Source organism: Actinomyces sp. zg328, assembly GCF_009829635.1.
Lineage (GTDB): Bacteria > Actinomycetota > Actinomycetes > Actinomycetales > Actinomycetaceae > Actinomyces > Actinomyces marmotae.
Genome location: NZ_VWPE01000017.1, coordinates 1 through 52,106, shown reverse-complemented (window position 1 = coordinate 52,106; position 52,106 = coordinate 1). Strand labels below are relative to the sequence as shown.

Below are 52,106 nucleotides of genomic sequence, written 5' to 3'. Positions count from 1 at the left end.
GGCCGGCCTGAGGGAGCACCGCCGCCGCCAGCGCGCCGCCCGGCCAACCGCGAGCCGGCGGCGCGCGCGCCCCGGCGTCCCGCGGGGCGTGGAGGGAATCCCCGATTGGGATCTCCCCGAGGCCGCTGCGCCCCGGCACGACGTGACCGTCGGTGTCATCGCCGACGAGTTCACCTCCCTCGCCCTTAGTTACGAGTGGCACGCCGTGGTCCTGGACCCGCACGGCTGGCGGGCCCAGCTTGCCGAGCAGCCCCTCGACCTCATCTTCGTGGAGTCCGCCTGGCATGGGAACGACGACGCCTGGATCTACCAGGTCCTCGGCGACTCCGCCCCCTCCCAGGGGCTGCGGGAGCTCATCGCCGCGGCCCGGGCCGCCGGGATCCCCACGGTGTTCTGGAACAAGGAGGACCCCGCCCACTACGACGACGCCATCGCCACGGCCGCCCTCTTCGACCGCGTCTACACCACGGACTCCACCCTCGTGCCGCGCTACCGGGCCGAGCTCGGGCACGACCGCGTCGGCGTCCTGCCCTTCGCCGCCCAGCCCTCTATCCACAACCCCATCCGCCTGGTCGGCCCGGACGGGCGCCCCGTGGAGCGCAGCGGCGTCGCCTTCGCCGGCATGTACTTCGCCCACAAGTACCCCGAGCGCCGCGAGCAGATGGACACCCTGCTCGGCGCCGCCACCGACGCCGGGCGCCGCACCGGCCACGGCCTCGTCATCTACTCGCGCTACCTGGGGGACGACGACCGCTACCAGTTCCCCGCGCCCCACGATTCCGCCGTGCGCGGCAGCCTTGACTACGTCCAGATGCTGTCCGCCTACCGCGCCCACCGGGTCTTCCTCAACGTCAACTCGGTGGTGACCAGCCCCTCGATGATGGCGCGGCGCATCTTCGAGATCGCCGCCTGCGGCACGCCCGTCGTCACCATGCCCAGCCCCGCCACCGGCGCCTTCCTGCCCGCCGGGAGCCTCGCCGTCGTCCAGGACCGTGTCGGCGCCGAGCGCGCCATGCGGGCGCTCTGCGCCAATCCCGAGCTCGGCGACCGCATGACGCACCTCGCCCAGCGCGAGATCTGGGCCCATCACACCTACTCCCACCGGGTGGACACGGTCCTGGCCGACCTGGGGATGCCCGAGCGGCGCCGCCGGGCCCCCTCCGTGGCGCCCCTCATCTCCACCAACCGGCCCCACCGCCTGGCGGGCGCCCTGGAGGGCCTCGCCGCCCAGGAGGACGTGGAGATTCGCCCGATCATCCTCACCCACGGCTTCGAGGCCGACGCCGATGCCCGCGCCCGCGCCCGCGAGCTCGGCCTGGAGGCCACGTGGATGAGCGCGCCGGCCAGCACGAGCCTCGGCGCCAACTACACGGCCATGCTCCAACGGGTCGAGGCCGATCTCATCGCCAAGATGGACGACGACGACCTCTACGGCCCCCACTACCTGTCCGAGGCTCTGGCGGCCATCGACTACTCGGGCGCCGGGATCGTCGGCAAGCACGCCCACTACGTGCACCTGGTGGGCGGCGACCTCACCGTCCTGCGCTTCCCCGAGTGGGAGCACAGGCGCACCTCCTTCGTCTCCGGCCCGACGATCGTGGCCAGGGCCGACCTCGCGCGATCCGTTGGCTTCCCCGACACCAGCCAGGGTGAGGACACCGCGCTGCTGCGCGGCGCCATCGACGCCGGCGCGAGCATCTACTCCACATCCCGGTTCGGCTTCGTCCAGCGCCGGGGCGCCGCCGCCGATCACACGTGGGCCATCGACGACGCCGAGATCCTGGCGACATCGCGCCTGAGCCACTTCGGCGAGCCGGGCGCCACCGCGATGCCCTGAAGGACCGTCCCCGGGCGCGTGGGGGGCGCGGGCCGGGGCCGCCCCGCCCGCCCCGCCGGCCCCTCAGCCGCGCGCCGCGAAGGCCTCGACGCCGTCGGCCACCCAGTCGTAGAAGGCGCGGACGTAGTGGAAGGGGGCCGCCCCCCAGCGGTGGGCGTCATCGGCCACGACGAGATCCTCGGGCACCTGGAGCACATGAGTGCCCAGCTCGCGCGCCCTGTCGTAGTAATCGATCATCGCCCAGTTCGCCCCCAGGGCGCTCATGCCCCAGCTGCGCACGGTGGAGCGCCCCTGCGCCGTGCGGGCCGCCCAGGGCGCCTGGAGGAGGATCGTCCGCTCCAGCAGCCCGACGCGCTCGAGCATCGCCCCGAGGCGCGGCAGGGCGGCGGCGAAGAGCCCCTGATGCTCGTCGGTGCCCATCTCGATGAGGCGCCCGCCCAGCGGCTCGTAGAAGTCCCGGCCCAGGCGCAGGCTCGCCGTCAGGCCCTCCGTGGAGCGGGTCAGCCAGTGCCCGGGGGAGGCCTCGATGACGCCGAGGCGCTCATCGGTGAGGTCCCACAGCAGCACGTCCGTGGACTCGGCCAGGCCCTCCAGCTGGGCCTCGGCGTCGCCAGCGGCGTCGGAGGCGAAGCAGCGCCGCGCGAAGGCGCCCTCCAGCGCGCCGGGGTCGATCGCGCTGACATCCACGACATTGCCCGTGGAGATGATGGACTGCCTGGCGACGTAGCGGGCCACCAACCAGCCGCGCTCCTGGAGCACCGTGGCGGAGTCCCTGCCCACGCAGGATCCGAGGATCGCCAGGGATCTAGCGGGGGCGGGAGTGGTCACTGGGGGGCGTCCTTACGGTGACGGGGCGCGTAGAGGCCAGGGCGGCGCGCGGCGCGGGGGGATGGTGGGGAGGAGGCGGGCCAGGGAGCCGCCGACCCGCTCATCCTACCGGCACTCCCCGGGGCGGGCGCCGCGGGACTCGCGGGGGCGCAGGAGGCGCGGGGCGCCCACTTGCGCCGGCAGCGCGCCAGGATCTCCTCCGCGGTGGCGCTCTCCCCCTTGGCCACGTTCCAGGACCACCAGCGGTAGTCGTGGGCGATCTCCGGTCCCGGGCCATCGCCGATGAGCTGGCCGTCCATGAGCCAGATCGCGCGCGTGCACATCTCCTCGATGGTCTGGGCGGCATGGCTGACGATGAAGACCGTTCCGGCATTCGCGCGCAGCTCGGCCATCCGGCTCTCACTGCGCTCCTTGAACGCGGCGTCCCCGGTGGACAGGGCCTCGTCGATGAGCAGGATGTCCGGGCTGGCCGACACCGCGATCGCGAAGCGCAGCCGCGAGGCCATCCCCGAGGAGTAGGTGCTCATGGGCCGGTAGATCGCCTCGCCGATGCCCGCCAGGCCCACGATCCCCGGCAGGGCGGCGCGGGCCTGCTCCGGCGTCATCCCCATGGCCAGGCAGCCGAGGATGACATTGCGCTCCCCGGGAAGGTCCGGCACGAGGGCCGCGTTGACGCCCAGGAGCACGGGCGTGGAGCGCGCCAGGACCCTCCCCGAGCGCGGCGTCTCCAGGCCCGCAACGATGCGCAGCAGGGTGGACTTCCCCGAGCCGTTGCGCCCCAGGATCCCAAGCGACTCACCGGCCCGCGCCACGAAGGACACCCCCTTGAGGGCGTCGACGGCCACGCGCGGGCGGCGCCCGAGGGCCCTCATCGCGATCCGGCGGGAGGGGCTGAGGGCGCGCATGGCCGAGGCGTCAGCCGAGGGCGCCCGGTAGCGCACATGGAGGTCGTCGACGACGACGGTCGCGGGCGCCGCCGCGCGCTGGCCGGCCGACGGCGCCCCGTAGGCAGAGGGGGGCTCAGCGCTCGACGCCATAGGACTCCTCCCTCATCCAGAACAAGACGTACCCGGCGCCCACGGTGATGAGCGCCCACAGGCCCATGACCGCCCAGTCGCGCCCCGGCGGCACGCGCTGGTAGAGGATGACGTCGCGGTACATGGCCAGCAGCTTGTAACCGGGGTTCCAATCGACGACGAGCCTGGCGGCGGGCCGGTGCGTCATCTTGTCGAAGGAGAAGAACACCCCGGAGCCGAAGTACCAGAACTGGGCCACGAAGGGCCACACATTGCGCATGTCAGGCAGCTGCGCCGTGATCCTGGAGGTGAACAGCGCCAGGCCCAGGGCGAGGAGGCTCTGCAGTGCGAAGATCGGCGCGATGAGGACCCAGTGCCATGAGGGCCAGGCGTGCGGCGGCAGGATCATGACGATGATCAGCAGGGCGGCCAACGGTGGCAGCGTGTCCAGGGCGCCCCGGATCGTGAAGGAGATCGGCAGGGCCACCCTGGGGAAGGAGAAGGAGCGGATGAGGTTCCTGCCCGCGAACATCACCTGGCCCCCGCCGGTGATCGCCCGCTGCAGCGTGGGGAACATCGTGACCCCCACCAGCAGGTAGCCCACGAAGTTGTCGATGCCGCGGTTGGTCTCCAGCAGCAGCCCGAAGACCACGAAGAACACCAGGGCGTCGAGCATCGGCTTGACGATGAGCCAGATATTGCCCAGGAGGGTCCCCCGCTGGGTCCCCAGGGCGCGGGCGCGGGCGTCGGCCCAGATGAAGTGACGGCGCCGCCAGGTGCGGCGGATGTACGCCAGCAGGGGCGGGCGCTTGCCGACGGGCCTGAGCCCCGCTAAATCCGGCCTCTCGACCCAGGGCTCCGCAGGACTGATACTCATCGCACCTCCTCATGAATCGCGCGTACTGCCATCCCATTCTCCTCCCAGGTGGGCAGGCCACTCCCAGCCGACGGCGTGATGTGGACCGCTCGGGCCGCGGCGCCATCGGCTCCGGCCTGGGCGAGCAGCCTGATCCGCGCCGCCAGCGCGCCGGCGTCGCCCGCGGGGAAGAGGAGCCCGCCGCCCCGGGTGACCTCCACAAGCGCGGGCAGGTCCGAGGCGATCACCGGGCGTCCGAGCGCCTGCGCCGTCAGCGGCTTCAGCGGCGTGACCATCCGGCACACCGGCGTGTCCCGCCGGGGCGCGCAGAAGGCGTCGAGCGCCTGGTACCAGCCCAGGGCCTGACCCGCAGGGACGCGGCCGGGCAGGACGCAGATCCCCGACCCCGGGCCCAGCAGGCCCAGGTCCTGGGCGAGCGCGAGCAGACCGGGGCGGCTCACGCCGTCGCCGACGATCGCGCAGCGCGCGTCCACGCCCTGGGCGCGGGCGAGCGCCACGGCCCGCAGGAGCACGTCGAATCCCTCGTAGTCCACTAAGGACGAGACGCTTCCCACCCAGAAGCCCCCGGTCGGCAGGCCCAGGCGGGCGCGCGCCTGGGCGGGGGAGAGGGGCTCGGCGGCCAGGACCTCCCCCTCCACGGCGTTGGGCACGACCGTGATCCTCTCGGCGGGCACGCCCCGGGCCACGAGGTCATCGCGCTGGAGCGCCGACAGGACGATGACGGCGTCCGCCTGCCGGGCCATCTCGGCCTCCTTGGCGCGCAGCAGCGCGAATCGCTGGGAGGCCAGGGCCTCAGCCTGCTGCTCGGGGGGCCGGGAGGCCACCCAGGTGTACTCCAGCATCCCGCGCATCTCGTAGACCCACGGCAGGTCATGGCCGCGCGCCACGGCGGATACCACGAGGGCGTTGGCGTAGTTCGTCGTCGTGTGCAGCACTTCGGGGCGGAAGGCGGCCACCTGCTGGGCCAGGAGCCGCGCCGTCTGCGCCAGGCGGGCCGCGGGCGTGGGCGCGAGCCGGGAGGGCAGGAGCCGGTGGTACTCCACGCCGTCGACGACGTCGCGCGAGCCCGCCCCCGCGCGGCCCACGGTCACGGGGTATCCGATCCGGGTGACCGCCCGCGGCTCCTCGCCCGCCCGCCGCTGGGCGAGGAGCAGGTGGTGCGAGCGCAAGGCGTAGCCCGACTGGGTGTGCGGCACGGAGTTGGTCAGCAGGTGCAGGACCCGGGGGGCCGCTGATCGCAGTGGCCCCTGCCAACCGGGGGAGGGGGCGGCGGGCAGCGCGAAGCCCGGGGACATCGTCGCCAGCTCGGCGGACAGGCGCGCCCGGGCGGCCCGGATCGAGTGATGGCTCCGTCCGGGGAGCCCGCCCCGGGAGGAGGGGGAGCGGGCCAGGACGGCATCGAGCGCCCCGATCGCCTCATCCAGATGCCCCCGCGACCACAGGTCCCGGGCCTGGATCCTCGCCGGGGCGGCCCCGGCCCCGCCGGGCAGGAGATCGGTCAGGCCCACGGCCAGGGCGATCTCAGCCGCCAGGCGCTGGCCCAGGGCGCTGCTCGGGCGGGCCTGGGCGAGGGCCCGCGCCGCCAGCGCCGGACGATCGGCGAGCAGCGCGGCCAGGGCGGCGCGCGGCGAATCATCGGCCGCGCCCGCGCCCACCGCCCCGGACAGCGCCGCGCGCGCCCCGTGGGGAAGGCGGCGGGCGCTCTGCAGCGCCAGCAGCAAGGGGTCCTCCGCCATGTGCCGCGCGGCGGTGTCGGCCAGGAGGCTGACGGCGCGCAGCCTGGTGAGAGCCGCGGGAGGCGCTGCGCTTGGGGCCGGGGGGAGCGCGCAGAAGCACGCCCGGTGGCCTGGGGGCTCAGCCATGGGTGACCTCGTTGAGCAGTTCCTCGTAGCGGGTGACCTGGTCGCGCCGGCGCGCGTGGCGGGAGAGCCACTGCCGCCCGGCGCTAGCGGTCAGGCCGGAGCGGTCCGCCGCCAGGTCCGCCCAGGCGGCGGCCAGCGCCCCGGGATCCTGCGGGGGGACCACGAGCCCGGCGCTCGCGGAGCGGATGATGTCGGCCGCCTCGCCGTCGACAGCGCCGCTGATATGGCGACCGGTGGCCAGGGCCTCGTAGAGCTTGGAGGGTACCGTCATGGACATGGCCGGCCAGTCCTGGAGGCTCACGAGGACCGTGTCGGCCCAGGCGTAGTGCTCGGCCACCGCCTCGGGGGCGACCAGCGGCAGCATCTCCACCGGGGCGCCCAGCCTCTCGGCGGTGGCGCGGATGTGGGCGGCCCGCGCGCCCTCGCCCACGATCCGCAGGCGCAGGCGGGCCCCCCGGCGCTCGGCGAGGACCGCCGCCTCCACCGCGGCCGCCAGCCCCTGGCTGCGCCCAACGGTTCCCAGGTACACGACGCGGAGTTCGGGGCGCCCATCATCACCGTCCCGGCGGGGTGGGGGAGCGGGCAGCACCCAGTCCGACGGGGCCGCGCTGTTGCGGATGACCTTCACCCTCTTCATGCCCCGCTCCCGCAGCGCCTGGGCGAAGGACTCCGTGGTGGCCACGACGGCGTCGGCCCTGCGTTCCAGGACGGTGACGAGCGGGGGGACGAGGGCGGCGCCGTGGCGCAACGAGCGCGGAGCCCAGGCTCCGACGCCGCGCGGGTCTCCGTCGGCACCGCCTGTCGCGCCAGCCCCGCCGGAGGGCCCGGCCCAGTGGTGGCTCGAGTCGAGGATGTCCGGCCAGGCGTCGCGCAACTCGGCGACGACGGGGCGCCGCAGCGCGCCCCCAACCGCCAGCGCCGCGGGCAGGGTCGGCAGGCCCGGGACCGAGCCGATGACGACGTCGGGGCGGTGCCTCCCCCCGAAGCGCGCCAGGGCCAGACGCGCCCCGTCCGCCGCGGCGAGCGCCTGATCCGCGCCGCGCCCGCCGATCCCCACCCCGTAGGGCCTGAAAGCCGTGCGGTGGATCATCGCCCCGCTCTCATCGCGAGTGATGGCTCCCGGGGCGAACCGGGGTGAGGAGTCGAGCAGCGCGCCAGCCGGGTAGTGCGGGGCGGGAGTGAGCACGGCGAGCTCATGACCGCGCTCCACCAGGCCGCGGGCCAGCCACTGCCAGCGGTTCTGGGGCGCGCCTGTCTCCGGCGCCCAGTAGTGGGTGAGCAGGAGGATCCTCATCCCTGCCCACCATCCTCAGGGACACCGCCCCTGGGACTGGAGCCGCCCTGGCCGCTGTAGCCCTGGCGCTCATGGCGAGCCGCGCCCACGAGCGAGGGCAGGCTCATGTAGCAGGCCAGGACCACCAGCATCCCGATAACGCCCGGCGCCCACGCGACGCGCCCGCCTGGCCCCTGCCAGGAGGCCAGCGCCACCGCTGAGCAGGCCGCCGCGCAGGCGCCCACGAGGAGCGCCACCGCCCAATGGGGCCACCCGGCGGCGACGAGCCGCTGGTAGACGTGCTCACGGTGTGGCTCGTACCAGCGCTGCCCGGAGCGGGCGCGGCGCCACAGGGTCAGGCCCGTGTCGGTGGCCAGGATGAGCAGCGGGGCCACGGCGACGAGCAGTGGCACCCCGGAGGCCAAGCAGAGGGCCGCGCCGAAGGACCAGGCCGCCCCGAGGGCGTAGGAGCCGGAGTCACCCAGGAAGACCCGGGCGCGGGGCGCGTTGAAGGGCAGGAACCCGGCGACCGCCCCGCCGAGCCCGGCCATGACGAGCGCCAGCCCGGGGATCCCCACCGACAAGGCCACATGCGCGTAGTACGCCGCGGCCACCAGGGCGTGCCCGGCGGCTACCCCGTTCGCGCCATCCATGAAGTTCGTGGCGTTGACCATGGCGACGGCGCCCGCCCCCAGTGGGATCACGAGCCACAGCGGGGCCCCCGTGATCGACGTCGTGAGCAGGGCCAGCCCAGCGCCCAGGATCGCCTGGGCGATGAGGCGCCCCTTGATGGGCAGCGTGTACAGGTCGTCGCCGAGCCCCAGGATCGCCAGGGCGAGGATCGTGGAGAGCCCCGCGCTCAGCACCTCGATGAGCCTGCCGGAGCGGACCATCGGCCCCCCTGCCATGGCGCCGGCCAGGCCCGCCCCGACGGCGATGACCGCGGCCAGGACCAGGGCGCATCCGCCTCCTCGGGGCACCGGCCCGGCGTGGAGGGAGCGGCCAACGGGGACATCGATGACGCCGGCCCTCCGCAGCACTGGGATGATGGCGGCGGTCAGGACAGCCCCGGCCGAAAGGCCCATGAGGGCGCCAACGGTCGTGCCCCAGGCCCAGGCCCCGGGCGGCTGCGGGATCCAGAATGCCTGCTGAATCATGTGGGGGCGCCTGCCCGCTCGACGGCGCCCCTGGCGGTCGGAGTGCCACTGGGGGCGGCGGTCGGCTGCCTGCTCGCCGGGGCGCGCATCCATCGGGTGGCCGACCTGACGCCGGGGCCGCCGGTCTGGCCGTCCGCGGGGGCGGCGACCCCGGGGCCCGCGACCGGCGCCCCGGGAGCGGGGGCCCGGCTCGTGCCCGTCATCCACCTGCGCACGAGCTCGCCCTGGGGGCCCCACTCCGAGCGCAGGCGGAGATCATCGATGTCCTGGAGGAGTCCCAGCCCGAGCGCCGCGACATCCACGTGCGAGATGAGCGGGTGCCAGGGACGGCGGTCGGCCTCCCCGGTGCCGAACAGCGACTCCGTCATCTTCTCCCCGGGACGGACCCTCGTGTAGGCCACCCGCGGCTCGTCAGCGCCCATGAGGGAGGCGAAGCGCCTGGCCAGGGACTCGATGTTGTGTGGCTCGCCCATGTCCAGGACTAGGACCTCGCCGGAGCGCCCCAGCGCCCCGGCCTGGAGGACCAGTTGGCAGGCCTCGTTGATGGACATGAAGAAGCGCTCCATGCGGGGATCCGTGACGGTCATGGGCAGTCCACGCTCCAGTTGGGAGGCGAAGGTGTGGAGCACCGAGCCGCGCGAGCCCAGGACATTGCCGAAGCGCACTGAGATGAAGCGCCGATCGGCGGGCAGGCTCAACCCCACGGCGGCGGTCAGCCGTTCGGCGATGCGCTTGGAGTGGCCGAGCACGCTGGTGGGATCGGCCGCCTTATCGGTGGAGATGTTGATGAACAGGCGCACGCCATGGCTGGTCGCGGCCGTGAGGAGATCTCGGGTGGCGGCCACGTTGGTCAGGAAGGCCTCCTCTGGGAAGCGCTCGGTGAGGGTGAGGTGCTTGAGGGCGGCGGCGTGGAAGACGATCGTCGGGCGGGCCTCGTCGAAGAGGCCGCTAATGAAGCCGGGGGCGCGCAGGTCCCCGAGGATGAGGTCGGGGGAGTCGAGCATCGCCTCGCCGTCGAGGGACAGTTGGACGGCGTGCAGGGCGGACTCGTCCCTGTCCACGAGGATGAGCCGCTCGGGTCGGTACCTCGCGATCTCATGGCACAGCTGCGCCCCGATGGAGCCCCCCGCGCCGGTCACGAGGATTCTCTCGCCGGTCAGGTAGGAGGCGATGGCGTCAACATCGGTGTCGATCGCCCGGCGCCCCAGCAGGTCCGAGATCTCCAGGGGGCGGAAGATCCCGGTGCCCCGCTGGGCGACGGCGCTCGGCGGCGCGGGCGCGAGGGAGGGCGCCAGGCCCATGAGCTCCTCGGTGCCGGGCATGACCCGTATCGCGAGGCCGAGCTCGCGCGCCCGGGCCACGACGCCGTCGACCTCCTCCGGCCTGGCCGAGGGCACCGCCAGCAGGACGAGATCGGCGCTGGTCTCCCGGGCCACCTGCGCCAGGGCGCGCCAGGGGCCGAGCACCCGCACCCCGGAGAGCCGCAGATGCCGCTTGGCGGGGTCGTCGTCGAGCAGGGCGACGGGCGTGTAGGGGGAGGACGGATCATTCTGCATGAGGCTGATCGCCGCGGCGCCGCCGCCCCCGGCGCCCATGACGATCGTGCGCCGTGCGCGTCTGCCGACCGGCCGCTGGCGCGCCTCGACCACCCGCAGGTAGAGCCACCGGCAGGCCAGGTGGAGGGTGAGGGCGGCGCCGCCGGAGAGGACAGAGTCGCGCAGCGGCAGGAGGAGGCCCGCGGACATCCCGGAGGCCGCGGATAGGGCGACGGCGATGATGACGTCGGTCAGCAGGACGAAGGGGATCTCATCGATGGTCGCGAAGCGCGCCCTGCCCCGCAGGAAGGCCAGGTAGCCGGCGATCTGGAAGATGATCGCCAGCAGCGCCGTCAGCGTGACCCCCATGCCCTCGGGGTGGGCGTCGATCCCCGTGGTCAGGCTGAGGGCGGCCACGACCATCACGGCCAGCCCCCACATCGCGGAGTCGAGGGCGGCGGTGGCGCCGTGGGGCAGGTGCAGGCGGGAGCCGCCGATCTCCCGCTCCCGCCACCCGGGCCCCGACGCACCCCTCGTGAGCGATGAGCCTGTTGGCGGCGATGAGGGCCTCACGGGCGGCGGAGCCGTCCTCGCCCCGAACTCGGTCGAGGCAGCGCCATGCTCAGGCATGGGGAGAGTCCTTCGTTCAGGGACAAGGGTGCGGCGCCTGCGGAGCCGGTGCATAACAGGTCAGGGGTTGTATCGGCCGTTATATCAGCACTGAGGCGCCTTCGGCGACGTCGCCCCAGTATCCCCTATAAGCGCTGCTTGTGGAGTGGATTCGGTGGAGATCACAGGCTCCTCCCTTTGCGGGGGGCGGCCGCGCGGTGGCCGGCCCTTGGTCTGCCAAGGGCGCTGACCGCGTTTTCGTGACAGCATGACGGCTGGAATGCCGCACGTGCCACGACTGCTCGCCGTCCCGACGGCCGGTCCTCTGGCCGACGATCGATGAAGGAGGCGCCATGGGAGCCGATGGCGCGACCCTGCCCGCCGGTGGCGACGCCGTCGCCATCTATGACACGACGCTTCGCGACGGCGCCCAGCAGCAGGGCGTCTCCTTCACCGTGGGGGACAAGCTCGCCATCATCGCCCTCCTCGATGAGCTCGGCGCGGCCTACATCGAGGCTGGCTGGCCCGGAGCCATCCCCAAGGACACCGCGCTCTTCGCGCGGGCCCGGGAGTTGGACCTGGCCACCGCGCGGCTCGTGGCCTTCGGCGCCACCCGCCGCCCGGGCGCCCGCGCCGCCGAGGATTCTGGCCTGCGCGCGCTCCTGGACAGCGGGGCCGAGACGATCACCCTGGTGGCGAAGTCCGACCCGAGGCACGTCGAGCGGGCCCTGCGCGCGACGCGCGAGGAGAACCTGCGCATGGTCGCCGATTCGACGGCCCTCCTGGTGGGGGCGAGCCGGGAGACGATGGTCGACCTGGAGCACTTCTTCGACGGCCTGCGACGGGACGCCGATGGCCAGCCCTACGGGATCGAGGTGGCCTTGGCGGCGGCCCGCGCCGGCGCCAGTGCCGTCATCGCCTGCGACACCAATGGCGGCGCCCTCCCGGGCGCCATCGCGGACTCTGTCGCCCGCCTGCGCCGGGCCCTGGACGTCGCCGGGCACCCAGACTGCGTCGTCGGCATCCACACCCATGACGACTCGGGCTTGGCCGTGGCCGGCGCGATGGCGGCGGTGGAGGCCGGAGCCCGCCAGGTGCAGGGCTGCGTCAACGGCATGGGGGAGCGCACTGGGAACGCCGAACTGCTGACCATCATCGCGAACCTGGAACTCAAGACCCGCTTCACCGCGCTTCCGGGAGATGAGGCCGAGCGGGCGCGGCGCTTATCCGAGCTCTCGCGCGTGTCGCGCTCCGTGGGGGAGATCGCCAACCGCGCCCCCTCCACTCGGCAGGCCTACACGGGGGCCAGGGCCTTCGCCCACAAGGCGGGCCTGCACGCCTCGGCGATCCGCGTGGATCCCGACCTCTACCAGCACGTCGACCCCGCCCGCGTGGGCAACACGATGAGCATGCTCGTCTCGGAGATGGCGGGGCGCGCCTCGATCGAGCTCAAAGCCCGCGAGCTGGGCATCGACGCCTCGGGGCAGGGCGACGTCCTGGGCAGGGTGGCCGAGGAGGTTAAGGCCCGGGAGGCCGTCGGCTACGCCTACGACGCCGCGGACGGCTCCTTCGAGCTGCTGCTGCGCCACGCGCTGGGGGAACCGCCCGACTACTTCCGCGTGGAGTCCTGGCAGGCCTCGGTGCGCGCCGTCCCGGTGGGGGCGGATCGCCTCCTGCCGGTGGACGGCTCCACCCACACCCAGGCGGAGGCCACGGTGCGCCTGCGCGCGGGCGGGAGGCGCTTCGCGGTGCTGGGGGAGGGCAATGGCCCGGTCAACGCCCTCGACGCCGCCCTGTGCGATGCGCTGGCGCAGGTGTACCCGGAGATCCGGGCCTTCGAGTTGACCGACTACAAGGTGCGGATCCTCGACGCCGAGCGGGGCACGCGCGCGATCATCCGAGTGCTTATCGACCTCACCGATGGCGAGCGCACCTGGTCCACAGTGGGTGTGGGCACGGACATCGTCGAGGCCACCTGGGAGGCCCTCACCGACGGGCATGTGGTGGGGCTGATCCGAGCCGGCGTCAGCCCGCGCTGAGAGGAGGGCCAGCCTGAGGGCGCCGGCATTCTCAGCGCACGGGCGGACGCGGGCCTCTGACCCGCGGTAATAGAGGATCTGGTATCGCGCCGGGGAAGCGCCAGGGAAAGGGATCCTCAAACCTCGCCATGGCCCATCGCCCTCTGGGGTGGCTGACGGGGCTTGAACCCGCGACCTCCTGGACCACAACCAAGCGCTCTGCCAACTGAGCTACAGCCACCATGCGCAGTTCCCGCGATGAGCAGGACCGCAACGAATCGGTACTGTATCGGCTCGCTCGGAGCTCCGGCAAACCGGGGGCCGTGGACTGCGTCACGCCGCGGCCCGGGCCTGCGCCCCCGGCTGCTCGCCGACCCGCGTTCCGCCCGGCTCAGGCCTGGCTGCCGGCCGCCGTCGTCGGGTTGGCGAGGATCTGGGCGGCGATGGCCCGGCAATCATCCGAGGACGGTCCCTCGCCGTCGGGGAACAGCACCGCGCGGTAGTAGCGCAGCTCGTCGATGGACTCCAGGATGTCCGCGAGCGCGCGGTGCCCGCCGTTCTTCTCCGGGGACTGGAAGTAGGCGCGCGGGTACCAGCGCTTGGCCAACTCCTTGATGGAGGAGACGTCCACCACCCGGTAGTGCAGGTAGTCGATGAGTTCGGGCATGTCGCGCGCGAGGAAGGCCTTGTCCGTGCCCACCGAATTGCCCGCGAGCTGCGCCGTGCGGGCCGTGGGAGCGAGGGAGCGGACATGGTCGAGCACTGCCTGCTGCGCCTCGGCCATTGTCAGCCCCTGCTCAAGCTCGTCCAGCAGGCCGGAGGAGGTGTGCATGCCGCGCACGAAGTCGTTCATCTGCTCCAGGGCCGCCGCCGGCGGCTTGATGACGACGTCGATCCCCTCCCCGAGCGGCTTGAGCTCGTAATCGGTCACCACCACGGCGACCTCGATGAGCGCGTCGGCGCCCAGGTCAAGGCCAGTCATCTCGCAGTCGATCCACACCAGGGGATCCGAGGTTGTCATCTGTCGGCTCACGGGCCAGCAGTCTAGTCCGGCCGGTCGCCCCCGGAGCCCGCCACCGTCAATGTCTCCCCATCGGCCCGCCGCCTGACGTAGATTCGGTCTTAGCGCCACCCCTCTCCCCGCAGATCACGGAGTTCCTCGATGACATCCCTCGATGAGCCGCGTCCCCTTGGCAGTTCCTACTTGCTCAAAGAGCGGATCGGGCACGGCGCCCAGGGGGAGGTGTGGCTCGCCAGCAGGACCGAGGAGGCCGACGGCGCCGCGACGCCGCTGGCGGTCAAGATCCTGCGCTCCGATCTCATCGACGACCCCAGCGTCGTCGAGCGCTTCGTGCGCGAGCGCGCCACCCTCATGCGCGTTCACTCGCCCTACGTCATCGCGGTGCGGGACATGGTGGTCGAGGGCACGACCTTCGCGATCGTCATGGACTATGTGCCGGGGCCGGACCTGCGCGAGGCGGTCATGTCCACCGGCCCCCTGCCGCCCGCCGCGCTCGCCCGCCTGGGGGCTCGGATCGCCGAGGGCCTCGTCGCCGTGCACGCCGCCGGCGTGGTTCACAGGGACATCAAGCCCGCCAACATCCTGTTGGAGGATTGGCAGGCCGGCGCGCGACCCGGGCGGCACGCCTCCCCGGCCGAGCCGTCACCCGCCCAGGTGCCCACCGACGCCGCTGCCGCCACGATGACCTCCTCTGCGGTGACCACCTGGGGCGACGGCGGCATCAGCGCCCCGATCCCCAGGATCGCGGACTTCGGGATCGCCCGCATCTGCGAGTCGCTGGCCACGGTCACCGGAACTGGCGCCGTCGGAACGCCCCTCTACATGGCGCCGGAGACGATCGCGGGCGCCCAGCCCGCCCCCGCTGCGGACGTCTATGCCCTGGGCATCGTCCTGTACGAGCTCGCCTGTGGCGTCCCGCCCTATGTGGGTCAGCCCGTCCAGGTGCTCGCCCAGCACGCCCAGCGTGACCCGGGCCGCCCCGCGGGCATCCCGGACAGCCTGTGGAGCCTCATCGCCTCCATGCTTGCCAAGCGCCCCGACCACCGCCCCACGATGCTGCGGGTCGCGGAGAGCTTGGAGCAGATGGTCCCGGCGCTCCAGGGCCTGCCGGCCACGGCGGCCCTCACCTCCCCGCCTCCGACCATGCCTTCGGTCACGCCCTACGGCTGGGAGGAGGCGGCGGGCCCCGCCGCGGCGGGTGGGGGAGCGGCCTCTGACGGCGCCCAGCAGGCCACGCTCATGAGTTCGGCGGGGACCGTGCCCGCCACCGCCGTCATGCCGGGCGGAGCGGGCGCCGCCGCGGGCCCCGGCCAGGGGTGGCCCGGGGGAGGCCTGGGGAGCCCCTCACTGCCCGCCGCGGCCTACTCGCCGCCGGGGCCGGCGCTCGACGGCGCCGCCCCTCCCCGCGGACGGCGCCGCAAGGCGGTGCTCGGCGCCCTGGCCGTCCTCCTCGTCCTCTCACTGGCCGCGGGCGGGGCGTGGTGGTGGCTCCACGGCGGCACGGGGGCCGAGGGGCGGTCGGCCATGGGCTGGACATCGGGTATCACCGCGGGCAGCGGCGCCGACTCCCAACGTGAGTTCAAGGACGCCGACGGCGAGATCCGGCTGTCCCCTGAGGGATCGGTGATGCTCGCCAAGACCGGTGGGGCGGGCAAGTACAACACGTTCTCCCTCTACGACCTGGCCTCCTCGTCCCAGGGGGCCGCCTGGACGGGGGAATGCGACAGTGCGGTCGCGTTTTGGACCGAGCGCCAGGTGATCTGCCGGAGGAACGGCGCGAGCGCATCCGTCCTGGTGTCCCTCGCCGCTGACGGGACGGCGACGGAGAGCACCTCCCCCCTGTCCAAGGACCAGACCCCCATCGGCTCCGATGGGACGCGGGCGATCATCCACGGTGGCGGGTATCAGGGCAACCTCATGGCCCTGGACAGCGCCGGGAACACGGTGTGGACCGTGCGCGGCGAGTATCGGAAGGCGATCATCCGCGATGGCTTCATCGAGGCCTACGACTCGTGGTCGCAGCAGACGGTGGTCCTCGACTCGGCCACCGGGAAGCGGATCGTGAGCAGCTCCTCGGGCGACTCATCGGATTTCGACGGCCGCAATCCGCAGCCGGGGGGCATCGGGATCGACGCCGGGCCGCAGACCGTCTACCAGTGCGATCGAAGCAACTGCACGGTCTACGACTCGGCTGGCAACAGCGTCGGCACCGTCACCGACCCCGGCAGGAGCTCCTGGGCGCTCTCCGGCCCCGTCACGCCCAAGCGCCTCCTGGAGATCCTCCAGCGGGCAGGCGAGGAGGGGATCCAGGGCGGCGAGATCGATCTTGAGGGATCCATGAGGCTCCCGAGCCTCCAGGAGCCCAATTCTGACGGCAAGACCCTCGTGGCGGGGGCGGAGCGCATGGATGTGGTCACCGTCGATTCCGAGGCCTGCACGGCGGTAGTCGGCGGCACCTCGCTGTCCATCCCTCCCAAGGAGGTGAGCGACAAATGCCGCATCAACCCCGTTGGCTGGACCGCCGGGGACAAGGCGATCCTCGTCCAACTCGGTGGATCGGGCTCAGGCGCTCCGGACAAGGACGACATCCTCGGGGCCTACGACCCATCGACCGGTGCCGAGTTGTGGCGCGTGCCCGGCGACTGGGCCGCGGTGCCCGGCCGGGGCGCCGCGGCGGATGGATCAGCGGTCCGGGCGGCGGGCATCGATCCAGCCGGCCTGCGCGACCTCTTCCTCATCTGGCACGCCAAATCCGTCTTGAAAGGCGAGTACGTCCTCTACCGCGCCAACGGCTGAGGTAGTTCAGCGGCGGCCCCGGCGCCACAGCCCGACGTAGCACACGGTCAACGCGACGACGAGAATGGCCCCCAGCACGCCGAGGTTCGCGAGCCATTGCCCGGAGGCGTGATCCCACAGCTCATCGCTGCGCAGCGGGTTGATGGTGTTGAGATCCACCGTCCCCGCCGTCATCGCGAAGCCCCAGCGCGAGGGCATGACCCAGGAGAGCTGCTCGAAGACCGCCTTGCCCGTCACGGGAATGATGCCGCCGGACAGGACGAGCTGCGCCATGATCGAGACCACGAGTACCGGCATGACCTGCTCGGAACTGGACACGAAGGCGGACACCGCCAGGCCCAGCAGGCCGGAGGCGAAGGCCACCGCCCACAGGCCCATGGCCAATTCGAGCCCCGGATTCCCCAGGAGGATCGCCTCGGAGGGGGCCTTGTTGAGCGCCAGGGAGATCCCCACCATGAGGCTGACTTGAATGGTGACGATGAGCGCGAGCACGATCGTCTTGGCCAGCAGGTAGGAGCCCGAGCGCAGGCCGACCGCCTTCTCGCGCAAGAACACGTCCCTCTCCCCGATGAGCTCGCGGATTGTCACCGACATCCCGGAGAACGCCGCGCCCGTCACCAGGATCACGAGCAGTTGCAGCACCTGGTTGGAGTAGTAGACGCATGGCTGCTCGGCGGTGGGCTCGGGGATCACCGGGGTGGAGAAGCCGTCGCTGCCTGGGATCGCTTTGGTCAGCAGTCCCATGACCACGGGCAGCGCCAGCATGAACACGAGGTAGGAGGGGTCTGCCGCGATGATGCGCAAGTGTCTGCGCACCAGGGTGGACATCTGCCGCAGCGCCGACTGCTTGGGGATCCGCTTCGTGGAGGCGTCCACCTCCCGCTCCTTGGCGGGAGCGCCGCCGCGGCGCGTCGAGGGCACGGTCGCTTCGAGGTACTGCCTGAGCTCGGGGGTGTGGTTGCGGATGAGCGCGTACACATCCGCGAACCCGTCGATCGCAGGCGGATCGGTGAAGTCGCCCTTGGGCGCGTAGAGCTTGAGCCTGCCCTGGCTGGTGAGCTCGGCGTGACGCTGCCGGAAGTGGGTCAGGATCTGCTGGGGCGGGCCGTAGTAGACGGGCTTGCCGCCGGCGGCCAGGATGAGGACCTTGTCCGCCCTGTCGATGTGGTTCTCGTTGTGCGTGACCACGACGACCGTGCGCCCCGTGTCACCCGGCCGGGTGCCGTGCGCGAGACTCGCGAGCAGGTCCATGACGTCGCGGTCGAGCTGGGGGTCGAGGCCCGACGTCGGCTCGTCGAGGAACAGCAGTGAGGGGCGGGTGAGCAACTCGATCGCCGTCGACACCCGCTTGCGCTGGCCTCCGGAGAGCTTCTTGACCCGCTTGTCCACGTGCTGGGTCAGGTCGAGATCCTCGAGGACCTCGGCGATCCTGCGCCTGCGCTCCTCCTTGGACACGTCCTTGGCGAAGCGGAGCTCGGCGGCGTAGTCCATCGTCTGCTGGACGGTGAGCGCCTGGTGGATGACGTCGTTCTGGGGGACCACGCCGATCTTGTTGCGCATGATCGGGTAGTGGTCGTAGACGTCGATCCCGTCGAAGAGCACCTGGCCGTGCTGGGCCTTCTGCTCGCCGGTGAGGGCCTTGAGCAGGGTGGACTTGCCCGCCCCGGAGGGGCCGACGACGGCGAGCAGTTCGTTGCCGGGCAGGGAGAAGGACACGCCGTCGAGGAGGCGCAGGTCCCCGCCGTTGACCTCGAAGACGAGGTCCTGGCCGATGAGCTCGCCGCCGGTGCCCGCGTTGACCTGCACCTCGCAGGTGCCATCGGGATTGACCGCGATGAACGTCGCGCCGATACCCACGATGCTCGGCCGCGTCACCAGGACGCGCGGCACCCTCTGGGGGCCCAGGTAGATTCCGTTCGTCGAGCCCAGGTCCGTGATGAGGATGCCCTGCGGCGTCGGCTCGATCCTGGCGTGGTGCTTGGAGACGAGCGGGTCGTCGAGGACGAGGGCGTTGTCCGGCGCGCGGCCGATCGTCCCGGCCGCTGTGATGCGGAAGGCCTGGATCGTCTGGCGGCGCACGGGCGCTCTCATGCGATCCACGTCCTCGCCCGGCGAGGCGGCCGGGGGCATGGGCCCGGCCGGGGCCCCGGCGCGCGGCGCCGGGGGAGCGCCCAGGAGCGTCTCCGCGCTGCGTGTGTCGGGGGAGCCCACGGCCGTGGCGCGGCTGGGAGCATCCGCGGAGGGCGCCGAGGCGCCCGGGGCTAAGGGACCCCCGGAGGCTCCGGCGTCCCGGGCCCCCTCCTCGGGCCGATCGGGGCGGCTCTTAGGCGGGGCGGGGCGGGGATCGGAGCGGGCCATTGTCTGACCCGAGTCCCGCGGCGAGGGTTCCTGGACCGCGGGGGGCCGCCGCGGGCCGGGGGCCTGGGTGGCTCCCGCGGCGCCATCGGCGTCAGGGGCGGGCTGACCCGGCGCCCCAGCCGGCCCCGTGGGCGCAGAAGCGCCTGCCGCCCCTGGGGGGCCCTGCTGCCAGAGGGGCCGCCCCGCCGCGGGCTGGTACTGCCCGGGCGGAGGACTGACGGGCGGCTGGGCGAAGGGCTGCCCGGGCCCTCCGGCGGGCGGCCCCGCGGGCGCCCCCATCGGGGGCATCATCGGCTGGCCGGGCGGTGACCCCATCGGCATCGCCGCCTGGGGCGCGCCGGGAGCCCCGGGTGGGGCGACGGGCCCGCCCACGGGGGTCATCGCGATCGCCGGCCCGGAGGCGTCGCCGAGCTGGATGCGCGTGCCATGAGTGATGAGGGCCTCTCGTACCGGCATGCCGTCGACCAGCATCCCGTTGCGGCCCTCGCACAGCACGTACCAGCCGGCGGGCTCGGGGCGCACGATGAGGTGGTGGCGCGAGACCAGCGGGTGGTTGACCTGGACCTGGCAGTCGGGCGTGCGGCCCACCCGGAACGGCTCGGTGAAGGTCTTGGGCTCCGCCGGGGCATGGGAGGACAGTGACTGAACGACGAGCGCGATGGGTGGCACGGCGATCCTTCCGGACGGGCAGACTGGTTCACGCGAGGACTGGGGCGGGAGGCCGGAGCGCTGCGGGACCGCCGCGGTGAGCCGCCTCAGCCTGGCGCCGACTCCCCACGCCACGATACCGGGTGGTCGGGATCGGGACACGGCGTGGCGTAGGCTGGATTCAGCGTCGGGCGACCCGGCGCGAGCCTCCATAGCTCAATGGATAGAGCATCGGCCTTCTAATCCGCAGGTTCCCGGTTCGAGTCCGGGTGGGGGCACCGTTGGAGTAACGCCGTTTTCCGGGGTCCTGGGCCCGGATGGGGGCATCGCCGCGCCGGGTTGGTCAAGCGCGATCAGCCCTGTTCCCATATTGTTGGATCATGCCCCCTACCGCCCCGTCGGCATCCCCAGCACCCCATGGGGAAGCCCTGCCCTCCTCGGCGCTCAGCCGCGCCCAGCTCATCGAGGTGCTCAACAGCACCGTTGGCGACCTTGAGCGGCTCGATCTGGCGCTGGGCGCTTCCGAGACGGAGGCCGCTCGCCGTCTGCGCCACAGCCTCATCTGCCAGATCCGTGACCACGTCCTGCCCCGCATCGCCGACGCGGAGGTCCCGGCGATCGTCGTCGTCGGCGGCTCCACCGGCGCCGGCAAGTCCACCCTCGTCAACTCCGTGCTCGGGGCGGAGGTCTCCGTCGCCGGGGTCCTGCGCCCGACGACGCGCACCCCGGTCCTCGTGGTCAACCCCGAGGACCGCGAGTCACTCAGCGACCACTCCCTCGCCAGCGTGTGCGAGATCCAGGAGTCCGAGGCGGTGCCCGCCGGCCTGGCCCTCGTGGACGCCTCTGACCTGGACTCGGTCCACGAGTCCAACAGGGTCTTGGCCGCGCGCCTCCTGGAATCGGCCGACCTCTGGCTGTTCGTGACCACCGCCGCCCGCTACGGGGACCAGACGCCGTGGACCACGCTGGAGGCCGCCGCTGAGCGGAAGATGCCCATCGCGATCGTCCTCAACCGCGTGCGCGCCGACGTCCTACCGGAGGTGCGCAGGGACCTGATGACCCGCCTGGACCAGATCGGACTGGCCGAGGCCCCCTTCTTTGTCATCCCCGACGCCGGCCCGCACGAGGGCCTCCTTTCCGAGGACGCCGTCGGTGAGATCCGTGACTGGCTGCGGCTCCTGGCCGGGCGGCATCGCGCCGCCGGCCTCGTGCGCCGCGGCGGCCGCGGCCTGTGGTCCGCTCTCAAGAACGACCTGGCCGCCTTGGCCGACGCCGTCGATGTCCAGGACGACGCCGCCAAGCGCCTGGAGGAGGCCACCGCCGCGCTGCTCGTCGACCCCGGCGCCGAGATCCGCTCGGACCTGGAGCGCGGGGAGATCGGTGAGGGCGCGCCCACTACCCGGTGGGTCACCCTGGCGTCCTCCGGCGCCCCGCTCGCCCCCCTGGCCACGGGATCGCGCCTGCCCTGGGGCCTGATCGGGCGCGCCGCCAAGGCCCGGGCGGAGGCCCTGGCCAAGCTCGCCTCCGACTCCCAGTCGGCCCTGGCCTCGCGCCTTGAGGCCGCCCTTATCTCCCTGGCCGACGACGTCCAGCGGATCTGGGCCGAGGCCGGGGCGGAGGAGCCCGCTGGGCGCCTCCTGCCGGCTGTCCCCGACTCCGAGGCGCTCATCGCCGAATGGGCCGACGCCGTCCGCGCCGACCCGGGGGCCTCTGCTCGCGGCCTGCGCGGGACGGCGCTCGGCGATCTGATCATCGCGGCCGCCGCAGGCGTCGAGGGCTCGCGAGGAGCCACTGACAGGCTCCGCCTGGCCGACGCCGTGAACTCCGCGCGCGCCTCCCTGATCACCACGTTCGACGCCGCCCTGGCGCGCGTGGCTCCCCCCGGGACAGCCCTCGGACTCGCCCCCGACCCCGCGCTCGCCGCGGCGCTGCGCCTGCGCTCGGGTGAGCTCACGCCCTTCACCCGCCCTGGAGCGACCGCATGACCACTTCTCCTCAGCCTGATCAGCCCCGCACCGCCTCCACCGCCCAGGAGGACTCCCCGATGGTGCTCGACGCCGCCCATCTCGACGCGCGGCTCCACCGTCTGCGCGCGGCCATCGACTCCTGCCCGATGGAGGTCTCCGCCTCCCTCGCCCTGCCCGCGCGAACCAGCCTCGAGGAAGTCGGCGAGCGGCTCGTCCTGGGCGTGGACCACACCGTCGTCGCCCTCCTGGGAGGCACCGGATCGGGGAAGTCCTCCCTCTTCAACGCGCTGTCCGGGCTGCAGTTCGCCGATGTGGGCGCCCGCCGCCCCACCACCTCGGAGTCGGCGGCCTGCACCTGGGGCGATGACGCCATCGCCCTGCTGGATTTCCTGGGCGTCAACGACGAGCGCCGCATCCGCCGCGAGTCCCTCCTCGACGCCGACGACGAGGACGAGCTCGCCGGTCTCGTCCTGCTCGACGTCCCCGACTACGACTCGGTGACCACCGAGCACGCCCTCCAGGTGGACCGGCTCGTGCCCCTGGCCGACGTGCTCGTGTGGGTGGTCGATCCCCAGAAGTACGCCGACGCCGCCCTCCACGAGGGCTACCTGCGGGGCCTGGGCGCCCGCCAGGAGGACATGCTGCTGCTCGTCAACCAGGTCGACACTCTGCCCCCCGGCGGGCAGGAGCGCCTCCTGAGGGACATCCGCTCCCTCCTGGACTCCGATGGGCTCCACGAGGTCCGGGTCATCCCCGTCTCGGCGGTCCGCGGCGACAACCTCACCCAGGTCCGCGACATCCTCATCGACAGGGTCTCCCGCGAGTCCAACGCCGCGCGCACCGCCTCCGCCGAGCTCGACGCCATCTGCCTGCGCCTGCGCCCGTGCGCCGCGGCCCACCCCGTGGGCACCTCGCCCGAGCACGAGGCCGCCGCGGTGGACGCCCTCATCCACGCCTCGGGCGCGCGCGCCGTGGAGGCCTCCATCCGCGAGGGACTGGCGCGGCCGCTGCCGCGGGCCCTGGCCCGCCCGGAGGCCCCCTCCCGCCCAGCCGTGACCGCCATCCGCACCACGTGGATGCGCCGCACCACCGAGGGCCTGCCCGCCGCCTGGCTGCGCAGCGTCGACGCCGAGGTCATGAGCCCGGAGGCCCTGGCCGCCCAGACCGCTGAGGCGGTCGGCTCCATCCGCCTGCCCGGGCGCCGCTCGCCGATCATCGAGCTCGGCTGGTGGGGCGGCCTCATCGCCACGCTGCTGGGGCTCGCCTGGGGCGGCCTCATGATCGCTCAGGGCGGCAACTTCCTCATCCCCATCTCCCTGCTCGTCATAGGCGCGCTGCTGTTCCTCTGGTCGGGGGCCCGCCGCATCGCGCGCGCCGACCAGGAGGCCAACGACTACGCGGACCGGGTGCGCGAGAGGCTCGCCGTCGTCGCCGCCCGGGGGCTGACCACGCCCGCGCAGGGCGTGCTCGCCCGGCACCGGGAGCTGCGCGAGGCCCTGCGCGTCTGAGCGCGCGCGTCTGAGTTCCCAGGCGCCCGGCGCGGGGAACCACAGGCGTCGCGGCGCCACCCGAGCGGGCCCGCCTGGGGGCCCGTCGGCCCATGGCGCAGCCGCCTCGGGCACTGTGGGAGGGAACCGGCGCCCGGCCGGATCCCCACCCACAGGAGTCATCATGACGCACCAGCTCGACCTCACCATCCAGGGCACCCTGGGCACGAACCCCGTTCTCACGTTCTCCGGGAGCGATGAGCGGCGCCTGGCCTACTGCCGCTTCCGAGTCGCCACCACCACCCGCCACCGCACGCGCTCAGGCCAATGGGTTGACGACCCCACCATGTGGTTCACCGCGAAGTGCTGGGGGAGCCTGGCGATCAACGCCGCTGAGGCCCTGCGCAAGGGGGACCCCGTCCTCCTCGCCGGACGCATGACCCAGGAGGCGTGGGACTCAGGCAAGGGCGTCATCATCACCAACGTGCTCAGCCTTACCGCTGTCGGCCATGACCTCAACCGCGGCTTCACCCGCTTCGCCCGCGTCCGCCGTGATGAGAACGGCAATGAGCTCTCCGACGGCGCTACGACCCCCGCGAGCCCGTCGAGCGCGACGACGCCGGGCGCCGCCAGCGCGGGATCGGCGGACGCGGCCGAGCCGGCGGCGGGAGCGCAGGCCGCCGCCCCGGGGCCTGCGGCGCCCGCGCCGTTACCGGCGGACCACTGGGAGGTGCCGGCCGAGCGTCCCGGACGGTCGGCGGGGCCGGCCTACGTCGTCGTCGATGACGAGGCGGTCCAAGAAGAGGGGTAGGGGCGCTCGTGGTCGGGCGCTCGCGGTCGGCGCCCTCGCCGGGGCGTCTCAGGCCCGGGCGACGAGATGGTCGAGGTCCGCCGGGTGCGCCACCCGAAGCACCTCGATGAGGGCGCGCGTCATCACCTCGGCGGCCCGGGCGGCGTCGTCGAAGGCCTGGCGCATGACCTCCCCGTCGGACTCCCATCCCAGAGCGCCCAGCCCCTGGCGCATCGCGTCGTCGAGGAGGAACCTTCCCACCTCATCGACGATCGGCAGGTCCACCTCGACTCCGCCACCGCGCCCGAGGACGATCATCCCAGGCGGCTCCGGGGACACCTCGGGCCGGCCCCGAGAGGACAGGATCGCGCGCAGCCCCCGGCGCCGGCCGAGGGCGTCCTGAGCGGCGGCCGGCGCGGGAGCGGTGAGCAGGATCATCAGCCCCGCCCGGGCGTCGAGACCACTGGGGGAGAGCCCGTCCTGGGCCGCGCCCCCGCTCAGCGTCGCCAGGAAGGGGGCCAGGGACGGCGTGAAGCGCGCCCATGAGCCGTGGTCCACCACCGAGGCGAAGGAATCGCTCGCGGCGCGAAGCGCCTCCTGCTCGTTCATGGGACCAGGGTATCGGGAGAGGGGCCGGTGGCCGTCCGGCCGCGAGGATGATGGGGCAGCGCTGGGCGAGGCAGGCGCGCGTCACAGGGTTGTCGCCTTGCTCGCGCCCGGGCGTGTCACGGGCTGGATTCGCTCTCACCGTGCGTACCGTGGCTCTGACCGGCGCGCGTTGGCGCCTGTGCCTGCCAGGAGCGATCCACCGATGATCCGATTTGACCACGTCTCCAAGGTCTACAAACGAGGGGCCCGTCCCGCGCTCGACGATGTCGACATCGAGATCGAGCGCGGCGAGTTCGTGTTCCTCGTGGGCGCCTCCGGCTCCGGGAAGTCCACCTTCCTGCGCCTGACCCTGCGCGAGGAGCGCCCCACCTCAGGGGCGGTGCACGCGCTGGGACGGGACCTCTCCCAGATCTCCACCTGGAAGGTCCCCCAGCTGCGCCGCGAGATGGGCTTCGTCTTCCAGGACTTCCGGCTGCTGGAGACCAAGCCGGTCGCCGAGAACATCGCCCTGGCGGCCCAGGTCATCGGCAAGCCGAGCCACTACATCCGCACCGCCGTGCCCGAGGCGCTCAAGCTCGTCGGCCTGTCCGGCAAGGAGAGGCGCCTGCCCCACGAACTCTCCGGCGGCGAGCAGCAGCGCGTCGCCATCGCCCGGGCCATGGTCAATCGTCCCAAGCTCCTCCTGGCCGATGAGCCCACCGGCAACCTCGACCCCTCGACCTCCGTGGGCATCATGCGCCTCCTGGACCGGATCAACCGGCAGGGGACCACGGTGGTCATGGCCACCCACGATGATGAGATCGTCGATCAGATGCGCAAGCGGGTGATCGAGCTCAAGAGCGGCAAGGTCGTGCGCGACCAGGACCGCGGCGTCTACGGCTCGGACCGCTGAGGAGGACCACTGATGAGATTCCGCCTGATCACCGCTGAGACCTTCAAGGGGCTGTCCCGCAACGTCGCCATGACGATCTCGGTCATCCTCGTCTCGTTCGTCTCCCTGCTGTTCGTCGGCTCTGCCGCTCTTTTGCAGTCCCAGATCTCGACCATGAAGGGGGAGTGGTACGACAAGGTCCAGGTCAGCGTCTACATGTGCCCGCCCTCTTCAGCCCGCCCCGAGTGCGTCGGCGGTGAGGCCACGCAGGCGCAGATCGACGCCGTCGAGCAGCTCTTGGGCTCCCAGGCGCTGTCCTCCTACGTTAAGGACTACACGATCGAGACGAAGGCTGAGGCCTACGCCAAGTTCAAGAAGGCCTACGGGAACTCCCCCATCGGGCGCACCGCCACGGAGGAGATGATGCCGATCTCCTTCCGCGTCAAGCTCAACGACCCCGAGAAGTACCAGGTGGTTTCCGAGCAGTTCACCGGGCGCGATGGCGTCGAGCGCGTCGTCGACCAGCGCTCCACCCTGGAGCCCCTCTTCCTGGTGATGAACCGCGCCACCTGGATCACCGGGGGTCTGGCGGCGATCATGGCCCTGGCGGCGGTCCTCCTCATCTCCACGACGATCCGCCTGTCCGCGATGAGCCGCTCCAAGGAGACGAGCATCATGCGGCTCGTGGGCGCCTCCAACCTCTTCATCCAGTTGCCCTTCATCCTGGAGGGCGTCATCGCGGCGCTCATCGGGGCGCTGATGTCCATCGGCGCCCTGTGGCTGGGCGTGCACTACATCGTCGAGCACTGGCTGAGCCGCTCCGTGACCTTCACCAGCGCCTTCATCCGCACCAGCGATGTTCTCTACATCGCCCCCTGGCTCATCCTGGCCGCGGTCGCGCTGGCCGCGATCTCCTCCGCCGTCTCCCTGTCGAAGTACACGAGGGTGTGAGCCGTGTCCCGCCGGAGCCTCCCCATCCTCCTCGCAGCCGCCCTGTGCCTGACTCCCATATCCTCCGCCCTGGCCGATGACCGGTCCGACGCCGTCGATGAGCAAAACGAGGCGCAGCGCAAGCAGGCCGAGCTCGCCTCCTCCCTGGAGGGGGTCTCCGCCGACCTGGGGCAGGCCTACATCGACTTGCAGAACGCCCAGACCAGCCTGACGAACGCTGAGACCGAGCTGAAGACCTCGGAGACGACCCTGAAGGAGAAGGAGCGCGAGAAGAAGACCGCCGCCGATCGCCTCGCGATCGCCGAGAGCGTCCTTGAGCGGATCACCGCGGAGGCCTCCGCCTCGCAGTCCGCCGCCGATGAGACCTCCGGCTCCGTGGCCCAACTCGTCGTGTCCGCCTACCAGGGCGATACCTCGGTGACCTCCCTGACCTATGTCCTGGAGTCGGGCTCCGCCGAGGAGCTCAGTTCGCGCGCCGAGACGTTGCAGATCGCCTCCGGCATCCAGGAGTCGGTGCTGTCGGCCGCCGAGGCCAAGCGGGCCCAGGACGCCAACCGCAAGGCGCGCCAGGATGCCGCCACCAGCCGTGTCGCCACCCTCAAGGCGGATGCCGACGCCGCCGCCACCGCCGCCCAGGCCGCGCGCGATGACGCCAAGACCAAGCGGGACAACGTCTCCACCCTGGCGGCCCTCAAGGCCAAGGCCGCTTCCGACCTGGAGGCCCGCAAGACCGACCTCGAGGCCCAGCAGGCCCAGGCCGCCAAGGACGCCGATGCTGCCGCGGCCAAGATCGCGCAGATCGACGCCAAGAACCGGGCCGCCTACGCCGCCGGTCAGACGGGAGTCTCCTCGGACTCCATCGCCGCGGACTCCCTGGGAGCGGGATACATTGGCCACCCGATCTCCGGGCCGCTCGTCGTCACCTCGCCCTTCGGGTACCGCATCCACCCCGTCACCGGGGTCGGCGTGGGGCACCAGGGAACGGACTTCGCCGCCGCCGCGGGCACTCCGCAGTACGCCTCCGTGTCGGGAACGGCCACCTACTGGGACTCCCCGTCCTGCGGGATCGGCGTCGACATCAACGCCGGCTACATCGACGGGCACTCCTATGTCATCACCCTGTGCCACCTGTCTGGGCGGGCGATCGCGGACGGCCAGTACGTCAGCCGTGGCGACGTCGTCGGCTACACCGGTTCCACGGGTTACGCGACGGGCCCGCACGTCCACTTCCAGGTCGCGCGGGACGGCGTGTACATCGATCCCATGACACTGCCCGGCTTCTGAGCCCGGGGCGGAGCCCCCAGCGCGAGGGGCCCCGTGCGGCGAGTAGACTGTCCAGTCCGCGCGCCGCGCGCGCCACCGGAGCCCGCCAGGGCCCGGCGGCGCGGAGATCGCATCGTGAACCGGAGGGAGACGACCATGGCCTCATCGGGCAGGGCGGGGCAGGGCAAGCCCAAGAAGCCGACACCGGGCGAGCGCGCCAAGGCCGCCTCGGACGCCCACAAGACGATCGCCCGCAACAAGAAGGCCCGTCACGACTACTTCATCGAGGACCGCTACGAGGCGGGACTGGCGCTGACCGGCACGGAGGTCAAGGCCCTGCGCATGGGGCGGGCCTCACTGACCGAGGCCTGGATCGAGATCGACCGCAACGGCGAGGCCTGGCTGCAGGGCGCTCACATCCCCGAATACCTCCAGGGCACGTGGAACAACCACGCCCCACGCCGCAAGCGCAAACTCCTCCTGCACCGCGCCGAGCTCGCCAAGCTCGCCGCGCGCGTGGCCGCGAAGGGCTTCACCATCGTCCCGCTGGAACTGTACTTCCTCGGTGGCCGGGCGAAGCTCGAGATCGCCCTGGCGCGGGGCAAGCAGGACTGGGACAAGCGGCAGGCGCTGCGCGAGGCGCAGGACAACCGCGAGGCGCAGCGCGCCATGGCGGCGGCCAACCGGCGCCGGGGCTGAGCACTGGGACTCCGGGCGGTCCGGCCCGTGGCCGATCTGGACCGCGTCATGGATGGCCTGCTATGGTGGGGGGCCGCCGTGGGCGTGCCCAGTGGGCTCGTCGGCGGTGCAACTCCATAGGGGATGATCGGTTTCGACGACGGTCATGGGTTCAGGAGAAGCGGGTCGAGGATGCGCAGTCATCTCGTCAACGCTCTGCGCGAACCTATAGGTGCCGATAACACTCGCACCGACTTCGCCCTCGCCGCCTGAGCGAGCCTCGAAGTCCGTCAGCCCGGGGACTGCTTCCGCCCCGGTTCCTGGCGTCATCTAGGGAGCCACTGCTGAGGAACCGTGTCGGTAGGTTCCTCGGGACTCCTCATCGACTGAGCCCGTCGGCGTCCTTGCTCGCGTGAGACGCCGGGGCCGAGAAAATCACTAGCGAGCTGCGCCCGGAGAAGTCCTGTTGCATGCCCGTCGGACCGGGGTTCGATTCCCCGCATCTCCACCCATCCTGATGGCCCCCGCACCGCCTGGTGCGGGGGCCATCGGCTTGCTCGCGCGCGAGCTCCTGCGCCCTCACCCCGCAGAAACCGTCTCGGCCCGGCGTTGCGCCCTCAAACTGCGAGGATGAGGGCGCAACGCCGGGCTGAGGCGGTATGTGGGGCGCGAGGGCGCAACGCCGGGCTGAGGCGGTATGTGGGGCGCGAGGGAGCGTCAGTCCAATTGCTCGAACTTGCGGGCCCAGGCACTGCGCACGGGGTTGGCGTCGGCGATCATGGCGTCGAAGCGCTCATCGGCGATGTCGACGATCTCGCTGATCGTCGTGCGGGCCTCGCGCTCGGGGGAGGCCTCGACGCGGTTCCAGCCCCGGGAGATGAGCTGGGAGCGGTCGGCCAGGCGCTCCACGCACATGACCAGCGGGCGGTCGAAGCGATCGTGGTAGGCCTCGGACAGCGCCCGCAGCTCGGCGGCCTCGGCGTCGTTGAACTCGCCCAGGGCCAGCGAGGCCGTGTCGAGCCCTGCCTGGGGATCATCCTCGGCGCCCTGACCGAGGATGAGGTCGACGATGTCCCGGTAGTTGGCGGTCAGGGCGGCCTGCTCCACGCCGTTGGCGGACAGCACGACGTCCTGGAAGGCTCCGCGCAGTCGCGCGGTGGACTCGTAGGGGAGGCCCTCCCACACCCGCTCGGCGGGCCAGGTGACGCCAGCGTGCATGGGGGAGAAGGCCGCCACGAATCGCTCGCGGTCCATGGAGTTGACCTCCTCCAGGTTGACCGGGCGCCCGTCCAGGCGCGCCACATCCGGGCCGGCCTGGCGCCCCACGTGGAAGAACAGCAGGTTGAGGACGATGGCGGTGATCGAGCCGATGGTCACGCCCGAGCCGAAGAGGATCGCGAGCCAGGACGGCATCAATCCCGCCAGGTCGGGCTTGAAGGTCACCAGGAGGGCCAGGCCGATGGAGGAGGAGACGATGACCGCGTTGCGGTTGTCGTGCATGTCCACCTTGGAGAGCGTCTGGATGCCCACGACGGCCACGGAGGCGAACATGGCCAGCGACGCCCCACCGATGACGGGGGAGGGGATCGCCGCGACGACGGCCCCCGCCTTGGGCAGCAGGCCCAGGAGGATCATGAGCCCGCCCGCCGCGGTGACGACCCACCGCGACCTCACCTGGGTCAGGCGCACGAGCCCGACGTTCTGGGCGAAGCAGGTGTAGGGGAAGGAGTTGAAGATGCCGCCCAGGAGCGTGGACAGCCCATCGGCGCGCAGCGCGTTGGCGATGTGGCGCGGCGTGATCCGCTTGCCGACCACCTCCCCGGTGGCGAAGACGTCGCCGGTGGTCTCCACGGCGGTCACCGCCATGACGATGGCCATGGACACGATGCCGGCCAGGGAGAATTGCGGGATGCCGAAGAAGAAGGGGGAGGTCAGGCCCACCGGCGCCGCGGCGGCCACCCCGGAGAAGTCCGCGTCTCCCAGCGCCAGGGCCGCCGCCGTGGCGGCGACGAGGCCCACGAGGACGGCGATGGTGGCCATGAAGCCCTTGAAGACCCGCTGCACGAGGAGGATGACGCCCAGCGTCCCCAGGGCGTAGAGCAGGCCCTTGATCGTCAGGGCCGCGACCTGCGCGTCGGTGGAGCCCTCGGGGGCGCTCGCGCCCCAGGAGACGATGTCACCCGCGGACACGCTCATGAGGGTCGTGCCCATGACGGTCAGCAGCGTGCCGGTGACCACCGGCGGGAAGAACCTCAGCAGGCGGGCGAACCAGGGCGCCGCGAGGAAGGTGAGGATGCCGGCGGCGATGATCGAGCCATACATCGCGGCCAGGCCCGCGTTCCCGCCCTGGCCCCCGGAGGCCGTCAAGCCGATCGCGATGAGGGGGGAGACCGCCGTGAAGGTCACGCCCTGGATGAGGGGCAGCCGCACGCCGATCCTGGGCCCCAGGCCCGCCGACTGGATGATCGTGGCGATGCCGCAGGTGAAGAGGTCTGCGTTGATGAGATGGATGGTGGTCGCGGCATCCAGGTGGAGGCCGGAGGAGATCACCAGGGGGACGACGACGGCGCCCGCGTAGAAGGCGAGCACGTGCTGGACGGAGAGGATCGAGAGCCTGCCGATCGGCGGCACGGCGTCGACCGGGTCGACGGTCCTGGCAGGCGTGGCTGGGGTGGTGCGGCCCTGCGTCATGCGGTCTCCCGGGGTGCGGAGAGGGACAAGAACAGCGCCATTGTGTCCCGCCCCGGCCAGCGGGGGAAAACCGGCCCCGTCGGCCAGGCCGCGCTGAGGGCGCCGGGGTGGAACGTCCGAGGCCGGGCACTCAGGGCCGGGGCGGGCGGGGGGAGCTCAGGGCCAGGACGAGTGGGGCGTAGTGCTTGTGGGTCGCCTCGCGGTAGGCCTCGACGTCGCCCCTTCGCGCGGCCTCAAGCATCTCGCGGTGCGCCTTGGCCGTGGTGATGATGTCCTCCGCGGCGGGCGCGTCCATGAGCGGCACTGTCAGGGTGTGCACGGCCCAGAAGGCGTCGATGAGGTGGGCCCACAAGTGGTTGGCGAGGGGCTCCAGCAGCCGGGCGTGGAAGGCCTGGTCCTGCTCGGAGAAGGTCTTGCCCTCGGCGGCGAGCTCCTCCATGTCGTCGATGTAGCCGTCGAGGACGGGGTCGGGGCGGCCCTTCCACGCCTTGACGACGTCGTCGGCCAGCGCGCTGTCCAGGGTCATGCGCACGTCGACGACGTCGCGCAGGCTCGCGTAATCATCGCCCGGGGCCAGCAGGCCCCGGAACACGAGGGACTCGACCATCGGGCGCATGGAGACCTGGCCAACGAACATGCCTTGACCATGGCGGACCTCCACGATGTCGAGGGCGACGAGCGTGCGGACCGCTTCGCGCACCGAGGAGCGCGACACGCCGAGGTCGGCGCACAGCTTGGACTCCGTGGGCAGCGGATCGCCCGGTCGGAGGTGGTGCGAGAGTATGTAGTCCTTGATCGCGCTCATCGCGGTGGACGCCTGGGTCATCGGCGCCGGGGATAATGCGACGTAGGTGTTGCGCAGGGCTCTTCCCGAGGGCACGTGGGACACACCTCACTTTCTCGCTCTTCGGTTCGGCGATCGGGTCGTCGGTGACCAGGATCTTATAGAGATTCTGACACGGCGCTGCCAACGATTGGCTGGGAGCGGGCCGAACCTGTTAAAGTCATCCTACCTACGTCGGACATGAGACGTCAGATCTTCAGGAGTCCATCAATGGCGATTTCACTTCCCCGCGCTTCCCGGCGCGACTTCATCAAGATCAGCTCCACCGTGGGCATGGCCGCCGGCATTGCGGCGACGCTCGCCGCCTGCGGTGGTGGGACCGCCAAGAAGCCCAGCACTGGCGCTGGCTCCTCGGCTGCCCCTGATGTTGAGGTGACCAACAAGGACGGCGTCATCACCGCCGGCATCTCCTACGAGCTCGGCACCAACGGCTACGACCCGATGACGACGACGTCGGCCCTGACGATCGCCGCCAACTGGCACACCATGGAGGGCCTGACCGAGATCCACCCCGCCACCCGCGAGTGCTACCCGGCCCTCGGCGCCGCGCTGCCCACCAAGGTCAGCGACACGAGCTACGAGGTTGCCCTGCGCGACGGCGCGGTCTTCTCCAACGGCACCGCCGTCACCGCGGAGGACGTCGTCTTCTCCTTCGAGCGGGTCCTCAACCCGGACAACAAGTCGCTGTACGCCTCCTTCCTCCCCTTCCTCGACAAGGTGGAGAAGAAGGACGACAAGACCGTCACTCTCACGCTCAAGTACCCCTTCTCGCTGGTCGCCGAGCGCATCGCCGTGGTCAAGGTCGTCCCGAAGGCCACCGTCGAGGCCGACGCGAAGGCCTTCGACCAGATGCCCGTGGGCACCGGCCCCTACGTCATGAAGGACAACGGCGCCGCGTCCAAGACCGTCGTCTTCGAGCGCAATGACAAGTACAGCGGCTCCAAGCCCGCCCTGGCCAAGTCCATGACCTGGCAGATCCTGCCCGACGACACCACTCGCACCAACGCGATGAGCAACGGCACCGTCCAGGCGATCGACGCCGTGCCCGCCGCCCAGATCACCGCCATGTCCGCCCCGGTCAAGGTCAGCGCCGAGCAGGGCTTCGGCCTCCTGTTCGCGATGTTCAACTGCGGCTCCGAGGCCATGAAGGACGTCAAGAACCGCCAGGCGATCCTCTACGCCCTCGACTACGTGTCGATCTGCAAGAACGGCATGGCCGGCCTGGCCACCCCGGCCACCTGCTTCGTTCACAAGGAGCACCCCGCCTACCGCGCTGCCAAGGTGGACTACTCCAAGGGCGGCGCCGAGAAGGCCAAGGCCCTCCTGGCTGAGACCGGCCTGAAGGCCGTGCGCCTGCTGTGCTCCGACCACGGCTGGTTCTCCTCGGTCCGCCCCATCATCAAGGAGAACCTTGAGGCCGCGGGCCTGACGGTCACCTATGAGGAGAAGAAGTCCGCCGAGGTCTACAACACCATCGACAGCGACCCTGACTCCTATGACATCGTCGTCGCGCCCGGGGACCCCTCGGTGTTCGGCAATGACGCGGACCTGCTCCTGCGCTGGTGGTACTCCGGCGACACCTGGATCGACAAGCGCATGCACTGGAAGGGGCAGGAGTCCCAGGTCAAGGTCCAGGAGATGCTGGACGCCGCTGTGCAGAAGACCGGTGATGAGCAGGTCAAGGCCTGGCAGGAGGTCTTCGACGCCATCTCCGAGGCCGTGCCGGTCTACCCGCTCTTCCACCGCAAGACTCCCACGGCCTGGAACGGCGACACCCTGGTCAACTTCAAGCCGATCACTCTGACCGGCCTGTCCTTCATCGGGGTCGGCTCGAACAAGAGCTGAGGCCCGTGGGCTCATCCGCCTGAGGCGCGCGCGGCGCTCCCCCTCTCGTCGGGGGAGCGCCGCGTCGCGATTGGCGGGTCAGCGCCAATTTGCCATTGAACATCAGACGTCAGACAATATGTCTGAGGTCTCCCGACCGGCCCCTCGCGCCCCTGGGCGCCGGGGCGAGCCGGCAGGCCACCCACCGCCCGCCTGGGCGGGACACCGAAGCAAAGGAGCACTCCAGTGTCCAACCTCATCCGCCTGATTGGACGGCGCCTGCTGGCGCTGCCCGTCATGGTGCTGGGTGTGACGCTGCTCGTCTTCGTCGTCATGTCTTTCTCCTCGGCAGACCCCGCGCGTCTGGCGCTGGGCGAGGCGGCATCGGCGGACGCCCTCGAGCAGTACCGGATCGACCACCACCTCAACGACCCCCTCCTGACCAGGTTCTGGGACTACCTCGTCGGCCTCGTCCAGGGCGACCTCGGCCAGAGCTTCACCGGCGTCGACATCAGCCGGCTCATCTCGGACGCCTTCCCCATCACCCTCCAGATCACCCTCATCGGCCTGGCCGTGGCGATCATCATCGCGGCGGTTCTCGGCATCATCGCGGCCCTGTACCGCGATCGCTGGCCCGACCAGGTCATCCGCGTCGTCTCCATCGCGTGCCTGGCCACCCCCTCCTTCTGGCTGGCGCTGCTCCTCATCCAGTGGCTCACCGACGTGCCCGGAGGGGCGGGAATCTTCCCGGCGCTCATCACCAACTGGGTCCACTTCTTCGACGACCCCGGTGAGTACGTCCGCCAGGTCTTCCTCCCGGCCCTGGCCATCGCCGTGCCCAACATCGGCTCGCTCACCCGGGTCGTGCGCACCGCCATGGTCGAGGAGCTCGATCGCGACTACGTGCGCACCGCCATCGGCGCCGGCATCCCCAAGCGCATCGTCGTGGCGCGCAACGTCCTGCGCAACGCGCTCATCACCCCGCTGACGGTTCTGGGCCTGCGCGTGGGCTACGCGATGGGAGGCGCCGTCGTCATCGAGATCATCTTTAACATCAAGGGCATGGGTCAGCTCATCCTCGATGGCATCACCCGCAACGAGGTCAACATCGTTCAGGGCGTCTCGATTACCGTCGCGCTGGCGTTCATCGTCATCAACATCATCGTCGACATGCTCTACGTCCTCGTCAACCCGCGAATCAGGAGCGTCTGATGCTGCACCGCCGCACACTCGAGAAGGCCGCCAAGCCCGGCCTGCGCTTCCAGGGCTGGAAGACCCTGCCGTTCGGCTCCAAGATCGCCGTCGTCGTCCTGCTCGTGATCCTGCTCATGGGGCTCTTCGCCCCGTTCATCGCCACCTACAGCCCCTCCACCACGGGTCTGGCCGAGGGAACCACCTACCAGGAGGGGATCGGTGAGATCACCACGGTGACCGTGGGCCCCAATGGCGAGCAGTTCTTCGGCACCGACAAGACCGGGCGCGACGTCTTCTCCCGCGTCGTCTACGGCTCGCGCGTGTCCATCGTGGTCGGCCTGTCGGCCACGGCCCTCGCCCTGGCCGTCGCCGTGGTCCTGGGCGCCATCGCCGCCACCGCGCGCAAGTGGATCTCCGAGGTCCTCATGCGCGTCCTGGACATCCTCATGTCCTTCCCGGGCATCGCCCTGGCGGCCGTGCTCGTCTCCGCCCTGTCCCAGAGCCTGCCGATGCTCCCGGTGATCATCGTGTCGATCGCCATCCTCTACATCCCGCAGCTCACCCGCGTCGTGCGCGCCAACATCCTGTCCCAGTTCGGGGAGGACTACGTGGCGGCCTCCAAGGTCATGGGCGCCGGCGTGCCCTGGATCCTGGCCAAGCACGTCGCCCGCAACTGCCTCGCCCCGATCATGGTCTTCGCGACCGTGCTCGTGGCCGACGCGATCGTCTTCGAGGCCTCGCTGTCCTTCATCGGCGCGGGCATCAAGTCCGTCAACATCCCCACCTGGGGAAACATGCTCTCCGAGGGCAAGGAGCTCCTCCTGCAGGGGGCCTGGTGGCCGACCTTCTTCCCCGGCCTGATGATCCTCATCACCACCCTGTGCCTCAATGTCCTGTCCGAGGGCCTCACCGACGCCATGGCCTCGCCGCGCATCCGCCGCAAGGTCGACGTCCAGGCCGATGAGGAGGCCATGGAGGCCGTCGAGACCGCCAAGGCCTGGGATGAGGCCGGCGCCGCCGTCGAGGCCAACGCCTCGGCCCCCGAGGGCGCCGCCGAGGGCGGGGCGATGAGCAGCCTCACCGGGATCGTCGAACCCGCCGCCGAGGACGTGCCGCTGGCCGAGCGCCTCCGGCAGCTGGCGGTGGCGGAGCGCGAGCGCGGCGACCGCCTCGTCTACGCCGACACGGGCGCCGCCCCGATCCTTGAGGTCAAGAACCTGTCCATCGCCTTCCCCGCCCAGCACGGCGAGGTCAACATCGTCGATGACGTCTCCTTCTCGGTGCGCCCCGGCGAGACGATGGGCCTGGTCGGCGAGTCCGGCTGCGGCAAGTCGATCTCCTCGATGGCCGTCATGGGACTGCTACCCCCGACCGCCCGCATCTCCGGCGAGATCCTGTTCAAGGGCAAGAACATCCTCGAGATGACGCCCGGGCAGCACAACGCCCTGCGCGGCCACGAGATGAGCATGATCTACCAGGACGCCCTGTCGTCCCTCAACCCCTCGATGCTCATCAGCGCCCAGATGAAGCAGCTCACCTCCCGCGGGGGCAAGCGCACCGCCGTCGAGCTCCTCGAACTCGTGGGCCTCGACCCCGAGCGCACCCTGAAGAGCTACCCCCACGAGCTCTCCGGCGGTCAGCGCCAGCGCGTCCTCATCGCCATGGCGCTGACCCGGGACCCCAGCCTCGTCCTGGCCGACGAGCCCACCACCGCCCTGGACGTCACCGTCCAGAAGCAGGTCGTCGACCTCCTCAACGACTTGCGCGAGAAGCTCGGCTTCGCGATGGTGTTCGTCTCCCACGACCTGGCGCTGGTCGCCAAGCTCGCCCACCGGATCACCGTCATGTACGCCGGCCAGGTGGTCGAGCAGGCTGAGACCACCGAGCTCCTCGTCAACCCGACCCACGAGTACACCCGGGGCCTGCTCGGCGCCGTTCTGTCCATCGAGGCGGGCTCCAACCGCCTCCACCAGGTCCGCGGCACCGTGCCCAGCCCCTCGGAGTTCGTTGCCGGCGACCGCTTCGCGCCGCGCTCCTCCCACCCCACCGTGGGCCTCGAGACCCGCCCCACCCTCAAGCCGGTCGATGGCAACCCGGACCACGTCTTCGCCATCACCCCCGAGCTCGAGGCGATCCTCGCGAAGGAGGCCCACTGATGGCCGCACGCACATCCCCTCGTGGCACCGCCGACGGTGCCTGGACCGAGGCTGATCCCGTCATCGAGTTGAGGAACGCGCACGTCATCCACACCTCGCGCACCGGCAGCCTGTTCAAGCCCGACACCGTCCACGCCGTCAACGACGTGTCCCTGACGGTGCGCCGCGGCGAGACCCTGGGGCTCGTGGGCGAGTCCGGCTGCGGCAAGTCGACGACGGCGCGCGTCATGGTCGGCCTGCAGCCCCTGACAAAGGGTGAGGTCTACTTCAAGGGCAAGCGGATCGGCCACACGGCCGCGGACCGCAAGGCCCTGGGCCGCTCGGTGTCCGTGGTCTTCCAGGACCCCGCCACCGCGCTCAACCCGCGCATGATCGTGCACGACACGCTCATCGATCCGCTTAACGTCCACGGCATCGGCAGCCCCAAGGAGCGCGAGGCCCGCGTGCGCGACCTCCTGCACCTCGTGGGCCTGCCGCCCAGCGCCCTGGACGTCCTGCCCCGCCAGATCTCCGGCGGTCAGCGCCAGCGCGTGGCCATCGCCCGCGCCCTGGCCCTGGATCCCGACATCATCGTGGCTGACGAGCCCACCTCCGCCCTCGACGTCTCCGTGCGGGCCCAGGTGCTCAACCTCCTCCAGGACCTCAAGGCCACTCTCGGCCTGGGCCTGGTGTTCATCAGCCACGACATCAACACCGTCCGCTACGTCTCGGACAAGATCGCCGTCATGTACTACGGCCGGATCCTCGAGATGAACGCGACGGCGGAGATCTTCAACAACCCCCAGGAGAACTACACCAGGACGCTGCTGTCCGCCGTGCCGTCCCTGCTTGAGGGCTGAGCGCGCCGCGCCCAGTGCTCACTCCCATCCCAGCAATCAGGAAGAGAACCTTCATGGACACCCGCTTCACCGGCGTCATCCCACCGGTCGTCACCCCCTTCACCGCCAGTGGCGACGTCGACTACGAGGACCTCGACAAGGTCATCGACCACCTCATCGACGGCGGCATGCACGGCCTGTTCGTGCTCGGCTCCTCCGGCGAGGTCGCCTACCTCACCGACGCCGAGCGCGATGAGATCGTCAAGAGGACCGTCGCCCGCGTTGCCGGCCGGGTGCCGGTGCTCGCCGGCGCCATCGACACCACCGCCAAGCGCGTCATCGAGCACGCCAAGCGCGCTGAGGCCCTGGGCGCCGACGGCATCGTCGCGACCTGCCCCTTCTACGCGCTCAACGACGAGGAGGAGTTCGCCGCCCACTTCCGGGCCATCGCCGCGGCGATCTCGATCCCCCTGTTCGCCTACGACGTCCCCGTGCGCCTGGGCGGCAAGAAGCTCTCCCGCGACCTGCTGGTGAGCCTGGGATCCGAGGGCGTCATCGCCGGCGTCAAGGACTCCTCCGGCGACGATGTCGGCTTCCGCCGCCTCGTGGCTGCCAACGAGAAGGCCGGGCACCCCCTGGCCCTCCTGTCCGGCCACGAGCTCATGGTCGACGGCATGCTCCTGCTGGGCGCCGACGGCTTCGTGCCCGGCTACGGCAACGTCGAGCCGCGCCCCTACCGGGAGATGTGGGACGCCTCCCGCGAGGGTGACTGGCCCCGCGTGCGCGCCATCCAGGACCGGATCGCCGCCGGCTTCGAGGCTGTCTTCGCCGTTCAGGGCCGCTCCGCCGACGCCACCGGCATCGGCGCCTTCAAGACCGCCATGGTCGAGCTCGGCATCATCAAGGCCAACTACGTCGCCTTCCCGATCAAGCCCCTCGAGGGCGCCAACAAGGAGGCCGTCGTGGCTGTCATGAAGGAGGAGGGCCTCATCTGAGGCCCGCGCGGCCCGGGCCGGACGCCGCGCCCGGCCCGGGCCGCCCCCCATCCCGCCCCCATCGCATCCTCACTGCGCCGGACCGCCGGCGGCGAAAGGAATCCCATGGCCTCCTCCGACGCCAGCGGCGCGACGGGCGCCCCTGACGCGCCCAGCATCACCGGCGGCGCGGGCACCCCGGTCGTCGTCGGACTCGACCTGGGCGGCACCAAGATGGCGGCCGCGCTCGTGGGCGCCGACGGCCAGCTGCTCGGTCCCATCTCCTCCGTCCCCACCCCCGCCCATGAGGGGCCCGACGCCATGCTCGATGCCATCGCCGGCCTCGTCATGAAGGTCGTGCGCACAGGAGGCGCGGGCGCTGAGGGCTCCTTCGGCGGGTCCGCGGCCATCGGCGCGGTGGGCATCGGCACCGCCGGCGTCGTCGACGTCGAGCGCGGCGAGATCGTCTCGGCCACGGACGCCATCACCGACTGGACCGGCACCCGCGTCGCGCGGGGCGTCCAGGCCCGTCTTGAGGCCGAGGGCCTGGGCCGCCTGCCCATCCACGTCGAGAACGACGTCGACGCCTACGCGGCGGGGGAGGCCTGGCTCGGCGCCGGGCGCGCGACCCGCTGCGCCCTCATGGTGGCCGTGGGCACCGGCGTGGGCGGCTCCGTCCTCCTCGACGGCGTCCCCCTGCGCGGCGCCCACCACGTCGCCGGGGAGATCGGGCACATGCCCTCGAGGCTCGCCGCGGGAGAGACCTGCACCTGCGGGCGCCCCGGCCACCTCGAGCCCATCGCCGCGGGCCCCCAGATCCACCGCCGCTACCTCGCCGCCGGGGGCGACCCCGCGGCCGTCAACGCCCACGACGTCGAGAGGCGCGCCCAGGCGGGCGACGAGCTCGCCGCGCGCGTCTACCGGGAGGCCGCCGTCGCCCTGGCCCAGGCGATCGCCGGCGTGGCCACCGTCCTGGACCCCGAGCGCATCATCATCTCCGGCGGCCTGGCCCGGGCCGGCGATCTGTGGTGGGCCCCGCTGCGCGAGGCCTTCTTAGCCGAGGTCATCGAGCCCCTGGCCGGCATCGAGATCGTCCCGGCCGAGCTCGGCACCACCGCCCCCATCGTCGGCGCCGCCCGGGGCGCCCTCGCCCTCATGGGGTGAGGCGCTGGCGCGGCGCTGGCCCGGCGCTGGCCCCGCATGACCGCCGCCCGGCCCCGGCCCGACCACCGCCCATCGCGGGCTCAGCCGCCCTATCGCATCCCACCCCCGTCCCACGAAAGAAGACCGCGTCATGACCCAAGCGAATGAGACCGACACCAGCCAGGCCGTCCTCGACCGCCTCAAAGGGGGCCTCATCGCCTCCGCCCAGGCCTACCCCGGCGAGCCCATGCGCGACCCCCGCACCATGGACGAGGTCGCCCAGGCCTGCGTGGCCGGCGGCGCCGTCGGCATCCGCGCCCAGGGCCTGGCCGATCTCGCCCTGATCAACCAGCACGTGGACGTGCCCGTCATCGGGCTGTGGAAGGACGGGCACGACGGCGTCTTCATCACCCCCACCCTCACCCACGCTATCGCCGTGGCCGCCACCGGCAGCCAGATCGTGGCCCTGGACGGCACGCGCCGCCCCCGCCCCGACGGGCTCACCCTGGCCCAGACCGTCGAGGGACTGCGCGCCGCCCGTCCGGGCACCCTCATCATGGCCGACTGCGGCAGCGCCGACGACGCCCGCGCCGCGCAGGACGCCGGCGTCGACGTCCTGGGCACCACCCTGGCCGGGTACACCGGCGAGCGCCCCAAGACCGACGGCCCCGACCTCGAACTCGTCGACGAGATCGTCGGCTTCGCCTCCCTGCCGCTCGTCGTCGAGGGGCGGATCCACACCCCGGCCCAGGCCGCCCAGGCGATGGGGCGGGGCGCCTTCGCCGTCGTCGTCGGCACCGCGATCACTCATCCCACGACGATCACGTCCTGGTTCGTCAGCGCCGTCGGGCGCCCGGACGGGAGCAGCGCCGCCAGAGCCTGAGCGCTTCGAGCGGACTCCCAGGTGAGAGGCCATAACGATGCCGGTGTGGTCGGTGGGACTCGTGGGACGATTGAGGCGCTGATCTGGTGTGTCACACGCCGAAAATCGGCTCAGCGACTGACAAGACGCCTCAATTGCGCATAGCGTTGCGGCCAGTGGCACCACCCAACCGAGGTGCCGCTCCACGACCGAGAGGCAAGACATGTCCGTCAACCGCACCGAGCTCATCGCGGCCATCGCCGCCAAGACCAGCCTGAAGAAGACCGAGGCCGATGCCTTCCTCGCCGCCTTCCAGGACGTTCTCGTGGAGAGTGTCTCGAAGGGTGAGGCTGTCAAGATCACGGGCCTGATGGGCGTGGAGCGCGTCAAGCGCGCTGCCCGCACCGGCCGCAACCCCCGCACCGGTGAGGAGATCCAGATCCCCGCGGGCTACGGCGTGAAGCTGACCGTGGGCTCGGCCCTCAAGAAGGCCGTCGCCGACAACTGAGCCCGGCTGAGGGCGGTGGGCGCCACGGCGCCCCCCTCTTGACCGCCCGAACGCCCCCGGGGTGCGCTACCGAGACGGTGGCGCACCCCTTTTCGTCGCTGAGGGGAGGAGTGGGGCGGCATCGTCCCCGCGGATGAGGTGCCTCGGCCGTTCCGCTCATAGCCTGGGGGTATGAGCCACACCGCATCCGGGAGCCCCCCGGCGCTCCTCATGGAGGGGCTGTGCAAGGCCTTCGGGCAGAAGATCGCCGTCAACATGCTCAGCCTCGCCGTGCCGACGGGATCCATCTACGGCATCGTGGGCCCCAACGGCGCCGGCAAGACGACCATGCTGTCCATGTCCACCGGCCTGCTCGTGCCCGACGGCGGCCGCGTCCTCGTCCACGGCAACGACGTGTGGGCCGACCCTGCCGGTGCCAAGGCCCAGCTCGGCGTCCTGCCCGACGGCCTGCGCACCTTCGACCGCCTCTCCGGCCTCGACCTCGTGACCTACTCCGGGCTGCTGCGGGGCCTGGACCGCGCGACCGTCATCGAGCGCGCCACCCAGCTCCTGCACGTCCTGGGCCTGTGGGAGGCCGGCACGACGCTCGTGACCGACTACTCCGCCGGCATGCGCAAGAAGGTCCACCTGGCCTGCGCCCTCATCCACTCGCCCGCCGTGCTCGTCCTCGACGAGCCCTTCGAGGCCGTCGACCCCGTCTCCGCCCAGACGATCCAGTCGCTGCTCACCGACTTCGCCGCCGCCGGCGGAACCGTCATCATCTCCAGCCACGTCATGGCCACCGTCCAGCGCTTCTGCACCCACGTCGCCGTCATCAGCAACGGGCGCGTCCTGGCCGCCGGCACCACCGAGGAGGTCGCCGCCGGCGAGGACCTCGACACCCGCTTCGCCCAGCTCGTCGGCGCCCCGACCACCAGGGAGGAGCTGTCGTGGTTGCGACCCTCGTCCGTCTGAGGTGGCGCCTGACCCTCAACGCGCTCTCGCGCAACATCTGGGCGCTCATCGGCACCGTCATCGCCACCCTCTACGGGCTGGGCGCCCTGGGGCTGGCCCTGTCCGGCGCCATCGCCCTGGGCCAGGCCCCCGTCGACGTCATCGCCCAGGTCCTCGCCGCCGTCGCGGCGCTGACGGTCCTGGCCTGGACCCTCCTCCCGCTGCTGTTCACCGGAGTGGACTCCACGCTCGACCCGCGCACCATGGCCGCCTGGATCGCGCCCTCGCGCTCGCTCTCGCGCGCCCTGGCCGTGGCCGCGGCCTGTGGCATCACTGGCGTCCTGACCGCCCTGGGGACGCTGCTGCCGGCGCTCGTGTGGGCGATCGCCGGGCAGGCGGGCGCCGCCCTGCTCTCCCTCGTGCTCGCGCCCGCCCTGCTCGCCACGTGCGTCCTGCTCAGCCGCGTCATCGTCATCGGGGTGGGAGTCTCACAGTCGCGCCGCGGACGCGAGCTGGCCGGTCTCATCGGCATGCTCCTGGTCTTCGCCGTCGCCTGGCTGCCGTCACTGCTGTCCAACATGAGCGTCGGCGACCCGGACGGTCTGCTGGCCGCCCTGAGCACGGGTGCGGTCGGAGCGGGTCTGTCCCCCTTCGGCTGGGCGGCTGCGGCCCCCGGCTACCTCGCCCAGGGGCATGTGCTGCCCGCCGTGGCCCTGGCGCTGGGGGCGCTCATCGTGCCAGTGGCGCTCCTGCCCGCCTGGGAGCGGGTGACCCGGCGCGTGATGACGGGGCCCGCCCGCGCCTCGGTTCGCACGCGCTCCTACGAGGCCGCCGCTCACCGTGACGCCGCGGTGCCCGCCCTGGTGTGGCACGCGCGCCTGGAACGGGTCATGCCCTCTGCCGCGGCCGCCGTCGCCGCCCGGTGCCTGCGCTACTGGCGCTCCGACCCCCGCTACGTGGCCCAGGTGGTCTCGCTGGTCTTCGTCCCGGCCATCCTGACCGTCGCCTTCCTCGGCAGCCGGCAGGCCGCCCTGAGTGGGGGCGGCACCACTATCTCCTTCGGGCGCGTCCTGTCCTGGGGCGAGGCGCCACCGGCCGTGCTCGCCGGGGCCGTCTTCCTCGCGCTCATGTGCGGCTGGGGTCTGCACAACGACCTCGCCTTCGACTCCACTGCCCTGTGGCAGCACGTGTCGGCCGGGCTGAGCGGGCGCAACGACCGCTTGGGGCGTGTGGTCGCCGCGGCCGTGTGGCAGGTGCCCCTGCTCGTCGTCGTCGCCTGCCTCGGTGCCGGGGCGAGTGGACGGTGGGACATCCTGCCGGCTGTGCTGGGGCTCAGCGTCGCCGTCATGGGCTGCGCCTACGCCTGGTCGAGCGTCATGAGCGTGCTCGTGCTCTACGAGATGAACGCGCCGGGGGAGAGCCTCATGAAGTCGCGCACCTCCGGCACGGCCTTCATTGCCGCCCTGGTCCAGATCGCCGGCTTCGTCATCATCGGCTTCATGACTGCCCCCGTCGTCGCGGGCTTTGCCGTCACGGCGGTGAGCGGGATGTGGGCGTGGGGGTGGCTCGTCCTCGCGGGCGGCCTGCTGTGGGCAGCGGGTGCCACCTGGGGCGGCATCGTCCTGGGAGGCCGGTACCTCGATGAGCGGGGGCCGCGGGTGCTCACCACGATCCGGTCCTGGCCCGGGCACGAGGACGTCCGCTGAGCCTGACCCGCCCCCCGGACGTTGAGGGCGTGGGGGCTGGGCCGTGCTCGCGGGCGCGGCGCTGCTGGGGCGCCGGGGGCGCCGACCGCTCGACGTGACGTTTGATGATCGGATGTTTTATGATTCGATCAGGAGCGCGCAGGCGCTCGTCCCGCATGAGACCCCATCGATCGAGGAGAGCAACCATGGAGCTCGTCATCCTGGACACGCCCGAGGCCATCGCCGAGCGCGCCGCCGACGCCATCGAGGAGCTGCTGACCGCCAAGCCGGACGCCGTCCTGGGCACCGCCACCGGCTCCAGCCCGCTGCCGCTCTACGACGAGCTCACGCGCCGCTGCGAGGCAGGCCGGATCTCCTTCGCCGGCGTCACCGGCTTCATGCTCGACGAGTACGTCGGCCTGCCCGAGGGGCACCCCGAGCGCTACGCCACCTTCATGGAGCGCCACCTGCGCTCCCGCGTCGACATGCGCCCCGGCGCCCTCCACGGCCCCGACGCCCTCAACCCCGACCTCCAGGCCGCCTGTGAGGCCTACGAGGCCGCCATGGCCGCCGCCGGCTACTGCGACCTGCAGATCCTGGGCATCGGCGCCGACGGCCACATCGGCTTCAATGAGCCCGGCGGCTCCCTTGACTCCGCCACCCACATCGACGTCCTGACCGAGCAGACCCGCCGCGACAACGCCCGCTTCTTCGACGGCGACATCGACGCCGTCCCCACGCACTGCATCACCCAGGGCCTGGGCACCATCATGAAGGCCCGCAAGCTCGTCCTCATCGCCACCGGCGAGAACAAGGCCGAGGCCGTGCGCCAGCTCGTCGAGGGCGAGGTCAGCCCCCAGTGGCCCGCCACCGTCATGCAGAACCACGCCGACGCCCTCGTCCTGGTCGACCCCGCCGCCGCCTCCCTCCTCACCGCTGCCCGCCCCTGACCGAGACCGGTCGAAAATAGGAGCGAGACCGGTCCGCGGACCGGTCTCGCTCCTATTTTCGACCGGTCTCGGTGAAAGACGACGGAGGGGAGGGGGAGGGCGGGCGAGTTATCGCACAGGCCGCCGGCTCGGAGCGCATCCGGGGGCGGGCCTAGACTGGCCGCATGATCCTTCCCCGCATGAGCTCCGATCCTGCCGATCCTGGTAGCCCCGCGGACCCGGGCGCCGAGCCCGGGCGCTCCGTCGGCACGGCCGTCCTGGAGCGCGAGGAGCTGCAGTCCACGGACGACGGCGACGCCGACCGCTTCGCCCATTACGTGCGCAAGGACAAGATCGCCGCCGCGGCCGCCACCGGCCGCCCCGTCGTCGCCCTGTGCGGCAAGGTGTGGACCCCCGGCCGCGACCCGTCGAAGTACCCCGTGTGCCCCACCTGCAAGGAGATCATGGAGTCCATGCGCGCCGACGGCAAGGGCGGCCCGCGCCGCCCGCGCTTCCCCTTCGGCCGGGGTGGTCAGTGAGCCCCGCGCGCGGGAGCCAGGCCCAGCACAACCCGACCCAGCCATCGATCTTCGCCGCGGAGCACCTCTCCCCGGCCTACCCGCAGCGCGCCGCCTGGGGCACGACGCGCTCCCTGCGCGCCTGGCAGGCCGCCGCACTCGAGAAGTACATGAGCGCCATGCCGCAGGACTTCCTGGCCGTGGCCACGCCGGGAGCCGGCAAGACCACCTTCGCCCTGCGGATCGCCGTCGAGCTCCTGCGGCTCGGCGAGGCCCACAAGGTGACGATCGTGTGCCCCACTGAGCACCTGAAGTTCCAGTGGGCGGAGGCCGCCGCGAAGGTCGGCATCCACATCGACCCCTCCTACTCCAACGGGCAGGGGGCGCTCGGATCCCGGTTCGACGGCGTCGCTCTCACTTACGCGCAGGTCGCCGCCAACCCCGCGCTGCACCGCGCCCGCACCGACTCCATCCGCACCCTCGTCATCCTCGACGAGATCCACCACGGCGGCGACGCCCTGAGCTGGGGCGACGCCATCCGCGAGGCCTTCAGCCCCGCCCGGCGCCGCCTGTCCCTGACCGGGACTCCCTTCCGCTCCGATGAGTCCCCCATCCCCTTCGTCACCTACGCCGAGGAGGCCGGGGGCGTCAAGCGCTCCAAGGCCGACTACTCCTACGGCTACTCCGATGCCCTGCGCGACGGCGTCGTCCGCCCGGTCATGTTCATGTCCTACTCGGGCGAGATGCGCTGGCGCACGCGAGCCGGTGATGAGATGGCCGCGCGCCTGGGCGAGCCGCTGACCAAGGACCTCGAGGCCCAGGCCTGGCGCACGGCCCTGGATCCCAAGGGGGAGTGGATCCCCGCGGTGCTGGCCGCCGCGGACCAGCGCTTGAGCGAGGTGCGCCGCCAGGTGCCCGACGCCGGCGGCCTGGTCATCGCCACCGACCAGCAGCGGGCCCGCGCCTACGCCCGCCAGTTGGCCGCGATCACGGGGGAGTCCCCCACCGTGGTCCTGTCCGATGATTCGGGCGCCTCCAGCCGCATCGAGGCCTTCGCCGAGTCCACCGATCGCTGGATGGTGGCCGTGCGCATGGTCTCCGAGGGCGTGGACGTCCCGCGCCTGGCCGTGGGCGTCTACGCGACCTCCACCTCCACGCCGCTGTTCTTCGCCCAGGCCGTCGGGCGCTTCGTGCGCTCGCGGGCCCGCGGCGAGACGGCGAGCGTGTTCCTCCCCTCGGTGACCCCGCTGCTGGGCCTGGCCAATGAGATGGAGGTGGCCCGCGACCATGTGCTCGGCAAGCCGCGCTCCAACGAGGACGAGGTCTTCGGCTACCCGGAGGACCGTCTCATCGCCGAGGCCAACAAGGAGGAGAAGGCCTCGGATGACCTCTTCGGCGCCTTCGAGGCCATGAACTCCACCGCCGAGTTCGATCGTGTCCTCTTCGACGGCGGCGAGTTCGGTACCGGCGCCATGGTCGGGTCCGTGGAGGAGCAGGACTACCTCGGGCTTCCCGGGCTGCTCGAGCCCGAGCAGGTGACCGCCCTGCTGCGGGCCCGCCAGGACAAGCAGATCAAGTCCCAGAAGCGCCAGGCCGCCGCCGCCGCTCAGCGCCGCGCCAACTCGGGGGTCGATGACGCCCGCAAGCGCGCCGCCGCCCGCAAGGAACTCAACTCGCTCGTGTCCGCATGGGCCCGGCGCTCCGGTCAGCCCCACGGGGCCGTCCACAACGAGCTGCGCCGCGTGTGCGGGGGTCCGGAGGTCGCGCAGGCCACCACCGAGCAGATCGAGAAGCGCGTGGGCACCCTGCGCCGCTGGTTCGTCGGCAAGCGCTGACAAGCGCCGACGGGTGCTGAGAGGGGCGCTGAGCCGCTGGGGCGGCGACGCCGGTCGGGCCGGCCCAGCGCTCCTCAGCGCCGGGTGGCGGTGCGGCCGTCGAGGTCGAGGTAGCGGGTCGGGATCGCGGCATCGCCGTCACTGAGCCGCCAGGCCTCGTAGGGAAGCTCCGCGCGCGAGGCCTGGTGGCGCTGAGCGGCGGCGGCCAGCGCCCCCTCGCCCCGGTGCTCCTCCACGATCGTCCCGTCGACGACGAGCGGCACCTGCAGGGGGCGCGCCCCGGCCTCAGCCAGGGCCGCCAGGCCCTCCGCCTCGGTGCTGGCCGAGACGAGCAACTCCTCGGTGGCCGTGCCCGCGCCGTCGATGACGCGGCCCGCCCACTTGCGGCCGCCGACAGTCGCCTTGCCCCCCGAGGAGAACTTCGCGACCTCCGCCATCTTTCCGTCGGCGCCCCGGCGCTCCACGAGCTTGTAGACCAGGGCCGCAGTCGGGCGCCCCGAGCCGGTCACGAGCTTGGTCCCCACGCCGTAGGAGTCCACGGGCGCGGCGCCGAGCGCGGCGATCGCGTGCTCATCGAGGTCGTTCGTCACCGTGATCTTGGTGGACGTGGCTCCCAGGGCGTCGAGCTGCGCGCGCACCTTGAAGGCCTCGGCCACGAGGTCGCCGGAGTCCAGGCGCACCGCGCCGAGCTCCCCTCCCGCGTCCCGCGCGGCCCTGACCGCCCGCTCCACGCCCGTGGCGATGTCATAGGTGTCCACGAGGATCGTCGTGCCCGTGCCCAGCGAGGCCACCTGCGCCGCGAAGGCCTCCTCCTCGCTGTCGTGCAGGAGGGTGAAGGAATGCGCGGAGGTCCCCACCGTGGGGATCCCGTAGCGCATCCCGGCCTCCAGGTTGGAGGTCGCCGCGAACCCGCCGACGACGGCCGCCCTCGCCGCCGCGATGGCCGCCTCCTCATGCGCCCGGCGCGCCCCGAAGTCAGCGCAGGGGCGGCCGTGCGCCGCGATCGTCATGCGCGAGGCGGCCGAGGCCACCGCGCAGTCGTAGTTGTAGATCGACAGGGCGAGCGTCTCGATGATGCAGGCCTCCGCGAACGTGCCCTCGACCGTGAGCAGGGGGGAGCCGGCCACATAGCACTCGCCCTCCGCGTAGCCGCGGATCGTCCCCCGGAAGCGGTAATCGCGCAGGAAGTCCAGCGTGGTGTCGTCGACGACCCCCGCGCGGCGCAGGAAGTCGATCTGCTCAGAGGTGAAGGTGAAGGCCTCGACGGCGTCCAGGAGGCGCCCCGTTCCCGCCACCACGCCGAAACGCCGGGAGGCGGGCAACTTGCGGCCGAAGAGCTCGAAGACGCTCTCCCGCTGCGCCGTACCCGCCCGCAGCGCCGACTGGAGCATGGTGAGCTCGTACATGTCGGTCATGAGGGAGGTCGACAGCGCGGTGGGCGGCGAGGCGGGGAGAGCGCCGGGCGTGATCGTCATGACAACAACCTAGCCCGAACCGAATGCGCCGCATACCCGCCGCCACCGGCTACGCTGCCAGCATGAGCCCCGCCGTGCCGGTCGCGGAACCGAGCATCCAAGCAGATGAGCGCACCAGCGCCCACCGCCTGTGGGCCACCGTCGTCCACGACGACCCCATCAACACCATGGACTACGTCACCTGGGTCTTCGCCAGCCACTTCGGCTACCCCCGGTCCAAGGCCGCCCATCTCATGATGCAGGTCCACATGACCGGCCGCGCCACCGTCTCCCGCGGCGAGCGCGCCCGCATGGAGGCCGATGTCACCGCCATGCACTCCTACGGGCTGCGCGCCACCATCGTGCCCCTGGCGGGCCTGACCGACGGCGGGGGAGAGGGCCGATGAGGGCCTTCACCGCCGTCGAGGGGGGCTGGGAGAGCCGGTTGGAGCCAGAGGAGCGCGAGGCCCTGGCCGGGCTCCTTCTGCAGGTCGCCACCGTCCTGGGCGCCGACGACGGCCATCCCGCCGAGACCTCCGCGGACCGGGCGCTGCGGGCCGAGGCCGCCCTGGCCCGCGAGATCCTCCTGCCCGACGCCTCGGAGGACCCGGAGACCGCCGTCGCCATCTCCGCCTGCCGGCGCGCTGGCCTACGCGACCTCAAGGACTCCCGGGCGCGCGACGCCATCGCCGAACTCCTGGCCCCCTCCGGGACCGGGGGCGCCGTCCGGGTAGCGGCCGGGGCCGAGGGCGCGTGGCTGGGGGCGCTCAACGACGCCCGCCTCCTGCTCGCCCGGCGTCTGGGGATCGACAGTCCCGAGGCCGCTGAGGCGATTCATTCGCTCGCCGTTCCATCCCCGATCACAGACGCGGATCCGCAGGTCAGGGAGCGTCATGCGGCGGCGATCCTCTACACCATGCTCACCTGGTGGCAGGAATCACTGGTATCAGGGCTCCTGGGGGACTGAGCGCCGCATAGTCTCGGTTCCATGAATGACGCCGCCATCGGAATGTTCGACTCCGGGGTCGGCGGGCTCACGGTGGCGCGCGCCGTCCTGGATCAGCTCCCGGGGGAGAGGGTCCTCTACATCGGCGACACCGCGAACACCCCCTACGGGCCGCGTCCCATCGACGAGGTGCGCGCCCTCGCCATGGGGGTGATGGACGAGCTCGTCGATTCCGGCGTCAAGCTCCTCGTCATCGCCTGCAACACGGCGTCGGCGGCCGTGCTCCACGACGCCCGCGCCCGCTACACCCTGGGCAAGGGCGTGCCTGTCATCGAGGTGATCCATCCCGCCGCCCGCGCGGCCGCCCGCGTGACCCGCAACGGGCGCGTCGGACTGATCGCCACCCAGGGAACCGTGGACTCGCGCGCCTACTCCGACGCCCTCGGCGCCGTCCCGGGGGTCGAGCTCATCAGCCAGGCCTGCCCGCGCTTCGTCGACCTCGCCGAGAGGGGCGTGACCACGGGCCCCGAGGCTCTCGGTGTCGCCGAGGAGTACCTCGCGCCCGTGCGCGAGGCCGGCGTCGACACCCTCATCCTCGGCTGCACGCACTACCCGCTGCTCGTGGGCCCCATCTCCTACGTCATGGGGGAGGACGTGCGCCTCGTCGCCTCCTCCGATGAGACGGCCAAGGACGTCTACCGGGAACTCGCCGCGAACGACCTGCTCCGCGACCCGGGCGCTCCCGCCCCCCTCCACGACTTCCGCTCCACGGGGGACCCCGAGTCCTTCGCCGTGCTCGCCCGCCGATTCCTGGGCCCCGAGGTCGGGTCAGTCACCCGTGCTGGCCGCCCGGCGCCGTCGGCCCGGGCTGAGCGGGTCGTGCCCATCCCCGCCATCTCTGCCGAGGAGAGCGCATGAGGCTCACGATCATCGGCTGCTCCGGCTCCATGTCGGGACCAGGCTCCTCCGCCTCCTCCTACCTGGTGCAGGCCAGCGGCGGTGACCCCCTGGGCCCGGTGGGCGCCGAGCACACCTGGTCCGTCATCCTCGACCTCGGCCCGGGCTCGATGGGGCGCCTCCTCAACCATGTCGACCCCGCCGACCTCGATGCCATCTGCATCTCCCATTGCCACGCCGACCACATGGCCGACCTCGTCGGCATGCACGTCTACCGCCGCTGGAACCCCGCCGGCCCCCTCGGCCCCGTCCTCACCCTCGGGCCCTCCAACCTGCTGGAGCGCCTTCGCGGCGTCGACGGCACGGAGAAGACCGACGAGGACTACCGCACCGAGTTCGATGTCCGCACCGTCACCCCGGGGCGCCCCGTTCGCGTGGGCCCCATGACGATCACCCCGTACACAGCCCTGCACCCGGTGGAGGCTTACGGCTACCGGATCGAGGGCCCCAGCGAGGACGGATCGCGCATCGTCACCATGGCCTTCACCGGGGACACCGACTCCTGCGAGGGCATGACCGCCATGGCCGACGGCGTCGACCTGCTCCTGTCCGAGGCCGCCTTCGTGGAGGGCGGGGAGGCGGTGCGCGGCATGCACCTCACGGGCCTGCGCGCCGGCGAGCTCGCCCAGGAGGGGCGTGTGGGGCGCCTGATCCTCACCCACATCCAGCCCTGGACGGACCCCGCCATCCCGCTGGCTGAGGCCCGCCGCGCCTATTCGGGCCCGGTGGACGCCGCCATGAGCTCGATGGTGTGGGAACTGTGAGTGAGCGCGGGGGTGCGGTCGGGGGCGATCCGTCCTCGCCGGCCGCCGGGGCGGGGCGCCGGATCGACTGGGCACCCGCCGTTCCCGACGGCGTTGACTGCCCCTGGACCCGTAACCGGCTCACGCGCTGGTGGCTCGTCCTGCCCGCGGACGCCATCGGCGCCGCCCTGGTGGCGGTGCTGGGCTCGGCGGGGGCTCATGAGCTCGACGAGATCCCGACGGCGCTGGCGCGGGGGGCCGCCGCCGTGGTGATCGCCTGGGCCTGCGCCTGGGCGCTGCTGCGCGGGCGCGAGCACCACCTCGAGAGGCCCTGGCCGGAGGGCGGGGCCGTCGTCGTCGTGGCGTGGGGCGCGTGGACGGTCATGCGCGCCCTGGCCGGAGGCGGCGCGGGACTGGCGTCATGGGCAGTCATGACGGGGGCGCTGCTCGTGGCGGTGCTCGGTGGCTGGCGCTGGCTCTACGGCTTCGCCAAGGCGCATGACTCGCTGACCCCCAAGCCCCTCCAGCGCCGTCTCGACGCGCAGGATCAGTAAGTATCTGAGCGAGACCGGTCGAAAATAGGAGCGAGACCGGGCCGCGGACCGGTCTCGCTCCTATTTTCGACCGGTCTCGCTCATGGG

41 protein-coding genes, 2 tRNA genes and 1 other RNA gene are annotated in these 52,106 nt (G+C 71.9%); 30 read left to right on the top strand and 14 right to left on the bottom strand.

The window, feature by feature from the left end; genetic code table 11:
• The coding region (locus GVV75_RS10475) for a glycosyltransferase family protein (protein ID WP_159814249.1) at positions 1-1,837 on the top strand (1,837 nt) is incomplete at its 5' end.
• A 63-nt stretch (positions 1,838-1,900) separates the two neighbouring features.
• Here GVV75_RS10475 and GVV75_RS07900 read toward each other — a convergent pair.
• The 7 genes from GVV75_RS07900 to GVV75_RS07870 are packed head-to-tail and all read right to left on the bottom strand — an operon-like array spanning position 1,901 to position 11,015.
• The gene (locus GVV75_RS07900) at positions 1,901-2,665 is read right to left on the bottom strand and encodes a DUF6270 domain-containing protein (protein WP_159524136.1); all 765 of its coding nucleotides are present in this window, start codon (positions 2,663-2,665) and stop codon (positions 1,901-1,903) included.
• Complete coding sequence (locus GVV75_RS07895; RefSeq protein WP_159524135.1) at positions 2,662-3,702, bottom strand: ABC transporter ATP-binding protein; 1,041 nt, start codon at positions 3,700-3,702, stop codon at positions 2,662-2,664. The genes GVV75_RS07900 and GVV75_RS07895 overlap by 4 nt, the downstream gene beginning before the upstream one ends.
• The gene (locus GVV75_RS07890) at positions 3,686-4,558 is read right to left on the bottom strand and encodes an ABC transporter permease (protein WP_159524134.1); all 873 of its coding nucleotides are present in this window, start codon (positions 4,556-4,558) and stop codon (positions 3,686-3,688) included. Before GVV75_RS07890 ends, GVV75_RS07895 begins: the two co-directional genes overlap by 17 nt.
• Complete coding sequence (locus tag GVV75_RS07885) at positions 4,555-6,420, bottom strand: glycosyltransferase (RefSeq protein WP_159524133.1); 1,866 nt, start codon at positions 6,418-6,420, stop codon at positions 4,555-4,557. Before GVV75_RS07885 ends, GVV75_RS07890 begins: the two co-directional genes overlap by 4 nt.
• Positions 6,413-7,714 (bottom strand): glycosyltransferase family 4 protein, encoded by a 1,302-nt coding sequence (locus tag GVV75_RS07880; RefSeq protein WP_159814247.1) that lies wholly within the window; start codon positions 7,712-7,714, stop codon positions 6,413-6,415. The genes GVV75_RS07885 and GVV75_RS07880 overlap by 8 nt, the downstream gene beginning before the upstream one ends.
• Positions 7,711-8,850, bottom strand: a complete 1,140-nt coding sequence (locus tag GVV75_RS07875) for a glycosyltransferase family 4 protein (protein WP_159524131.1) — start codon at positions 8,848-8,850, stop codon at positions 7,711-7,713. Before GVV75_RS07875 ends, GVV75_RS07880 begins: the two co-directional genes overlap by 4 nt.
• Positions 8,847-11,015, bottom strand: a complete 2,169-nt coding sequence (locus tag GVV75_RS07870; RefSeq protein ID WP_159524130.1) for a polysaccharide biosynthesis protein — start codon at positions 11,013-11,015, stop codon at positions 8,847-8,849. The genes GVV75_RS07875 and GVV75_RS07870 overlap by 4 nt, the downstream gene beginning before the upstream one ends.
• 332 nt (positions 11,016-11,347) lie before the next feature.
• Between GVV75_RS07870 and cimA the strand changes: the two genes are divergently transcribed.
• Entirely contained in the window at positions 11,348-13,033 is a 1,686-nt protein-coding gene (gene cimA, locus GVV75_RS07865) for a citramalate synthase (protein WP_159814245.1), read from the top strand.
• Between the two features lie 144 nt (positions 13,034-13,177).
• Here cimA and GVV75_RS07860 read toward each other — a convergent pair.
• Both GVV75_RS07860 and orn read right to left on the bottom strand, forming a co-directional pair.
• Positions 13,178-13,253 (bottom strand) — tRNA-His (locus GVV75_RS07860).
• 150 nt (positions 13,254-13,403) lie between these two features.
• Positions 13,404-14,033 carry an oligoribonuclease gene (orn, locus tag GVV75_RS07855; protein ID WP_159524144.1) on the bottom strand — a complete coding sequence of 210 codons (630 nt, stop codon included), beginning with the start codon at positions 14,031-14,033 and terminating at the stop codon, positions 13,404-13,406.
• 141 nt (positions 14,034-14,174) lie between these two features.
• On the opposite strand from orn, the gene GVV75_RS07850 reads away from it, so the two are divergent.
• Complete coding sequence (locus tag GVV75_RS07850; RefSeq protein WP_159814243.1) at positions 14,175-16,829, top strand: serine/threonine-protein kinase; 2,655 nt, start codon at positions 14,175-14,177, stop codon at positions 16,827-16,829.
• A 6-nt stretch (positions 16,830-16,835) separates the two neighbouring features.
• Here the strand turns inward: GVV75_RS07850 and GVV75_RS07845 are convergent, their stop codons facing one another.
• A complete protein-coding gene (locus GVV75_RS07845) occupies positions 16,836-19,856 on the bottom strand; it encodes an ATP-binding cassette domain-containing protein (RefSeq protein WP_159524127.1) in 3,021 nt (1,006 codons plus the stop codon).
• A gap of 184 nt (positions 19,857-20,040) precedes the next feature.
• Here GVV75_RS07845 and GVV75_RS07840 point away from each other — a divergent pair.
• The 4 genes from GVV75_RS07840 (at position 20,041) to GVV75_RS07825 (ending at position 24,100) form a co-directional block, all read left to right on the top strand.
• Positions 20,041-20,113: transfer RNA gene (locus GVV75_RS07840), tRNA-Arg, on the top strand.
• Positions 20,114-20,215: 102 nt separating this feature from the next.
• Positions 20,216-21,820, top strand: coding sequence for a GTPase domain-containing protein (locus GVV75_RS07835; protein ID WP_159524126.1), 1,605 nt, complete (start codon positions 20,216-20,218; stop codon positions 21,818-21,820).
• A 59-nt stretch (positions 21,821-21,879) separates the two neighbouring features.
• On the top strand, positions 21,880-23,310 hold the full coding sequence (locus GVV75_RS07830) for a GTPase (RefSeq protein WP_159625985.1): 1,431 nt from the start codon (positions 21,880-21,882) through the stop codon (positions 23,308-23,310).
• 163 nt (positions 23,311-23,473) lie between these two features.
• Positions 23,474-24,100: a single-stranded DNA-binding protein gene (locus tag GVV75_RS07825; RefSeq protein ID WP_159814241.1), complete on the top strand. Its 627-nt coding sequence runs from the start codon at positions 23,474-23,476 to the stop codon at positions 24,098-24,100.
• Between the two features lie 48 nt (positions 24,101-24,148).
• On the opposite strand, the gene GVV75_RS07820 is transcribed toward GVV75_RS07825, so the two are convergent.
• A complete protein-coding gene (locus GVV75_RS07820) occupies positions 24,149-24,688 on the bottom strand; it encodes a TY-Chap domain-containing protein (protein WP_159625883.1) in 540 nt (179 codons plus the stop codon).
• Positions 24,689-24,890: 202 nt separating this feature from the next.
• Between GVV75_RS07820 and ftsE the strand changes: the two genes are divergently transcribed.
• The 5 genes from ftsE to ssrA all read left to right on the top strand — a co-directional run bounded on the left by ftsE (position 24,891) and on the right by ssrA (position 28,962).
• Complete coding sequence (ftsE, locus tag GVV75_RS07815; protein ID WP_159524123.1) at positions 24,891-25,580, top strand: cell division ATP-binding protein FtsE; 690 nt, start codon at positions 24,891-24,893, stop codon at positions 25,578-25,580.
• 12 nt (positions 25,581-25,592) lie between these two features.
• Positions 25,593-26,510 (top strand): permease-like cell division protein FtsX, encoded by a 918-nt coding sequence (gene ftsX / locus GVV75_RS07810; protein ID WP_159524122.1) that lies wholly within the window; start codon positions 25,593-25,595, stop codon positions 26,508-26,510.
• A gap of 3 nt (positions 26,511-26,513) precedes the next feature.
• Positions 26,514-27,794 carry a M23 family metallopeptidase gene (locus GVV75_RS10470; RefSeq protein ID WP_159524121.1) on the top strand — a complete coding sequence of 427 codons (1,281 nt, stop codon included), beginning with the start codon at positions 26,514-26,516 and terminating at the stop codon, positions 27,792-27,794.
• 135 nt (positions 27,795-27,929) lie between these two features.
• On the top strand, positions 27,930-28,472 hold the full coding sequence (smpB, locus tag GVV75_RS07800; RefSeq protein ID WP_159524142.1) for an SsrA-binding protein SmpB: 543 nt from the start codon (positions 27,930-27,932) through the stop codon (positions 28,470-28,472).
• A gap of 119 nt (positions 28,473-28,591) precedes the next feature.
• Positions 28,592-28,962, top strand: a transfer-messenger RNA (tmRNA) gene (ssrA, locus tag GVV75_RS07795).
• Between the two features lie 206 nt (positions 28,963-29,168).
• Here the strand turns inward: ssrA and GVV75_RS07790 are convergent.
• Positions 29,169-31,142, bottom strand: a complete 1,974-nt coding sequence (locus tag GVV75_RS07790) for a solute carrier family 23 protein (RefSeq protein ID WP_159814239.1) — start codon at positions 31,140-31,142, stop codon at positions 29,169-29,171.
• A 130-nt stretch (positions 31,143-31,272) separates the two neighbouring features.
• Positions 31,273-31,968: a FadR/GntR family transcriptional regulator gene (locus GVV75_RS07785; RefSeq protein WP_175994125.1), complete on the bottom strand. Its 696-nt coding sequence runs from the start codon at positions 31,966-31,968 to the stop codon at positions 31,273-31,275.
• A 228-nt stretch (positions 31,969-32,196) separates the two neighbouring features.
• On the opposite strand from GVV75_RS07785, the gene GVV75_RS07780 reads away from it, so the two are divergent.
• From GVV75_RS07780 to GVV75_RS07720, 13 genes are all read left to right on the top strand, one after another.
• Positions 32,197-33,831: an ABC transporter substrate-binding protein gene (locus tag GVV75_RS07780; protein ID WP_159524119.1), complete on the top strand. Its 1,635-nt coding sequence runs from the start codon at positions 32,197-32,199 to the stop codon at positions 33,829-33,831.
• A gap of 225 nt (positions 33,832-34,056) precedes the next feature.
• Positions 34,057-35,022 (top strand): ABC transporter permease, encoded by a 966-nt coding sequence (locus GVV75_RS07775; protein ID WP_159524118.1) that lies wholly within the window; start codon positions 34,057-34,059, stop codon positions 35,020-35,022.
• On the top strand, positions 35,022-37,160 hold the full coding sequence (locus tag GVV75_RS07770; RefSeq protein WP_159524117.1) for a dipeptide/oligopeptide/nickel ABC transporter permease/ATP-binding protein: 2,139 nt from the start codon (positions 35,022-35,024) through the stop codon (positions 37,158-37,160). The genes GVV75_RS07775 and GVV75_RS07770 overlap by 1 nt, the downstream gene beginning before the upstream one ends.
• Positions 37,160-37,999, top strand: coding sequence for an ATP-binding cassette domain-containing protein (locus GVV75_RS07765; RefSeq protein WP_159524116.1), 840 nt, complete (start codon positions 37,160-37,162; stop codon positions 37,997-37,999). The genes GVV75_RS07770 and GVV75_RS07765 overlap by 1 nt, the downstream gene beginning before the upstream one ends.
• 53 nt (positions 38,000-38,052) lie before the next feature.
• Positions 38,053-38,973, top strand: a complete 921-nt coding sequence (locus GVV75_RS07760) for a dihydrodipicolinate synthase family protein (protein WP_159524115.1) — start codon at positions 38,053-38,055, stop codon at positions 38,971-38,973.
• A 105-nt stretch (positions 38,974-39,078) separates the two neighbouring features.
• Positions 39,079-40,116, top strand: coding sequence for an ROK family protein (locus GVV75_RS07755; protein ID WP_159814237.1), 1,038 nt, complete (start codon positions 39,079-39,081; stop codon positions 40,114-40,116).
• Between the two features lie 130 nt (positions 40,117-40,246).
• A complete protein-coding gene (locus GVV75_RS07750) occupies positions 40,247-40,978 on the top strand; it encodes an N-acetylmannosamine-6-phosphate 2-epimerase (RefSeq protein WP_159717820.1) in 732 nt (243 codons plus the stop codon).
• A gap of 202 nt (positions 40,979-41,180) precedes the next feature.
• The gene (locus tag GVV75_RS07745) at positions 41,181-41,465 is read left to right on the top strand and encodes an HU family DNA-binding protein (protein WP_073452310.1); all 285 of its coding nucleotides are present in this window, start codon (positions 41,181-41,183) and stop codon (positions 41,463-41,465) included.
• A gap of 171 nt (positions 41,466-41,636) precedes the next feature.
• Complete coding sequence (locus tag GVV75_RS07740) at positions 41,637-42,419, top strand: ABC transporter ATP-binding protein (protein WP_328703544.1); 783 nt, start codon at positions 41,637-41,639, stop codon at positions 42,417-42,419.
• Positions 42,395-44,104: a transporter gene (locus GVV75_RS07735; RefSeq protein WP_159814234.1), complete on the top strand. Its 1,710-nt coding sequence runs from the start codon at positions 42,395-42,397 to the stop codon at positions 44,102-44,104. The genes GVV75_RS07740 and GVV75_RS07735 overlap by 25 nt, the downstream gene beginning before the upstream one ends.
• Positions 44,105-44,289: 185 nt before the next feature.
• The gene (gene nagB / locus GVV75_RS07730; protein ID WP_159814232.1) at positions 44,290-45,033 is read left to right on the top strand and encodes a glucosamine-6-phosphate deaminase; all 744 of its coding nucleotides are present in this window, start codon (positions 44,290-44,292) and stop codon (positions 45,031-45,033) included.
• Positions 45,034-45,212: 179 nt separating this feature from the next.
• Positions 45,213-45,551: a DUF3039 domain-containing protein gene (locus GVV75_RS07725; protein WP_159625960.1), complete on the top strand. Its 339-nt coding sequence runs from the start codon at positions 45,213-45,215 to the stop codon at positions 45,549-45,551.
• Complete coding sequence (locus GVV75_RS07720) at positions 45,548-47,365, top strand: DEAD/DEAH box helicase (RefSeq protein WP_159814230.1); 1,818 nt, start codon at positions 45,548-45,550, stop codon at positions 47,363-47,365. The genes GVV75_RS07725 and GVV75_RS07720 overlap by 4 nt, the downstream gene beginning before the upstream one ends.
• A gap of 74 nt (positions 47,366-47,439) precedes the next feature.
• On the opposite strand, the gene GVV75_RS07715 is transcribed toward GVV75_RS07720, so the two are convergent.
• Positions 47,440-48,840 carry a nicotinate phosphoribosyltransferase gene (locus tag GVV75_RS07715; RefSeq protein ID WP_159814228.1) on the bottom strand — a complete coding sequence of 467 codons (1,401 nt, stop codon included), beginning with the start codon at positions 48,838-48,840 and terminating at the stop codon, positions 47,440-47,442.
• Positions 48,841-48,902: 62 nt separating this feature from the next.
• Here GVV75_RS07715 and clpS point away from each other — a divergent pair, with 62 nt between their 5' ends.
• Genes clpS through GVV75_RS07690 form a run of 5 tightly spaced genes read left to right on the top strand, consistent with a single transcriptional unit; the run spans position 48,903 to position 52,019 of the window.
• Entirely contained in the window at positions 48,903-49,226 is a 324-nt protein-coding gene (gene clpS, locus GVV75_RS07710; protein WP_159814226.1) for an ATP-dependent Clp protease adapter ClpS, read from the top strand.
• Positions 49,223-49,786, top strand: a complete 564-nt coding sequence (locus GVV75_RS07705) for a DUF2017 family protein (RefSeq protein ID WP_159814224.1) — start codon at positions 49,223-49,225, stop codon at positions 49,784-49,786. Before clpS ends, GVV75_RS07705 begins: the two co-directional genes overlap by 4 nt.
• A 42-nt stretch (positions 49,787-49,828) precedes the next feature.
• Positions 49,829-50,683, top strand: a complete 855-nt coding sequence (gene murI, locus GVV75_RS07700) for a glutamate racemase (RefSeq protein WP_235905456.1) — start codon at positions 49,829-49,831, stop codon at positions 50,681-50,683.
• Positions 50,680-51,486: an MBL fold metallo-hydrolase gene (locus GVV75_RS07695; protein ID WP_159524105.1), complete on the top strand. Its 807-nt coding sequence runs from the start codon at positions 50,680-50,682 to the stop codon at positions 51,484-51,486. Before murI ends, GVV75_RS07695 begins: the two co-directional genes overlap by 4 nt.
• Positions 51,474-52,019 (top strand): DUF3054 domain-containing protein, encoded by a 546-nt coding sequence (locus tag GVV75_RS07690; RefSeq protein ID WP_328703522.1) that lies wholly within the window; start codon positions 51,474-51,476, stop codon positions 52,017-52,019. The genes GVV75_RS07695 and GVV75_RS07690 overlap by 13 nt, the downstream gene beginning before the upstream one ends.
• Positions 52,020-52,106: the final 87 nt, after the last annotated feature.

Coding starts and splice junctions, on each gene's coding strand:
- GVV75_RS07875 (WP_159524131.1), bottom strand. CDS start 8,850: ATGATTCAGCAGGCATTCTGGATCCCGCAGCCGCCCGGGGCCTGGGCC.
- GVV75_RS07770 (WP_159524117.1), top strand. CDS start 35,022: ATGCTGCACCGCCGCACACTCGAGAAGGCCGCCAAGCCCGGCCTGCGC.
- GVV75_RS07820 (WP_159625883.1), bottom strand. CDS start 24,688: ATGAACGAGCAGGAGGCGCTTCGCGCCGCGAGCGATTCCTTCGCCTCG.
- GVV75_RS07750 (WP_159717820.1), top strand. CDS start 40,247: ATGACCCAAGCGAATGAGACCGACACCAGCCAGGCCGTCCTCGACCGC.
- GVV75_RS07880 (WP_159814247.1), bottom strand. CDS start 7,714: ATGAGGATCCTCCTGCTCACCCACTACTGGGCGCCGGAGACAGGCGCG.
- ftsX (WP_159524122.1), top strand. CDS start 25,593: ATGAGATTCCGCCTGATCACCGCTGAGACCTTCAAGGGGCTGTCCCGC.
- GVV75_RS07850 (WP_159814243.1), top strand. CDS start 14,175: ATGACATCCCTCGATGAGCCGCGTCCCCTTGGCAGTTCCTACTTGCTC.
- GVV75_RS07780 (WP_159524119.1), top strand. CDS start 32,197: ATGGCGATTTCACTTCCCCGCGCTTCCCGGCGCGACTTCATCAAGATC.
- GVV75_RS07760 (WP_159524115.1), top strand. CDS start 38,053: ATGGACACCCGCTTCACCGGCGTCATCCCACCGGTCGTCACCCCCTTC.
- GVV75_RS07835 (WP_159524126.1), top strand. CDS start 20,216: ATGCCCCCTACCGCCCCGTCGGCATCCCCAGCACCCCATGGGGAAGCC.
- GVV75_RS07725 (WP_159625960.1), top strand. CDS start 45,213: ATGAGCTCCGATCCTGCCGATCCTGGTAGCCCCGCGGACCCGGGCGCC.
- GVV75_RS07715 (WP_159814228.1), bottom strand. CDS start 48,840: ATGACGATCACGCCCGGCGCTCTCCCCGCCTCGCCGCCCACCGCGCTG.
- GVV75_RS07695 (WP_159524105.1), top strand. CDS start 50,680: ATGAGGCTCACGATCATCGGCTGCTCCGGCTCCATGTCGGGACCAGGC.
- clpS (WP_159814226.1), top strand. CDS start 48,903: ATGAGCCCCGCCGTGCCGGTCGCGGAACCGAGCATCCAAGCAGATGAG.
- GVV75_RS07705 (WP_159814224.1), top strand. CDS start 49,223: ATGAGGGCCTTCACCGCCGTCGAGGGGGGCTGGGAGAGCCGGTTGGAG.
- GVV75_RS07890 (WP_159524134.1), bottom strand. CDS start 4,558: ATGAGTATCAGTCCTGCGGAGCCCTGGGTCGAGAGGCCGGATTTAGCG.
- nagB (WP_159814232.1), top strand. CDS start 44,290: ATGGAGCTCGTCATCCTGGACACGCCCGAGGCCATCGCCGAGCGCGCC.
- murI (WP_235905456.1), top strand. CDS start 49,829: ATGTTCGACTCCGGGGTCGGCGGGCTCACGGTGGCGCGCGCCGTCCTG.
- GVV75_RS07765 (WP_159524116.1), top strand. CDS start 37,160: ATGGCCGCACGCACATCCCCTCGTGGCACCGCCGACGGTGCCTGGACC.
- ftsE (WP_159524123.1), top strand. CDS start 24,891: ATGATCCGATTTGACCACGTCTCCAAGGTCTACAAACGAGGGGCCCGT.
- GVV75_RS07755 (WP_159814237.1), top strand. CDS start 39,079: ATGGCCTCCTCCGACGCCAGCGGCGCGACGGGCGCCCCTGACGCGCCC.
- orn (WP_159524144.1), bottom strand. CDS start 14,033: ATGACAACCTCGGATCCCCTGGTGTGGATCGACTGCGAGATGACTGGC.
- GVV75_RS07745 (WP_073452310.1), top strand. CDS start 41,181: ATGTCCGTCAACCGCACCGAGCTCATCGCGGCCATCGCCGCCAAGACC.
- cimA (WP_159814245.1), top strand. CDS start 11,348: ATGGGAGCCGATGGCGCGACCCTGCCCGCCGGTGGCGACGCCGTCGCC.
- GVV75_RS07895 (WP_159524135.1), bottom strand. CDS start 3,702: ATGGCGTCGAGCGCTGAGCCCCCCTCTGCCTACGGGGCGCCGTCGGCC.
- GVV75_RS07790 (WP_159814239.1), bottom strand. CDS start 31,142: ATGACGCAGGGCCGCACCACCCCAGCCACGCCTGCCAGGACCGTCGAC.
- GVV75_RS07870 (WP_159524130.1), bottom strand. CDS start 11,015: ATGCCTGAGCATGGCGCTGCCTCGACCGAGTTCGGGGCGAGGACGGCT.
- smpB (WP_159524142.1), top strand. CDS start 27,930: ATGGCCTCATCGGGCAGGGCGGGGCAGGGCAAGCCCAAGAAGCCGACA.
- GVV75_RS07830 (WP_159625985.1), top strand. CDS start 21,880: ATGGTGCTCGACGCCGCCCATCTCGACGCGCGGCTCCACCGTCTGCGC.
- GVV75_RS07785 (WP_175994125.1), bottom strand. CDS start 31,968: ATGACCCAGGCGTCCACCGCGATGAGCGCGATCAAGGACTACATACTC.
- GVV75_RS07885 (WP_159524133.1), bottom strand. CDS start 6,420: ATGGCTGAGCCCCCAGGCCACCGGGCGTGCTTCTGCGCGCTCCCCCCG.
- GVV75_RS07740 (WP_328703544.1), top strand. CDS start 41,637: ATGAGCCACACCGCATCCGGGAGCCCCCCGGCGCTCCTCATGGAGGGG.
- GVV75_RS07825 (WP_159814241.1), top strand. CDS start 23,474: ATGACGCACCAGCTCGACCTCACCATCCAGGGCACCCTGGGCACGAAC.